The following is a 56,092-nucleotide window of genomic DNA, read 5'->3' as shown; positions in this document are numbered from 1 at the left end:
CATTTCTCGGGTCGACGAACAATCTGACCCTGGCGGGAATGCTCGCCCTCTCCGGCGTCGCGGCGGAGTCGATGGTGCGCGACGTCGGATGGACGATGATGGATATCGGCAAACGGATCGAACGCGGGCTGACGCTCACGGCGCTGCTGCGGGCGACGCTGACAACGGTACGCAGCGCGGGCGCCGAGCGAACCATCACCGAGTCGACGCTCGTGGTCTGCGAATCCTCGGTCATCTACCGGCGGCGCACCCTGGGCAAGGTCAGTGTTGCGGCCGTAGCGGACCTGGTGCTGTTCGACGCCGAGAACCCGCGGTCCCTGGTGTATCAACTCGAGAAGCTGCGCGCCGACCTCAGGGCGCTGCCGGGTTCGTCGGGTTCCTCGCGGCCCGAGCGGCTGGTCGATGACATCGTCACCACCTTGCGCCGACTCGACCGGGCCGACCTAGAAGAGGTCGCCGCCGACGGCACCCGGGCTCAGCTGGCCGGGCTGCTCGACGGGATTCACCGCGGCCTGCGCGACCTGTCCGGTGTGATCACCGCGACCCATCTGTCGCTACCGGGCGGAATGCAGCCGCTGTGGGGCTCCGACGAGCGCAGGGTGGTGCCGTGAACGCCTTTCCCGAGGGTCCGACCGCGTCGGGAGCCAGCCGCGGTTATCGGGTCACTCACCGAACGGTCTATCACTATTCCGATGTCGTCACGAGCTCATACGGGCGCGGGTTCCTCACGCCGCGCGACTCCACGCGGCAGCGCTGCCTGTTCCACGAACTGATCGTGGACCCGGAACCGGCCGACAGCTCCACCAGCCGCGACGTCTACGGCAACATCAGCTCGTACTTCCACGTCACCGAGCACCATCGGGTTCTCTCCATCACCAGCAACTCGGTGGTCGAGGTCGATCCTCCGCCAGCCGGCCTGTACGCCGGCGGGTCGGCCAGGGCGGCGTGGGAGCTCGCCCGCCCGGTCGGCCCCGACGGCGCGCTGGCGACCGAATTCACCCTCGATCTGCAACCGGCAGAGATCACGGATGCGTTGTCCGCCTATGCAGCACCGAGTTTCGAGCCGGGCAGGCCGTTGATCGACGTGCTACGCGACCTCACCTCGCGAATCTATTCGGACTTCACTTACCGATCCGGTTCCACGACGGTGTCCACTCAGGTCAGCGAGGTTTTGGCGGCGCGGGAAGGGGTATGCCAGGACTTCGCGCGGTTGGCCATCGCTTGTCTGCGCGCCAATGGGTTGGCCGCCAGCTACGTTTCTGGGTACCTTGCGACCGACCCGCCACCCGGGAAGGAACGCATGGTAGGGATCGACGCGACGCACGCCTGGGCATCGGTGTGGACGCCCCAAAACCATTGGCTCGGTTTGGATCCCACCAACGACCAGATGGCCGACGAGCGGTACATCACGGTCGGATTCGGCCGGGACTATGCCGATGTGCCGCCGCTGCGGGGCATCATCTACACCGATTCGGAAAGCAGCGTCATCGACGTCGCGGTCGACGTCGAGCCCTACCAGGGGGGAATGCTGCATGCGTGACTTCAATTGCCCCAACTGCGGCCAGCGGTTGTCGTTCGAGAACTCGGTCTGCCTGCACTGCGGTAGCTCGCTGGGGTTCTCGCTGGATGACATGGCGTTGCTCGTCATCGCACCCGGTGAGGAGAGCGAGCACGCGGGCGCCGTCGATGAGGCCAAGTATCAACTGTGCGCGAATCTTCATCTGGCCGAATGCAATTGGCTGGTCGAGACGAGTCCCATCGCCAAGCTGTGCGCATCGTGTGCGCTGACCAGGACCCGGCCCAACAACGCGGACACCAAGGCGCTGGCCGCATTCGCGGTCGCGGAGAAGGCCAAGCGCAGGTTGATCGCCGAGTTGCACGAACTCAAGTTGCCTGTCGTCGGCCGCGCCGAGGACCCGCAATACGGCCTGGCGTTCGACCTGTTGTCGAGCGAGTTCGAGAAGGTGTTCACCGGCCACGCCGACGGCGTGATCACCCTCGACCTGGCCGAGGGCGACGACGTGCATCGCGAACGTCTCCGCATCTCGATGGACGAGCCGTACCGGACGTTGCTCGGGCACTTCCGTCACGAGATCGGCCATTACTACTTCTACCGGCTGGTCGGCACCTCCCAGTCGTACTTGGACAGCTTCACCGAGCTGTACGGCGACCCGGACAGCGACTATCAGTCCGCGCTCGCTCGCTATTACGACCAAGGCGCGCCGCCAGGCTGGGAGGACGACTATGTGTCCTCCTACGCGACCATGCATCCGGCCGAGGATTGGGCCGAGACGTTCGCGCACTACCTGCACATCCGCGACACTCTCGATACCGCGGCCGCATTCGGGTTCGCCGCGGCGGGTGCCACCTTGGAGCGCCGCGTGTGGGGGCCCAGTGGCTTCGACACGATCATCGAGATGTGGCTCCCGCTGGCCTGGGCCCTGAACATGGTGAACCGCTCGATGGGCAAGGACGACCTTTATCCGTTCGTGCTGCCCCCCGCGGTGCTGGAGAAGATGCGCTTCATCCACACGATCATCGATGAGATCACCTCGGACCCGATGAAACTCGCGGAGATCAGCGGGAGCTGACTGCAGGGGCGTTCAGCCGGCGTCACCCGGAAGGCCGCGAAGCGGAACGGCAGTCCTGCGGCAATGGAGGCCGGTGATTTGTGTCCATCCGCGTCAGATGGGCGAGCTGCGGCATACGTGCCGTGATGATGTGGTTGCCGAGTAGACCAGCCGGGCCCATCAGCTCTGCGATGGGTCCCCGCGCCGACTCCAGTGGTCCCGGGATGACGGTGGTGGCCAAGCCCGTCAGGATCAGCGCCACCCCGACACGTCCCGCAGTGCGGTGCTGAGTACTTCGACGCTGACGGTTCCGTCCCAGCCGCGGTCGAGCAGCGCATCGGCGAACCGGTCATAGCCGATGTCCTCGAGCGGTAGCGCGGCGAGGTGTTCGTAGCAGTCCAGCCCGGCCACTCGGGGACCTGCGGTGTGCTCATGCCCTTACTCTGCCGAACGTAGGCCGCCGGAAGCGCGTGAAAACCCGTTCGGTTGCGGCGTCATGAGCAGGTGCGGCGGAGATACTCGCGACCCCGCGGTGAGATGCGGTAGCCGACGTCGAGGCTGATGGTCAGGCCGAGGCCCTTGAGCTGGCGCACCCTTCGTTTGAACCGCGGCACGTCGAGCCCGACGCCGGACGCGAGGTCGGGTGCCCGGACGGCCTCGTTGGCCGAGATCATCTCCAGGTACTGCCGCGTCCACGGTGAGGTGGCCGCATCCCAGCGGTTCAGGCGAGACGTGATCGCCTCGACGTCGGCGTCGGTCAACCGGTCGTCGGCGGCGAGTGCTGGCCGCTCGTCTGCTCCGAGGTAGGACACCGCGATGACGTAGGTGTGGCGCGCCGGCCTGCGGTCCAACTCCTGCTGAGCGGCCGCGGCGGTCGGGAAGCCCGCCGCCCGCGCCTGGGCCGCGGTCACGCGGTAGCTGCCGGGGTACTCGGTCACCTCGTCGATGCGGACGGTGCCCGCAACCGTCCGCTGGGTGCCGCCCGATTTGGCGCGTGGCGCGTCCCATCGCCGCAACACGACTGTGATGTCGCCGTTCGCGATTCCCTCGGCCGTGTCGCGATTGAGCAGCACGGCTGTGACCCTACGATCACCCGGTGGCTGATCGCTATGGCACCGACATCCTCGCCGACGACCCGCACAGATCGCGCAAGCCGCGGTCGACCGAGCAGCCGGTGGAGGTCGGCATGGTGGTGGAGGACGCCCAGACCGGCTATGTCGGCGCCGTGGTCCGCGTCGAGTACGGGCGGATGGAACTCGAGGACCGACACGGCCGCCGCAAGCCGTTCCCCGTCGGCCCCGGCTATCTCATCGACGGCAGACCGGTCATCCTGACCGCGCCGCGAGTAGCGGTGTCAAAGGCCGCCGCCCGGACGGCGTCGGGCTCGGTGGCCGTCAAAGGCGCGCGTGCCCGGGTGGCGTTGACCAGCCGCATCTACGTCGAGGGCCGCCATGACGCCGAACTGGTCGAGCAGGTGTGGGGCGACGATCTGCGTGTCGAGGGCGTGGTGGTCGAATATCTGGGCGGCGTCGACGATCTGGTCGGGATCGTCGAGCAGTTCCGGCCCGGTCCGGGGCGCCGCCTCGGTGTGCTCGTGGACCACCTCGTCGCCGGATCGAAGGAGGCCCGCATTGCCGATGCGGTGCGCCGCGGGCGGAGTGGCCCGCACACGCTCGTCGTCGGGCACCCGTTCATCGATATCTGGCAGGCCGTCAAGCCCGGCCGGCTGGGTGTGCAGAACTGGCCGGTCGTGCCCCGCGGCGTGGAGTGGAAGCACGGCGTCTGTCAGGCCATGGGGTGGCCGCACTCACAGCAGGCCGACATCGCGCGGGCCTGGCAGCGGATCAGGGGCCGCGTTCGCGACTGGAACGACCTCGAGCCCGCACTCATCGGGCGCGTCGAGGAACTGATCGACTTCGTGACCCAGCCGGCGTCTTAGCCGAGTGGCCGCGATCGGCTCACGCCGAGCGAGTGGCCGGCGGTGCTGTCCACGTGCTCCGGTATTTCTCCCTCGTGCCGGTCTCCGGTTGTCGACGTTCCGCGGGGCTCGAACATGAGGATCGAGCCGCCGGGCGACGATGGCTTGTGCTCGGTACCCTTCGGCACCACGTACGTGTCGCCTTTGCGCAACACGACCGTTGACTCACTGCCACCGGCATCCCGCACGGCGACGTGGAACTCACCATCGAGGACCAGGAAGAATTCGTCGGTGTCGTCGTGTGCGTGCCAGAGATGTTCACCCTGGGCATGGGCGATTCGGACGTCGTAATCGTTGACCCTTGCGACGATTCGGGGGCTGTAGACATCGCTGAACGACTCGAGCGCCTCGGTCAGATTGACGGGCTTGGTAGTCACGATTGGATCGTATCGCTCGTCGACATGGTAAGCAGAGATCGTGTCCGAGGGTCTGTTTGACGTCCCCGGCGAGCCCGGCCGGGCCGGCGGCGGCGCCGTGGGTCCCGTGGGGGCGTCTGCACCCCTGGCGGTGCGGATGCGACCGGCCACGCTCGACGAGGTGGTGGGGCAGGAACACCTGCTGCAACCGAACTCGCCGCTACGACGGATGGTCGAGGGATCGGGCGCTGCCTCGGTCATCCTGTACGGGCCGCCCGGCACGGGAAAGACCACGCTCGCGTCGCTGATCTCGCAGGCCACCGGCCGGCGCTTCGAGGCGCTGTCGGCGTTGTCCGCCGGTGTCAAAGAGGTCCGGGCCGTGATCGAGGTGGCCCGCCGCGCGGCCATGCACGGCGAGCAGACGGTGCTGTTCATCGACGAGGTGCACCGGTTCTCCAAGACTCAGCAGGACGCGCTGCTGTCCGCGGTGGAGAACCGCGTGGTGGCCTTGGTCGCCGCCACCACTGAGAACCCGTCGTTCTCCGTCGTCGCCCCGCTGCTGTCGCGATCGTTGATCCTCCAACTGCAGCCCCTCACCCCCGAGAACGTGCAGTCGGTCGTGCGCCGCGCCATCGACGACCCTCGCGGGTTGGCAGGCAAGGTCGAGGTCACCGACGAGGCGGTCGAACTGCTGGTCCAGTTGTCGGCGGGCGATGCGCGGCGGGCGCTGACCGCGCTGGAGGTCGCCTCGGAGGCAGGTGGCAAGGTCACCGTCGAGACCATCGAACAGTCGCTGGACAAGGCCGCGGTGCGCTACGACCGCGACGGGGATCAGCACTACGACGTCGTCAGCGCGTTCATCAAATCGGTGCGCGGATCCGACGTCGACGCCGCCCTGCACTACCTGGCCCGGATGCTGGTGGCGGGGGAGGACCCGCGGTTCGTGGCCCGCCGCCTGATGATCCTGGCCAGCGAGGACATCGGGATGGCCGATCCGACCGCGCTCCCGACAGCGGTGGCCGCTGCACAGACTGTTGCGCTGATCGGCATGCCGGAAGCCCAGCTGACGCTGGCCCACGCCACCGTGCACCTGGCCACAGCACCGAAGTCGAACGCGGTCACCACGGCGCTGGGTGCCGCGATGAGCGATATCAGGGAGGGCAAGGCCGGTCTCGTGCCGGCGCACCTACGCGACGGGCACTACTCCGGGGCGGCCAAGCTCGGCAACGCCATCGGCTACAAGTACTCCCACGACGATCCGGATGGTGTTGTGCCGCAACAGTATCCACCTGACGAGTTGGTTGGGGTCGACTATTACCAGCCCACCACCCACGGTGCAGAGCGTGACATCGCCGGCCGGCTGGAAAAGCTGCGCGCCATCATCCGCAGGCGGCGCTGACCGCGCCGCTGCGCTCAGGAGGCCTTCGCCTCGATCAGATAGTGCGGCTGATGCAGCGGCTCGGCTCGAACGATCTCCAGACCAGCTGCGCGCACGACCTTTTCGAATTCAGGCCGTCCACGTTCTCGCCCGGTCAGGCTCATGAGCATCACCATGTCCAGGAGCGCCGCCTGCCGCGAGATGCCCTGGTCGGCAAACATCATCTCGACGATGAAAACACGCGCTCCGGGATTCATGGCGCGGCGGATGTTGGACAGGATCTCGATACAGGAATCGTCGCTCCAGTCGTGCAGAATGTACTTCAGCAGGTAGAAGTCAGCGGCCGGAACCGCATCGAAGAAGTCGCCGGGGATGCCACTCATTCGGTCGCTGACCCCCCACCGCGCGGCCTGCTCGTCAACACCCGGCATGGCCTGCGGAAGGTCCAGTACCGCACCGGTCAGGCGCGGGTTGCGTTTCAACAACTCCGCAACGAATGTTCCGCTCGCTCCTCCGACGTCGAGCACGAATCCGTGGTCCGCACCGTCGATGGCAGACACCGCGTCACGCACCACGGGTGCCGACACATCCGTCATTGCCGCGCGAAACATCCGCGCCTCGTCATCATTCCGATCGTAGAAATTCCATAGATCTCCACCCAGCGCCTCTTCGACATAATTGCGGCCGCGTCTCACAGACTCAGGCAACCGCAACGAGGTGTGCCAGAAGGCCGGGCCGCCGATCGCTTGGGCGTAGTGCTTGAGGGTGAACGTTGAATTCTTGTGCAAGACGCCAAGTCGGGAGGTGCCTGCGAAGGTCTGGGCCACCTTGTCGTATTTCAACAGCCCCAGTGCCACCCCGGCCCGAAGGACGCGATAGGTCATATCGGGGTCGCTGGAGGCATGTGCGGCGATCTGCTGCGCGGTCAACTCGCCATCGTCGAGGTGCTCGGCGACGGAAAGGCCGGCAAGGGTCCGAACCACCTGTGATGCGTAGCCGGCCAAGAGAAGGCCGAACACTTCGTCGTGTTCCTCTCGCATCCCAGCTTCCGTCGAATCATTGCGATTGACGTGCACCGCCCACCTCCTGCTCATCCGACAACCGAACCACCCGGACCGCACGGATGAATTCCCGTCAATGCGCATAACGGTGCCTATTGACATACCGATTCAAATTACGGCCATGAGGCCGATCACAGCTGAGCGTGTCGAGCGGGACTCACTGCCACGGCTCGTCTTGTCTCAGAGTCGATTCCACGCGGGTGGCCGGGGCCGACGGCGCCAGCCGACAAAAGTAATCAAAGTGATGATCAGCATACGTTACTTGTCCTGTTGGCCTCGGATGTCTGTCCGGCACCCGTCTGCCACCCCGAGCGAGTGGAGCTAGTCAGATGTGGGGAGTTCGACGACCAGGGTGGTTCCTGAGGACGGACTGTTCAGCGACATCGTGCCGCCGAGTACTTCAACCCGATCTCGCAGACCGAGAAGTCCTGAGCCCCTCGACAAATCGGCGCCACCGACACCGTCGTCGGACACCGAAACGAGGATGGCTCCGCTGGTCTCGTCCACCTCGACGACCGCACGCGACGCTTGCGCATGTTTGGCGACGTTGGTCAATGCCTCGGCGACGACGTAGTAGACGCCTACCTCGATCCGCTCCGCCGGCCGACCGGAGATACCCACCAAGACATCGACCGGAAGCGGAGCGCGACGCGCGAGCTCCTTGAGTGCCGGCCCCAGTCCCGCTCGTGCGAGCACGGTGGGATGGATTCCTCGCGACAACTCGCGAATGTCGTTCTGGATTTCTTCGAGCCCTGACATCACGTCGCTGAACAGCTCCGTCAACTCCGCCGGAATAGCCGTCTCGTACGCTCGCATTTTCAGCGCCAGCGTGACCAGTCGCTGCTGTACGCCATCATGAAGGTCGCGCCCGATCCGTCGCCGGACTTCGTCACCCGTTGCGACGACCCGCGCCCGAGATTCGACGAGGGCGCCACGGTTCTCGGCGTTCAAGATCGCCACGGCGACCAACTCGACGATTTGACACAGTCGGTCCATCGTCTCCGACGAGATATCCCGCTGGCGGGGCCAGGCGGCGAACATCGCGCCCCATATCCGGCCGTCGACCATGATCGGAGTTCCGACGCCGCTTCGAAGCGCTAATTTGCGGGCGAACGCGGCGATAGCGCCTGACGCGTTGTCGTAGCTCATCGACTCGGGCTGACCACTGCGCAGGATCTTCGTGGCGAGGTTCTCGCCGCCGAGTAAGAGTCGATCTCCCAGCATCACGGACGACGTGTGCATGGGGCCGCCCGCGGCGAGATAGGTGAATGTCGCGCCGGGCTCGTAACGGCCGATGAGTGTTATGTCAGCGTCGAGGAGTTCCGCCACCTCCGCGGCGACTGCGGTGAAGACATCGCCTGGCGCGGGACTCCTCGCCACTACGGTCGCGACGCGGCGCAGCGCCGCCTGATCTCTTCGGGTCACGTTGTCGGTCACGTCTCGGGCGACTCCAGCAACAAGACCGCCGGGATCGGGTCCGGGCCTGCAACTCCACTGCAACCAGCGCACGGAACCGTCGCGGCAGATGTACCGGTTCTCGAACTGGTGTAGCTCGTGCCCGTCGAACAGAACCTTCATCGCCGTGCGTGTGTGCTCGCGATCGTCGGGGTGCACGAAATCGATGAGCGGCCGGGCAACGAACTCGTCAGTCGTGTATCCGAGAGCCCGCTCAAACGCCGGGTTCACCCGCTTGAAGTAGCCGTCGACGGTGGAAAGGCACATCAAGTCCGGTGCCAGATCGAACAAGTCTTCCATCCACGTGTGGTTGCCTGCCGATGAACCGATATCGAGGTTCGCGGGCTTACCCATGAACAAATTCTATCGTCCGACAGGTGCGGCCGACCTGGTCGTTTGCTGCGGAACGGGCGATCGCCGATCAGGCGAGTTCTTTGTCGCCCGATTCGGCCCGGAAGCCGGGGCCGGCCTCGGGGGTGACGTTGTGTGCCGTGATCTCCTGCTGGCAACGGGCGCACGTGAGGCGAGGGTCGGCGATTTCGCCGCAGGTGTCGTGGCGCAACACGACTGGGGGGCCGCTGGGGTGGGGCAGATGCTGGTCGCCCCAACGCATCAGGGCCACGATCGCGCCGAACAGGTCGAGCCCGGCCTCGGTGAGCCGGTATTCATGGCGCTCGGGGTCCGAGGAGTAGGGGACACGGTCGAGCAGGCCGGTGTCGACCAGCATCCGTAGCCGCGACGACAGCGTGGGGCGAGGGATGTTCAGGTTGCGGGCGAGCTGACCGAAACGGCGTACCCCGAAAAACGTTTCGCGCAGGATGAGGAGTGTCCAGCGCTCGCCGACCAACTCGAGGGCCCGGCCGACGGACTCGGCTTCGAATCGGTGCGACAGATCAGCGGGTGCGGCCATGGTTCGACAACTGTACCGGTTCACCTGTTGAACCGGCAGTGGTAACGTGATTGAACCAGTCGTCCCTCCACGTGAATGCAGAGGACCATGACCCATCCCGAACCGGCGACGTCACCGCCCAGCAGGGCGAACGACGTCGAAGCAGCCGCCCGGGAACTCGCCGTACTGGCCGGGAGGTTGTCCGGCGAAATCGACGACGGCCGTCGGCTACCCGAGGAGTTGGTGGCCCGTCTTGGACAATGCGGATTGTTGCGCGCCGGTGCGCCGGTGGAAGTCCACGGCCTGGAATTGCCGCCCGGAGTCGCGCTGCGGTGTGCAGAAGCGGTCGCGCGCGGGAATGCCTCGGCAGGCTGGTGTGTCTCGATCGCGATCACCAGCAGCCTGCTCGTCGCCTATTTGCCGACCTCCAGCCGTGATGCACTTTTCGGTGGAGGGCGAGGCGTCGCCGCCGGGGTCTGGGCGCCGCGCGGCAAAGGGCGGACAGTGGACGGCGGAGTCGTCGTGTCCGGCCGCTGGCCGTTCTGCAGCGGAATCACCCACGCGGACATGATGTTCGCCGGCTGCCTGGTCGACGAGCAGCCTGTGCCGTCGGTCGTCGCGCTGGGCAAGAACGACCTCCAGGTGCTCGACACCTGGCACACGTTGGGCCTGCGCGGCACCGGCAGCCACGACACCGCGGCCGATGAGGTCTTCGTTCCCGCCGATCGGGTGTTCTCGCTGTTCGACGGTCCGGTGGTGGACCGGCCGCTGTATCGCTTTCCGGTCTTCGGATTCTTCGCGCTGTCGGTCGCCGCGGCCGCGCTGGGCAATGCGCGCGGCGCGATCGACGACTTCATCGAGCTGGCCGGCGCCAAGAAGGGGTTGGGGTCGAGCCGCACGCTGGCGCAGCGTCCCGCCACGCAAGTCGCGATGGCGGCGGCCGAGTCGGCGCTCGATGCGGCGCGGGCACTCTATTACCAGGCGATCGAGGCGGGCTGGCGGGCCAGCCAGGACGGCGAACCGGTGCCGGTCGAGGTGCGAAACCGCCTGCGACTGGCGGCAACTCATGTGGCACGGACCTCGGCCGAGGTGGTCCGCGACATGTACGATCTTGCCGGCGGCACCGCGATATACGACAGCTCCCCATTACAGCGACGATTCCGGGATGCGTACACCGCCACCGCTCACTTTCAGGTCAACGAGGCGTCGCGTGAGCTGCCTGGCCGTATCCTGCTCGGTCAGCCGGCCGACGCGTCAACGTTGTGAACGGACATCTCGCAGTCGCCCTGCCGTTCTGGCTCGACCGGCCCGACGACGAGGCTCTCGACGTCGCGCTGGCCGCCCGTGACGCTGATTTCGACACGCTGTGGATTGGCGAAATGGCGACCTACGATGCCTTCGCGCTCGAAGCACGCACCACGCATGCGCGAAACCATCGAGTGCCTGCGGTCGATCCTGGCCGGGACACGGGCCGACTACACCGGGCGGCACGTTCGCAGCCACGGCTCGACTGCGAAACTCGATACCGGCCGGATGACGATCCGCCCCTTGACAGCGATTTCATAAGCCTTCTAGATTAGTAATCAACCGATTAGTTGATCAAATGCCAGGTTGATGATTGCCGAGTGATGCAGGTCTCCGACGATGGGCTGGACCGCGCGTTCATGGCGCTGGCCGACCCTTTCCGACGCGCCATCGTGGCGCGGCTGTCCCGCGGTCCGGCAACGGTCAACGAACTGGCCGCACCCTTCGACATCACGAAACAGGCGGTGTCCAAGCACATTCAGGTGCTCGAACAGGCGGGGCTGGTCACCCGGACCCGCGACGCACAGCGACGGCCGGTTCATCTGGATGCCGTTGCGCTGGAGCGCCTGACTGCATGGATCGACCGATATCGGCTCGATGCCGAACGCAGCTACCGCCGGCTGGATGCTCTGCTGGCGGAAGTGACCGACACGCCCGAGGAAGGAACCGACACATGACGAACCCGCTCAACCTCAATGCGCCCGTCGACACCCTGGCAATGGAGTTCACCCGTGACTTCGACGCTCCGGTTGCGGCCTTGTTCCGGGCGCACGCCGATCCCGAGTTGGTCAAGCAGTGGCTCGGACCACGCGACCTCGAGATGGACGTCCTGGAGTGGAACTTCAAGAACCATGGCGGCTATCGCTACGTTCACGAGAACGAGCACGGCAATTTCGGCTTCAACGGCACATTCCACACCGTGCGCGACAACGAATTCATCCTGCAGACCTTCGAATTCGAAGGCGCCCCGGACAATGTGAACATCGAATACCTGTGGTTCGAGGACCTGGGTGACGGCCGCAGCCGGCTGCGGGGCAGATCGATCTGCCCGACGATCCAGGCCCGCGACGGCCTGCTGTCCTCGGGCATGGAAGGCGGGATGACCGAGGGTTACGAGAAGCTCGACACGCTTCTCGAGACACTCTGACTCGCCCAGACGAGGACGATCCCGGCTGGAGGGGGGCCAGCCGGGACCGTAGGGGATGGTGCGGGCTCTGTCTAACGCAGGATGCCGGAACGCCGCCTGCCCGTCAGCCCGGTGCGACGACGTCCGGTGAGGGATGCCACCAAAGCGACGCCCAGCGCCGCGACGATGACCTGAACCAGCAATTCGAGCCAATCGATGCCGTTGGTCGCAGTCGGGATACCGATGGCGCGGGCGATGGCCGTGCCGATGAACGCTGAGACGATGCCGACAAGAATCGTCAGCAGCATGCCGATGGGCTGCTTACCCGGCAGCACGAGGCGGCCGAGCACGCCGACAACGATGCCGATGAGGATGGCGGTGATCACGCCGGTAATGGTCATTGTGTGCCTCCAAAGCTTCAAATTGGTGAACCTGACATACCCACGGCCTCCGTCGAATAAACGACAGCGTCGATCGCGCGCGTTTCTCTGGACGTGGCAATGGGAAACATGTATAGGTGGCCGATGTGAAGCTCACGGCCGACCAGCGGAACTCGTTCATCGCGGCCCAATTGGGTTGGACAATGGACGCCTTCGACTATTTCATCGTCGTGCTGGTCTATGCCGACATCGCCGAGACGTTTCACGTGTCGAAGACCGAGGTGGCATTCCTCACCACCGCGACGCTGATCATGCGCCCCATCGGCGCCCTGCTGTTCGGCCTGTGGGCGGACCGTGTGGGTCGACGCGTGCCCTTGATGGTCGACGTGGCCTTTTACTCGATTGTCGGATTCCTGTGTGCATTCGCCCCCAATTTCACCGTGCTGGTGGTCTTGCGAATGCTCTACGGGATCGGCATGGGCGGCGAATGGGGACTGGGTGCGGCGCTGGCGATGGAGAAGATTCCCGCCGAGCGCCGGGGCTTCTTCTCGGGTCTGTTGCAGGAGGGTTACTCGTTCGGCTATCTGTTGGCCACGCTGGCATCGCTGTTGGTGATCGATCATCTCGGGCTGTCCTGGCGATGGCTGTTCGGGCTGAGCATCATTCCCGCGCTCATCACGCTGATCATCCGGACCCGGGTCAAGGAGTCCGCGGTGTGGGAGGCCACGCAGGAGCGGATGCGGTTGACCAGCACCAGCATTCGTGACGTGATCCGCAACGGCGCCGTCGTCCGCCGGTTCGTCTACCTCGTAATCCTGATGACCGCGTTCAACTGGATGAGCCACGGCACCCAGGACGTCTACCCGACGTTCCTGTCGGCCGAGCACCAAGGTGGGGCGGGTCTGTCGACGGAAACCGCCCGGTGGATCGCCGTCATCTACAACATCGGTGCGATCGTCGGTGGCCTAGTGTTCGGCACGCTCTCCCAGCGGTACGGCCGCCGCTACACGATCGTGTTCTGCGCCGTATTGGGGTTGCCGATCGTGCCGCTGTTCGCCTTCTCGCAGACCGCGGCAATGCTGTGCCTGGGCGCGTTCCTGATGCAGGTTGTCGTCCAGGGAGCGTGGGGTGTGATCCCGGCGCACCTGACCGAGATGTCGCCCGACGCCGTTCGGGGTTTCTATCCGGGGGTCACCTATCAGCTGGGCAACCTGTTCGCCGCCTTCAACCTGCCGATCCAGGAACATCTCGCGGCGACCCACGGTTATCCGTTCGCCCTGGCGGCGACGATCATTCCGGTACTCATCGCCGTCGCCGTGCTGACCCTCATCGGCAAAGACGCCACCGGTCTGGAGTTCGGCACCGACCGCAGTGCCTACCCCGCGATCAAATCCTCCTGAGCGCTCGTAGGCTCGGTAGGTGCACACCGAGGTACTCGACATCGACACCGCCCGGCGCCGCACCGTCGATCTCACCGATGCGGTCCGGTCCTTCTGCGGTGACCGCCAGGACGGCCTGTGCAATATTTTCGTGCCCCACGCCACGGCGGGAGTCGCGATCATCGAAACAGGCGCCGGATCCGATCACGACCTCGTCGACACGCTGGAGCGACTGCTGCCGCGCGATGACCGGTACCGCCACGAACACGGGTCGCCAGGCCACGGCGCCGACCACGTGCTGCCCGCGTTGGTGGCCCCGTCGGTGACGGTTCCGGTGCGCGCCGGCGAACCGTTGCTCGGAACGTGGCAGAGCATCGTCCTGGTGGACCTGAACAGGGACAATTCCAGCCGATCGGTGCGGCTGAGCTTCATCGACGGCTGAGCGCGGCACGATCTGCGGCGCGGATTCGTTTGCTTTTTAGGACGGCTACCCCGACCGGTACTGTAGGGCGGTCGAATAATCGCAGGTGACCGCGGAACCACACACAACGACGAGGACAGCAGGGACGTGCAGACACACGAGATCAGGACGCGTTTCCTGGATCATTTCGTGAAGGCGGGCCATACCGAGGTGCCGAGTGCCTCGGTCATCCTCGACGACCCCAACCTACTCTTCGTCAACGCCGGCATGGTGCAGTTCGTGCCGTACTTCCTGGGGCAGCGCACCCCGCCATGGAAGCGGGCGGTCAGCGTTCAGAAGTGCATCCGCACGCCCGACATCGACGAGGTGGGCATCACCACCCGGCACAACACGTTCTTCCAGATGGCGGGCAACTTCAGCTTCGGCGACTACTTCAAGAAGGGCGCCATCGAATTCGCGTGGACCTTGTTGACCAACTCGGTCGAGCAGGGCGGCTACGGCTTCGACCCTGAAAGGCTCTGGGCGACGGTATATCTCGACGACGACGAGGCCATCGGGTTCTGGCAGGACGTGGCGGGCCTGCCCGCCGAGCGCATCCAGCGCCGCGGCATGGCCGACAACTACTGGTCGATGGGCATACCCGGGCCGTGCGGTCCGTCCTCGGAGATCTACTACGACCGCGGCCCCGAGTACGGCGTCGAGGGCGGTCCCGAGGCCGACGAGGACCGCTACATCGAGATCTGGAATCTCGTCTTCATGCAGAACGAGCGCGGCGAGGGCACCTCGAAGGAGGATTTCGAGATCCTCGGACCCCTGCCGCGCAAGAACATCGACACCGGCATGGGTGTCGAACGGATCGCGTGCCTGTTGCAGGGCGTGGACAACGTCTACGAGACCGACTTGGTGCGTCCCGTCATCGACACGGTCGCCGCGCGTGCCCCGCGGGGCTATGGCGCCGGCCACCACGACGACGACGTGCGGTACCGCATCATCGCCGACCACAGCCGCACCGCGGCAATCATCATCGGCGACGGCGTCAGTCCAGGCAACGACGGCCGCGGCTACGTGCTGCGCCGCCTGCTGCGCCGGGTGATCCGGTCGGCCAAACTCCTGGGCATCGACGATCCGATCGTCGGCGACCTGATGACGACAGTGCGCGACGAGATGGGACCGTCGTACCCGGAGCTGGTCACGGACTTCGACCGCATCTACCGGATCGCGGTGGCCGAGGAGACGGCGTTCAACCGCACGCTGGCCTCGGGCTCCCGGCTTTTCGACGAGGCCGCCGGTGCGACGAAACGGTCGGGCAGCACGGTGTTGTCGGGTACCGATGCGTTCACGCTGCATGACACCTACGGTTTCCCGCTGGAGTTGACCCTCGAGATGGCCGCCGAGTCCGGTCTGAGCGTGGACGAGGAGGGCTTCCGCGGCCTGATGTCCGAGCAGCGGGCGCGGGCCAAGGCCGACGCGGCCGCCCGCAAACAGGCCCACAGCGATCTGTCGGCTTACCGCGAGCTGGTGGACACCGGACCCACGGAGTTCACCGGGTTTGACGAATTAAGCTCCGAGGCAAGGATTCTCGGAATCTTTGTCGACGGCAAGCGGGTCCCGGTGGTCGGGCATGACACCAACGGTGGGCCGGCGCCGGAGCGCGTCGAGTTGATCCTGGACCGCACACCGTTCTACGCGGAGTCCGGCGGCCAGATCGCGGACGAGGGCAGCATCTCCGGCACCGCGGCTTCCGGCACCGCCAAGGCGGCCGTCTCCGATGTGCAGAAGATCGCCAAAACCCTTTGGGCGCATCGCGTCAACATCGAATCCGGCGAGTTCGTCGAGGGTGACACCGTTGTCGCAACGGTCGATCCGCGCTGGCGTCACGGTGCGACGCAGGGCCATTCCGGCACGCACATGGTGCACGCCGCGCTCAGGCAGGTGCTGGGCCCCAACGCGGTTCAGGCCGGCTCGCTCAATGGGCCGGGCTATCTGCGGTTCGACTTCAACTGGCAGGGTGCGCTGACCGACGACCAGCGGACACAGATCGAGGAAGTCACCAACGAGGCTGTCGAAGCCGACTTCGAAGTGCACAGCTTCACCACCGATCTCGAGAAGGCCAAGTCGATGGGTGCGATGGCGCTGTTCGGCGAGGCGTATCCCGACGAGGTTCGGGTGGTCGAGATCGGCGGGCCGTTCTCGCTGGAGTTGTGCGGCGGTACGCACGTGCACAACTCGGCGCAGATCGGGCCGGTCACGATCTTGGGCGAGTCGTCTGTCGGCTCGGGGGTGCGCCGCGTCGAGGCGTATGTGGGCCTGGACTCGTTCCGCCATCTCGCCAAGGAGCGGGCACTGATGGCGGGTCTGGCGTCGTCGTTGAAGGTGCCCTCCGACGAAGTGCCTGCCCGGGTGGCCAACCTGGTGGATCGGCTCCGGGCAGCCGAGAAGGAACTCGACCGGATGCGGCTGGCCAACGCACGCGCCGCCGCCGTGAACGCCGCCGCCGGCGCGGAATCGATCGGTAAGGTCCGTGTCGTGGCGCAGCGGATGGCCGGCGGAATGTCGGCGGCGGACCTGCGCACGCTCGTCGGAGACATCCGCGGCAAGCTGGGCAGTGATCCGGCCGTCGTCGCATTGATCGCCGAGAGCGAGGACGATTCCGTTCCGTTCGTGGTGGCGGCGAATCCGGCGGCGCAGGACCTGGGTCTGCGCGCCAACGAATTGGTGAAGGCACTGGGTGCAGCGGTCAACGGGCGTGGGGGCGGCAAGGCCGATCTGGCGCAGGGTTCGGGTAAGGGGGCGGCGGGTATCGACGCGGCACTGGCCGCGCTGCGCGCTGAGATAGGCCGGAGCTGACCCAGTGGCCTATACCGAAGAACGCCTTCCGGATCGCCCGGGGGGTTCTCTTCACCCACCCGATGCCGGACGGGGACGACGGCTCGGCGTGGACGTCGGAAGTGTGCGCATCGGGGTGGCCATCAGCGATCCGGACGGCATCCTGGCCACACCGGTGGAGACGGTGCGCCGGGACCGGTCGAACCGGCATCTGCGTCGGCTGGCGCAACTGGTCGAGGAGTTGGAGGCCGTCGAAGTGGTGGTGGGTCTGCCGCGCACCCTCGCCGACCGGTCCGGCCCGGCCGCCAAGGACGCGATCGAGCTGGCCGATCTGCTTTCGGCACGGGTGGCACCCATACCCGTACGGCTGACCGACGAACGACTCACCACCGTTACGGCGCAGCGGTCGCTGCGCGAGGCCGGGGTGCGGGCCAAGAGTCAGCGCCCGGTGATCGACCAAGCCGCGGCGGTGGGCATCTTGCAGAACTGGCTGGACCAACGGCGTGCCGCGTTATCCGCGCACGGAGAGGTCGGGGATGGCTGACGACTGGAGTCAGGACCGCGCGAATCCGGTTGCGGTGGGACCACCGCGGCGCCGGATGACCCGCGCGGATCGCATGCGTGCGGCACGGGGCAGGCGAAAACGCCGAATCGCCGGTGGCATGGCGCTGTTCATGTTGATCGTCGTCGTCATCGGCGCGGTGTTCCTGGGCTCGCGGATGTGGCACACGCTATTCGGTACGGGCAACGACTATTCCGGTGAGGGCGTCAACGACGTGGTCATCCAGGTTCACGACGGCGACTCCACCACCGCGATCGGCAAGACGTTGCAGGAACGCAAGGTGATCGCGACGGTCAAGGCGTTCATCGACGCCGCCGACGGCAACACCGCGATCTCGTCCATCCAGCCCGGCTTCTACAAAGTGCGCACCGAGATTCCCGCCTCCAATGCCGTTGCGCGGTTGGCGGATCCGCAGAATCGCGTCGGTAAACTCGTGATCCCCGAGGGCCGCCAGCTCGACGACATTCAGGACGTCAAGACCAATGCTGTCACCGACGGCATCTTCAGCCTGATCTCGAAGGCGACGTGCGTCGATCTCGACGGTGATCACCACTGCGTGTCGGTCGACTCACTGAGGACGGCCGCGGGCGCCGCGGCACCCTCGGCGCTGTCGGTGCCGGACTGGGCCCTCAATCCGGTTACCGCCCTGGGCAACGACCACCGGCGCCTGGAAGGCCTGATCGCCCCGGGCACCTGGAACATCGATCCCTCGGGCGATCCGCAGTCCATCCTGTCCACGCTCATCCGCACCAGCGCAATGCAATACGCCCAGGGCGGCCTGCTCGACACCGCCAAGGCCCTGAACATGTCGCCTTACCAGATCCTGATCGTCGGATCACTGGTGCAGCGCGAGTCCAAACCTGACGACTTCGCGAAGGTCGCGCGCGTCATCTACAACCGACTGCACGAGAACCGCACGCTCGAATTCGACTCCACGGTGAACTACGCGCTCGACCGGATCGAGGTGGCCACCACCGACGGCGACCGAGCGCAGAACACCCCGTGGAACACCTATGTGCGACCGGGACTGCCCGCCACGCCCCTCTGCTCGCCGGGCGGGCCTGCGTTGGCGGCTGCCGAGCAGCCCGCGGCGGGAGACTGGCTGTATTTCGTCACCATCGACTTGCAGGGGACCACGCTGTTCACCCGGGACTATCAACAGCACCTGGCCAATATCGAACTGGCGAAGCGCAACGGTGTCCTCGACAGCGCACGGTAACCAGGCCGGACGCAGAGCGGCGGTACTGGGATCGCCGATCGCACACTCGCGCTCACCGCAACTGCACCTCGCGGCATACCGGGCGCTCGGGTTGGCCGATTGGACCTACGAGCGAATCGAATGCACCGCCGAGCAGTTGCCCGGTCTGGTCGGGGCTTTCGGACCCGAATGGGTGGGACTTTCGGTGACCATGCCCGGCAAGTTCGCCGCCCTGACCTTCGCCGGTGAGCGCACCCGGCGTGCCGAGCAGGTCGGATCGGCGAACACCTTGGTGCGCACACCGAACGGATGGCGCGCCGACAACACCGACATCGACGGTGTGACCGGCGCCCTCGGTCATGCGTCGGGCCACGCCATCGTCGTCGGTTCCGGCGGCACCGCCCCGGCTGTCGTGATCGGACTGATCGAGCTCGGCGTGCACCGGATCACGGTGGCCGCCCGTAACCCCGACAAGGTCTCGGCATTGGTGGACCTGGCGTCCAGATCAGGTGCCGACGCCCGGTGGTGCGATGTGGACAGCGCCGAATTGGCAGATGTGGTCGCCGAGTCCGACGTCATGGTCAACACCATCCCGGCTGACGCGGTGGCACGGTACGCCGCCACTCTGGCGGCGGCGCCGCTGCTGCTCGATGCGATCTACGACCCGTGGCCGACGCCCCTGGCAAGAGCCTTCCAAGCGGCGGGCGGCCGCGTGATCAGCGGGCTGCAGATGTTGTTGCACCAGGCGTTCAGCCAGGTCGAGCAGTTCACCGGACGACCCGCACCGCGGGAGGCGATGACGGCCGCGCTGGGCGTTCACTAGTGTTCGACGAGTGAGCGCGCGACTCGGCGTGGTGTCACGCCCGGACTTCTCACCCGCTGCCCTGCCGCGGATCGCCGCGGCGGTCGACGCGGCGGGTATCGACGAACTGTGGCTGTGGGAAGACTGCTTCCTGCAGGGCGGCATCGCCGCGGCCACCGCGGCGCTGGCGGCGACGGACACGCTGACCGTCGGAATCGGTGTGCTGCCGGCACCGCTGCGCAACGTGGTCACCACCGCCATGGAGGTGGCCAGCCTGGAGGCGATGTTCCCAGGCCGGATCCGGGTCGGAATCGGCCACGGCGTGCAGGACTGGATGCGGCAGGCCGGAGCCGCCGTGGCGTCCCCGCTCACGCTGCTTCGCGAGTATGTGACCGCGCTGGGCAGGCTGCTCGCCGGGGAGTCCGTCAGCGTCGACGGCCGCTACGTGCGTCTGGCCGATGTCCAGTTGGATTGGACTCCGCCGCAACGGCTTCCGGTCCTCATCGGCGGAACGGGGCCCAAGACCCTGCGGCTGGCCGGGGAGATCGCCGACGGGGTGGTGCTGGACAGCCAGTACTCGCCCGTGACTCTGCGTGCCGCCCTGGAGCACGTCGAGGCGGGTCGCGCCGACCGCGACGGCGAGCCGTTCTTCACCGTGCTGTTCGTGTCGTGCACGCCGGGCGCACACCCCGGCGAGATCGGCGTCGGCGGCAGTATCGAGGAGATTGCCGGGTGCTCGGCGCCGTATCTGGACGTCGGGGTGCACACCCTGGTGTTGCAGCCGCCGGCGAGCGCGGAGTCGGCGATGCCGGATTTCGTCGCCACCGTCGGCGAAGTGGCCGCACGCCTGCGGTCTGCTACGCGGTGATCAGCCGTCCGTCATTGTCTCTGAGGCGATCTCGCGCCGAGCGCACGGCGCCCACACTGGCCAGTGTGACCAGCACAATCGCGAGATAGCCCGGCACCGCGAGGTGCTGATGCAAGATCAGCCAGCCGGCCAGCGCGGCGATGACCGGCGACAGGCACGTCAGGATCGCGAACGTCTCGGGCGGTAGTCGCCGCAACGACGTCAACTCCAGGGAGTAGGGGAGGACCGACGACATCATCCCCACGGCGGCGCCGACGCCGATGATCTCCCATCGCAGCGCGGCGCCAGGATCGATGGTGAGGATTGCGAACGGCGCCGTGACGACGGCACCGATGGCCGTCGCCAATGCGAGCGCGTCGAGGTTCGCGAAATCCGACGCGACCCGGGCGGATGCGAGTATGTAACCTGCCCAGCCGGCGCCGGCGACGGCCGCGAACGCCAGCCCAACCGGGTCCAGGTGGCCGACCCGGACACCGGTCAGGCTGAGCAACGCCACCCCGGCCAGCGCGAGGATCGCCCACAGCCAGGCGCTCCTGCGCGTGCTGACTACCACCGAAAGCGCCAGTGGTCCAAGCGCTTCGACCGTCACCGCGACGCCGAGCGGGATCCGGGTCAGCGAGTTGTAGAAGGACAGGTTCATGATGGCCAGTGCCGCCGCGAGGGCACCGATGGAGATCCAGGCCCGAGCCGACAGGTCGCGCACGCGAGGACGGACGACCGCGCACAGCACCACGCCCGCGACGAGGAACCGGGCGAACGCCGCCCCGATCGCACCGAGCGCGGCGAACAATCCGACGGCGAACGCCGCGCCGACCTCCTGGCTGACCGCGGCCGCGACCACGAGCAGTGCCGGCCCCAGCGGGGCGCGGCGGCGGGCGGATGGCACGCAGTCGAGCCTAGGACCCGGCCCGGGCGGGTGATCGACCCCTGATGGCAAGATCGTCGTCACCGTCGACGCAGGGTGGAACTCGTGCGCAAATCGGCTGCCGGCCGGCATTAGCCTCCGATAATGGGGACGGGCGCGGCCGGCGTCGGCGTGCTGGCCTGGATGGCAGCGCTGAGCACGTACGACATCCGTGAGCGCCGGCTGCCGAACTGGCTGACACTGCCCGGCGCCGTCGCGGTCGTCACCGTCGCCGCGGTGGCAGGTCGGGGAGTGCCAGCTCTCGTCGGTGCCGGCGCCCTGTTCGGGTTCTACCTGGTCGTCCATCTGCTGGCGCCGTCGGCGATGGGCGCCGGTGACGTCAAGCTCGCGCTCGGCACGGGCGCCCTGACCGGGGCGTTGGGGTTCGAGGTGTGGATGCTGGCCGCCGTCGCGGCGCCGCTGCTGACGGCGGTATGGGCCGTCGCTGCGATCGTCCGGCACAAGGGCTCCACGGTGCCACACGGCCCCTCGATGTGCCTGGCGGCCGCGGTCGCCGGTGCGCTGGCCGTGGTGTAGAGGCCGTCGTGCGAAAATGGGACGCGTGTTGCGATGGACGACAGCTGGTGAATCACACGGCCGCGCCCTGGTGGCCATGGTCGAGGGCATGGTCGCCGGTGTGCGCGTGACCTCCGACGAGATCGCCGCGCAGCTGGCCCGCCGCCGCCTGGGCTATGGCCGCGGCGCCCGGATGAAGTTCGAGCAAGACCAGGTCACCGTGCTTGCCGGGGTCCGGCACGGGGTCACCCTTGGTGGGCCGATCGCCATCGAGATCGGCAACACCGAATGGCCGAAGTGGGAGACCGTGATGGCCGCCGATCCGGTCGATCCGGCGGTGCTCGAGGACAGCGCCCGCAACGCTCCGCTGACCCGGCCGCGGCCCGGCCATGCCGATTACGCCGGCATGCTCAAATACGGTTTCGACGACGCCCGCCCGGTGCTCGAACGGGCCAGCGCGCGCGAGACCGCGGCCCGCGTCGCGGCCGGCACCGTCGCACGTGCCTTTCTGCGCGAGGCGCTCGGCGTCGAGGTGCTCTCGCACGTCATCTCCATCGGAGCGTCCAAGCCCTACGACGGACCGCCACCTCAGTACTCCAACCTGGCGGCCATCGACGCCAGCCCGGTGCGCGCGTTCGACGAGGCCGCCGAGGCTTCGATGATCGCCGAGATCGAGGAGGCCAAGAAGGACGGCGACACTCTCGGCGGCGTCGTCGAGGTGGTCGCCCATGGACTCCCGGTCGGGCTCGGCTCCTTCACCAGCGGCGACAACCGGCTGGACAGCCAGTTGGCCGGCGCGGTGATGGGCATCCAGGCGATCAAGGGCGTCGAGATCGGTGACGGCTTCGAAACGGCGCGCCGCCGCGGAAGTGTCGCCCACGACGAGATCTACCCGGGACCCGACGGCGTGACGCGCTCGACCAACCGGGCCGGCGGCCTGGAAGGTGGCATGACCAACGGCCAGACGCTGCGGGTGCGCGCGGCGATGAAGCCGATCTCCACGGTGCCGCGCGCGCTGGCCACCATCGACATGGCCACCGGGGACGAAGCCGTCGCGATCCACCAGCGCTCGGACGTGTGCGCGGTGCCCGCTGCGGGCGTCGTCGTCGAGACGATGGTCGCCCTGGTGTTGGCGCGCGTCGCGCTGGAGAAGTTCGGCGGCGACTCGCTGGCCGAGACGCGGGCCAACATCGACAGTTACCTCCGTTCGGTCGCCGAAAGGGAGCCGTCGAGTCCCGGTGTGGCACAGGTGTCGGGCTGATGGCTCCCAAGGCGGTTCTGGTGGGCATGCCGGGCTCCGGCAAGTCCACCATCGGGCGCCGGCTGGCCAAGGCCGTCGCCTTACCCCTGCTGGACACCGACGCCCAGATCGTCGAGACCACCGGCCGCAGCATCGCCGACCTGTTCCTGGACGGCGAACAGGAGTTCCGCCGCATCGAGGAGGAGGTGGTGCGCGCGGCACTGGCCGAACACGACGGCATCGTGTCGCTCGGCGGCGGCGCGATCACGTCGCCGGGTGTACGCGACGCGCTGGCCGGCCACACCGTGATCTTCCTCGAAATCAATGCGGCCGAAGGCATCCGGCGCACGACCGGCGGCACCGTCCGGCCGCTGCTGGCCGGGCCGGACCCCGCGCAGCGGTACCGCGAGCTGATCGCGCAGCGGGTACCGCTGTATCGACGGGTTGCGACCATGCGGGTCAATACCAATCGCCGCAATCCGGGAGCGGTGGTCCGCTACATCGTCGCCCGGTTGGAGAATCCCGACGCGCCTGCGCCGCAGCGCAGGCGCCGACGGCCGGCCTGGCGTCGCGCGCCGTCGAAGCTGACCCCCGCACCGAGCACCGAGGCGCCACCCACCCCCGCCGCTGTCGCGGCCCGCAACGCGGAACGGAACCATGACTGAACCGGTGACCGTGGACGTACTGGTCGATCCGCCCTACCCGGTGATCATCGGCACCGGGCTGCTGGGCGAGCTGGAGCGGACCCTCGAGGGCAGGCACAAGGTGGCGATCCTGCACCAGCCGGCGCTGTCGCAGACCGCGGAGGCGATTCGGAATCGCTTGTCGGAGAATGGCATCGATGCGCACCGTGTCGAGATCCCGGACGCCGAGGCGGGCAAGGAGCTGCCCGTCGTCGGGTTCCTCTGGGAGGTGCTGGGCCGAATCGGCATCGGCCGCAAGGATGCGATCGTCAGCCTCGGCGGGGGAGCGGCCACCGATGTCGCCGGCTTCGCCGCCGCAACCTGGCTGCGCGGAGTCGACATCGTGCATGTGCCCACCACGCTGCTCGGCATGGTCGACGCCGCGGTCGGCGGCAAGACCGGCATCAACACCGACGCAGGCAAGAACCTGGTGGGCGCGTTTCATCAGCCGGCCGCCGTGCTGGTCGACCTCGCGACGCTGGAAACCTTGCCGCGCAACGAGATCATCGCGGGCATGGCCGAGATCGTGAAGGCGGGCTTCATCGCCGATCCGGTGATCCTCGACATGATCGAAGCCGAGCCCGAGGCCGGGCTCGACCCTGCGGGGACGGTGCTTCCCGAATTGATCCGGCGTGCGGTCGCCGTCAAGGCCCAGGTGGTGGCCGCGGACGAGAAGGAATCGGCGCTGCGCGAAATCCTCAACTACGGCCACACCCTCGCGCACGCGATCGAGCGGCGGGAACGCTACCAATGGCGCCACGGCGCGGCGGTTTCGGTGGGCCTGGTGTTCGCGGCCGAACTCGGCCGGCTCGCCGGACGCCTCGACGACGAAACGGCCGACCGGCACCGGGCAGTGCTGACTTCGCTCGGCCTGCCGGTCACCTACGACGCCGACGCGCTACCGCAACTGCTGGAGTACATGACCGGGGACAAGAAGACCCGGGCCGGTGTGCTGCGCTTCGTGGTGCTCGACGGCCTGGGCAAGCCCGGGCTTCTCGAGGGCCCGGACCCGTCGCTGCTGGCGGCGGCGTACTCGGAGATCGGAGCGGTGGTGCAGCGATGAGCGACTTGCACGAAGAGCATCAGCAGAAGAGTTTCAAGACGGTACTCGTGCTCAACGGCCCCAACCTCGGCCGGTTGGGTCGACGCGAGCCGGAGAAGTACGGCAGCACCACGCACGACCAGCTGGTGACGTTGATCGAACACGAGGCTGAGGAGCTGGGCCTCAAAGCCGTTGTCCGGCAAAGCGACAGCGAAGCCGATCTGCTGGGCTGGGTACACGCGGCGGCCGACGCGGGCGATCCCGTCCTCCTCAACGCGGGCGCGCTCACCCACACGTCGGTGGCTCTCCGCGACGCCTGCGCCGAACTACGGGCGCCGTTGATCGAAATACACATCACCAACGTGCACACCCGCGAGGAGTTTCGGCACCACTCCTATCTCAGCGGTGTGGCAACCGGTGTGATCGCCGGCCTCGGTGTGCAGGGCTACGTGTTGGCGCTGAGATATCTTGCTGCGCAGGCGCCATCACCGTCGTGAGCTGACGCGGCCGCGCCGCTGAGCAGCCAGCCGGACGGGAGCATTGTCGGTGCCGTAGCCGTCGTAATTGCCGCGCCGTTCGAGGAACTCGAAGAACACCGAGCCGACCGTGCGGGTGTAGTAGTGAATGAACTCACCGTCGGGACTGCGGTCGTAGAGCAGGTCGAGCGCGCGCAGTTCGGCCACCGTCGCCGCGTCCACCCCGAAACGCCCCGCGACGTAGTCGTAGTAGTTGTCCGGCACCGACAGAAACGGCAATCCCCGCGCGCGGGCCCGGCGGGCGACCTCGAAGGCGTCGGTGCACGCGAACGCGACGTGCTGCGGAAGCCCGGAGTCGTCGAGCACGTGCGGCGCAACGTTGAGCGGTAACCGCACCACGCCATCATCGGTCCGCATCACCTGGCTGCGGACCAGCCCGGTCGGCCCGGCGACTTCGGTCGGCGCATCGGCGGACAGCCCGAAGATGCTGGTCAGGAACAGTACGGCCTCGTCGGCGGTCTGCCACGGCTGCGCGAGGTTGACGTGGTCGATCGCGCGCACCGGCGAGTTCGCGGTCACCGGCATACCGTTCTGGAACTCGTGGATCCAGGCCGGCGGCACACCCCTCGGCGGTGCGGTGACCCAGAAGATCTCGGAGCCGTCCGGGGCGACGGACCCGCGCAGGGCCTGCTCGGACGCGTAGGTGCGGCGGTACGCGGCGGGGGCCATCAGGTCCGCGGCCCGCCGTGACATGGCATCGGCTTCGGGCACCTGAAGTCCAATCGCGGCGATGTGGGGGCTCTGGTCGCGGGCCTGCTGCTCGTTGAGGACCACGCGGGCGTCACCCGCGACCCACAGCGACACCGGTTTGGTGCGGTGGCGTCCCCGCGGTGTGAAACCCAGCTGCTCGAGCAGCACCTCGATGTCACTGGTGTCTTCGGCCTTCAGCTCCACAAAGTCGAAGCCGGTGGGCGGCTTGGCATCTGCCACCGACCGCAGACGAGTGGCGTCCGTCAGCGTTTTCGTCGCGGCGACTTTGTCCTGCAGCCACACCAGCGATCGAAGAGCGTGCACCGCGGTACGGCCCGGATCGGTCTGCCGGAATGTGTCGTTGAAGACCTCCAACGACAGCGGTCCGTCGAACCCGGTCACCAGCACGTGGGAGACGAAGGTCGCCAGATCGAAGTCGCCCTCACCGGGAAACAGCCGGTGGTGGCGGCTCCAGGACAGCACATCCATCGTCAACGCGGGGGCGTCGGCCAGCTGCAGGTAGAAGATCTTCTCACCCGGAATGCTTTCGATGGCCGAGGCATCGTGGCCCTTGGACAGCACATGGAAGCTGTCGAGGCAGAGCCCGACCGCCGGGTGATCGGCCAGTTCGACGATGCGCCAAGACCGGCGGTAGTCGTCGACGAAACGCCCCCACGCCAGCGCCTCGAACGCCACCGCGATGTCGTACCGCTGCGCCAGGTCACCCAGTCGACGCAGCTGACCCGCGGAGACTTCGTCGGAGTCGACGGTCGCGGTGGCGACGTTGCTGCACACCAGCACCTTTTCGATGCCGAGTCGGTGTGCGGTCGCGAAGGTGGCCTCGGCGCGGCGCAGGTTATCGGCGAAGGTGCCCTCGTCGACCCCCTCGATGTCGCGGAGGGGCTGGTACAGGTCCAGGGACAGACCCAGGCGGCGGGCCAGGCTGCGGATCTCCTCGGGACTGTGATCGCTGGCGATGAGATCGGGCTCGAAGATCTCGACGCCGTCGAAGCCGGCGGCGGCGCACGCGTGCAGCTTCTCGGTGAGGGACCCGCTGATCGAGACGGTGGCGATGGACGTCTTCATGGAGCCTCCACTCGGCTGTTCTGGAGTTCAATGTACCAAATGGTTAATTACTCCGGAAGAGGTTGACGGGAATCGGGCGGCCAGGCCAGTAAGCTGCGGGGCGTGACCGCCGACTCTCGTCCGGAGCTACAGCGCGATGCGGAGCGCACGCGTGCCGAGTTGCTCGCGGTCGCGACGGAGGTCTTCGCGGAGTCGGGTTACTCGGGTGCCCGGGTGGATGAGATCGCCGAGCGCACCCGCACCACGAAGCGGATGATCTACTACTACTTCGGCGGTAAAGAACAGCTGTACATGGCGGTGCTCGAGAACGCCTACCGCGGCATCCGCGAGGCAGAACAGCGACTGCAGGTGGATCACGTCGATCCGGTGGTGGCGATGCGCAGGCTGGCCGAGTTGACCTTCGATCATCACCTCGACCATCAGGCCTTTATCCGCCTGGTGTCGATCGAGAACATCCATCGGGGCGCATTCATCAGCCGGCTGGACTCACTGCGCTCCCTCGGCCAGCCGGCCACGTCGCTGCTGGACGAGATCCTGGCGCGCGGCCGCGCCACGGGGGTCTTCCGCGACGACGTGGAACCGCTCGACGTACACCTGGTGATCAGTGCCTACTGCGTGTTCCAGGTGGCCAACCGGTATACCTTCGGTTTTCTCTTCGACGTCGATTTCACGGAGGTCTCCGAACGCGCCCATCTGCGGCGCATGATCGGCGACGTGGTCGTCGGCTGGCTCACGGCCAGCTAGGGGGAGAGCGCCGTCACTCAACCGTCTTGACGAGACGCATGCCACAATGGTGTACTTCGCGTACGTACTAGTTCGTACATTAATCGGGACGGTGCATGGTGACTGCGGACCCCTATCTGGTCGGCCTGGTCGGCCAGGGCGTCGGGCCGTCGCTGACACCGTCGCTGCATATGGCCGAAGGCCGCGCCCACGGTCTCGACTATGTCTACCGGACGATCGATCTGACGGCGCTCGGCATCGCGCCCGAGCGGGTGGGCGAGGTTCTAGGCTGGGCGCGCGCGCTCGGATACAACGCCCTCAACGTCACCCACCCGTGCAAGAGGTTGGTGATCGAACACCTCGACGCCCTCGACGAGGCTGCGGCCGCGCTGGGCGCCGTCAACACCGTGGTGTTCACCGACCACGGCGCGATCGGGTACAACACCGATGCGCCCGGCTTCGCCACCGGATTCGCCGAGGGACTGCCCGGCGCCGACACCGCGAACGTGGTCCTGGTGGGGGCCGGCGGGGCCGGAGCGGCCGTCGGGCATGCCCTTCTGACGCTGGGCACCCAGCACCTCACCGTCGTCGACCTCGACATCGACCGGGCCACGTTCCTGGCCCACGACCTCGCCGGCCGCCACCCCGACGCCCGCGTCGACGCGTCGGCGTTCGACAAGCTGTCCGTCCACCTGCCGGTCAGCGACGGGCTGGTGCATTGCACGCCGACCGGAATGGCCCAACATCCCGGCCTGCCCTTCGATGCGGAGCTGTTGCGCCCCGGCCTCTGGGTCGCCGATATCGTGTACCGCCCGCTCGACACCGCGCTTCTGCGGGCGGCCCGCGAGGCGGGCTGCCGCACTCTCGACGGCGGCCACATGGCAGTCCACCAGGCGACCACCGCATTTGCGCTGATCACCGGGATCACCCCGGACAGCGCGCGGATGTCGCGACACTTTCGCAGTCTCGCCGGGTGAATTCGCGTCCGGCGCCACGAGTTTCGAGAAAACTAGGAGGAATCCGATGAGCGTCATCAACCCCACTCCGCCGGGCGGTGCGCCGTCCGGTGCTCCGGAACGGACTCCGAAACGGGCCGCACTGGCCAGTTTCATGGGCAGCGCGGTCGAGTACTACGACTTCTTCGTCTTCGGTTCCGCCGCCGCGCTCATCTTCCCGAAGGTGTTCTTCCCGTCCGACGACGAAGCGGGGCTGGTGTTATCACTCGCGACGTTCGGCGTGGCCTACGTCGCCCGCCCGCTCGGCGCGCTGATCCTCGGACACTTCGGCGACCGGATCGGTCGGCAGAAAGTGCTGATGTTCACCCTTGTGCTGATGGGTCTGTCGACGTTCCTCATCGGGTGTCTGCCCACCTTCGACACGATCGGCTGGGCCGCGCCGGGACTGCTGGTGTTGTGCCGCCTGATGCAGGGGCTGTCCGCGGCAGGGGAGCAGGCCGGTGCGAGTTCGTTGACGCTCGAGCACTCACCTGACCATCAGCGCGCGTTCTACACCTCGTGGACACTGACCGGAACGCAGGGCGGCCTCATCCTGGCGAACCTGGTGATGATCCCGTTCGTGTCGCTGCCCCAGGGCACCGAACTGGGCTGGGGCTGGCGGGTGCCGTTCTGGCTGTCCGCGGTCGTCGTGGCGGTCGCCTACTTCATCCGCCGCACGCTGCATGAACCGCCCACGTTCGCGGAGGCCAAGGCGGCCGGCGACATCGCCAAGATGCCACTGGTGCCGCTGCTGCGTGAGCACTGGAGGGATGTGCTGCGGGTTGTGCTGTGCGCATTCATCGCCGCTGTGTCAACGGTTTTCGCCCCCTTGGCCATCGCCTATGGCAAGAAGGTGGGCCTGGAGGCCGACATCACGCTCTGGCTCGTCGTCGTGGCCAATGTCGTCGCAATCGGCACCCAGCCGTTGTTCGGCAAGCTGGCCGACCGCATCGGGCGCAAGCCGGTGTTCATCTACGGCGCGCTGGCCTCGGCGGTCATGATGCCCTTCTACATGCTGTCGATGAGCGGCGACAACACCGTGTTGATCTTCGCGTTGGCGATCGCGACCTTCTCGTTCGGCTACGCAGCCGCCAACGCCGTGTGGCCGTCGTTCTACGGCGAGATGTTCAGCACCAAGGTGCGATTCTCCGGCGTGGCGGTCGGCACCCAGCTCGGATTCCTGGTCGCCGGGTTCGCCCCGTCCATCGTGACCGCGCTCGGCGGGGTCCGGGAGGGCGGCTGGGTGGTCATCAGCATCTTCACCGCAGTGGTGGTGGTGATCTCGGCCGGGTCCGCGCTGACCGCGCGGGAGACCAAGGACGTCCCGACGCCCTTGCTCGGCCAGAAGTCCCCCGCCTCGGCCGAGGCCCTGGTGCACAGCTGAACCGCGTGCCGCCGCCAGCGTAGTCGCCGCGCAGTTCGACGAACTCGAAGAACACCGAGCCGACCGGTCGTCGCCGGATCGAAGTTGCCCTCACGGTGAACAGCCGGTGGCGGCGACTCCAGGGCAGGGGGTCCGGGACCTGGAACACGAAGCCGCCCTGGCCTATCCGGCCACCATGTGGAACTGCTCGCCGAGCGGTGCATCCACAGCTACGGCGGCGACGGCTGGGGGACCCTGCCGGGAAACTGGCCCGTCTCACTGCGCGCAGACGCCCCCATCGACCGGAAACGTGTGCCCGGTACGTAGCCGGCCTCGGCGGAGAGCAGCCAGACGACAGGATCAGCGATCTCCTCGGGTCGGCCAATTCTGCCCATCGGGACAAAGCAGGCGTAGCTGTGCGGGTCGCCTCCGGTTCCCGTGGCCAGCAGCGGCGTCTCCACCGAACCGGGGCCGACTGCGTTGACGCGGATGCCTCGCCGGGCGTAGTCGAGGGCCGCCGACTTGGTCATGCCAACCGGGGTAGCCGTTGCGCCCGAAGATCAAGGACGTGTTCACGATGGACCCGCCGCCGGTGCCGAGCATCTCCTCGATCTCGTAGTTCATGCAGTAGAAGACGGCCTTGAGATTCACGTCGAAGAGCAACGACGCCTTGTCGATGTCCTGCTCATGAAGGGGCACCTGCGGGCCGTCCGCCCCGGCGTTGTTGAAAGCGATGTCCAGCCGCCCGAATTCGTTGACAGCCCGCTGCACCAGAGCCGTGACGTCCTCGGGTTTGCTCACATCGGTCACCTGAAAGACCGCAACGCCGCCGGCCTCCTCGATGGCCGCACGACTGCTTCACCGAGCTTGGCCCCCCGATTGCCGATGACAAGCGAGGCGTCGGCCCTGGCCATCGCCACGGCGGTCGCCCTGCCGATGCCCGTCCCGCCTCCGGTCACGATGCCGACTTTGTTGGCCGAAGATGCCATGTCAGTGCTTCTTTGCGGCCGGACGTGGATCCCGGATGCCGGAGTTCGTTTCACCTAGCGCATCCGCATGCCCGGAATGGGCGCAACCGAGTAGTTCGTGACGGTAGGCGGTCGGCGTGGTGGCCAACCGCTTACGCATCACGGTCGCCAGATGTTGAGAACTCGCGAAGCCACATTGATGGGCGATGTCAGTGATGCTGGCAGAAGGTTTTTCCAGCAGTTCACACGCGCGTTCGAAGCGGCGCCGCATCAACCAGCGATGCGGTGACTCACCGGTGCCCGCACGAAACAGGCTCGTCAGATGGGTGGTCGACAAACCCGCCACCGCGGCGACTTCGTTGAGCCGGAGATCGTCCCCGAGGTGGGTCTCGAGGTACTCGATCGCGCGCCGCAGACGCCAATCCCGATAACCGGGGCCAGGTGTCGTGGCGAACATGCTCGAGCCTGAAAGGTTGGAGTGCTGGCGAAAGAGTCGGATCGCGAGTTCTTCGCCGAGAAGGTCGATCGCCAGGCGAGAACATCTGTCGGGATGCGACATCTCGCGCTGAATTTGTCGGCAGACCATCTCTACATGGGGATCGGGCGAACACATCGGATCGACGAGCGTGACGTCCGCACCTGCTCTGGTCGCGCGGCATTCCACTGCGAGCCGTTTGATCAGGGCGTGCGGCACACACACGTGCAGATAAGTGAACGGCTGCTCGGAGACGAAGATCTCTCGCGGCCTTTCGCCGGCCACCACCATGCTCATGTGGAACGGTGGATGCGCACGACTCCACTTTTGGCGCCCGTCACCGAAGTACGTGTGGTGGGGACGACCGGTGAGCGGCATCGAGATCAGATTGGTGTTCTCATCGGCGTGGCCCTGCAATTCGTAGACCGAAGGATGTTGTACCCGCCAGATAGCCGCCGACACGGTTTCGCTGTGCGAGGTGATGCTCTTTTCCGGAGCGAAACCCCACCAGCGAGCAATTTCGTTGGGTGTCAGGGTTGCCGGCGTGCTCGCCGTGGCTCTGCTCGGAGCGTGTGTTGAGTAATGGCGGCGCCGATGAGCGGTCTCGGAGCGCTCACTCGTATGGCGGAGTTCCTGCCTAACACGTGTCCGATCGCCGATGTCCGGGTGGTTCATCGTGGGCGCCTCCTCAACCAGTGATCGTTGCCAGGCGAACCGAGACGCCGTCGCACGGCCGGATCGCAAACGGAGGGCAGTGTTTCGGTGTGCGTTTCCCTGGATGAAACGGAATGGTGATGCAGGTCACTATTCTGATCGATCTGTTCGGCTCATCACTATGCTGCCAGCGCGGGGGTCGACCTCCGGAAATCCGCAACTCCATGGTGGGGCTAACCCCACCTGCACGGGCGCAAGCTGGGGATTCGATGAGCGGCGCGGTGTGGCCGTGGTTCTACCGCGTGATGTTTCTACGGCGAGATGTTCAGCACCAAGGTGCGATTCTCCGGCGTGGCGGAAGGGTGTCAGAGCAAGCGGCCGATGCCGCGAGCGGCGACCTGCAGGGCTCCCAGCAGTCGTTGTCGATCGCGTTTGAGGCTGGGCACCACCACCCCGATCGCGGCCACCACGGCGCCGTCGGAAGACTGCACCACCGGCACCGCCAGCGAACACGCGCCGAGCGACATCTCCTCGCTGGTTGTCGCCACACCGTCACGGCGGATGCGGTCCAGCTGCGCCGAGAGGACCGATGGCGAGACGATCGTGTGGGGCGTGATCCGAACGAGTCGGGCAAACACGCGACTGCGGATGTCGGGCGGCGCGTAGGCCAGCAGCGCCTTGCCGACGCCGGTGCAGTGCATGGGCAGGCGACTGCCGACGCCGCTGACGATCGGCACTGATGTGCGGCCCATCATCCGCTCGAGGTAGAGCACTTCGTCGCCCTCCCGCACCGCAAGGTGCACGGTTGCCAGCGTGGCCGCGTATACATCATGCAGGAAAGGCTCGGCAACCTGGCGCAATGTGCCCTCGACGGGTGCCAGCAGGCCGGCGCCCCACAGCAGGCTGCCCACCACGAAGCGCCCGTCGTCGCGTCGCTGCAGCGCGCCCCCCGCAACCAGTTCCGCCACCAGTCGATGTGCGGTGGGCACCGGCAGGCCGGCGCGCTTCGCAAGCTCCGACAGCGCCAGACTGCGGTGCCGATCGTCGAACGCGCCGACGATCGCCAGCAATCGGGAAGCCACACTGGCACCGGGCGTCGAGGTGTTGCCCGCCAATCGAGGAATCCTTCCACTCAGCGGAATCGTAGCCTTCACGACACCCCGAAGGGACCATTACCGTGCACGCCATGACAGCAATGAGCCAGGCCGACGTGAGTGCCGAGATCGGCGCCATCGAGTCGGCCTATCAGCGGTCGGGCGCTGAGGAGACTCAGCCGCGACTGGACTACGGGCCCTACCGAAGCAGCCTGTTGCGGCATCCGACGAAGGACCTGCACCACGCCGACCCCGAGGGCGTGGAGTTGTGGGCTCCGTGCTTCGGTGAGCGCGATGTGGATCCGCTCGAATCCGACCTGACGATCCAGCACAGCGGCACCCCCATCGGCGAACGGATGGTGGTGGCCGGCCGGGTGGTCGACGGCGACGGGCGGCCGGTGCGACGGCAACTCGTCGAGATCTGGCAGGCCAATGCGGGCGGGCGCTACATCCACAAGCGCGATCAGCATCCGTCGCCGATCGACCCGAACTTCACCGGAGTCGGCCGTTGCCTGACCGACGACGAGGGGCGCTACCGGTTCACGACGATCAAGCCCGGGCCCTATCCGTGGCGCAACCACCACAACGCGTGGCGGCCGGCGCACATCCACTTCTCGCTGTTCGGAACGGAATTCACGCAACGGATGATCACCCAGATGTACTTTCCGGGTGATCCCCTTTTCGCCCTGGACCCGATCTTCCAGTCGGTCACCGATCAGAAGGCCCGCGACCGGTTGGTCGCCGCCTATGACCACGACCTCACCACCCACGAGTGGGCCACCGGTTACCGCTGGGACATCGTGCTCACGGGCACTTGCCGCACCCCCATGGAAAACACAGAAAGCCCGGAAAACCCCGACAACGGAGCCGATCACCGATGAGTACCTTGATGACCGCAACACCGGGCCAGACCGTCGGGCCGTTCTTCGGCTACGCACTGCCGTTCGAGCGGGATAACGAACTCGTGCCGCCCGGCTCACCTGGCGCGATCCGGCTGCACGGCGTGGTCAGCGACGGCGACGGTGCCCCCATTCCGGACGCCCTGTTGGAGATCTGGCAGGCGGACGCGGACGGTGTCATCCCGACGGCGAGCGGTTCACTGCGTCGTGACGGCTGGACCTTCACCGGCTGGGGCCGCGCCAGCACAGACGCCGAAGGCCGCTACAGCTTCTCGACCGTGGTTCCCGGTGCGACGCAACCGGATTCGGCCCCGTTCATCATGGTCACCGTGTTCGCCCGCGGACTGCTCAACAGACTGTTCACCCGCGCATATCTTCCCGGCGACCGACTGTCGGGCGACGCGCTGCTGGACTCGCTGCCCGCCGAGCGGCGTCATACTCTGATAGCGGTCCGTGACGAGCACGGTCTCCGTTTCGACATCAAACTGCAGGGGGAGGACGAGACGGTGTTCCTCCGCTACCCGGGCCATCGCCCATGAGCGACCTGTTCTGGCCGGGGGATCAACGCGCCGCAGAGTTGATGAGCGATGGCGCATTCCTGGCGGCCATGGTCGCGGTCGAGCAGGCGTGGTTGGACGGGCTGATCGCGGCCGGGATCGCTCCGGCCGACGCGCGGGTAGACCTGTCCGAGCTTCGGCAGGACGGCGACGCCGAGACGATTGCCGCCGGCGCCGACACCGACGGCACTCCGGTGAGCGGCCTCGTCGCCCTGCTTCGGCGACGGGCGCCGGATCACGCCGCACGCTGGTTGCATCGCGGGCTGACCAGCCAGGACGTCGTCGACACCGCGCTCATGTTGGGTGTGCGCGATGTGCTCACCCGCGTCGGCGACGAGCTCGCCGACCAGGTGCGGACTCTGGCCGCGTTGGCCGAAAGCCACAGGGGCACAACGATGCTCGCGCACACCCTCGCTCAGGCCGCGCTGCCGAGCACGATCGGCGTCAAGGTCGCGCACTGGCTGTCGGGTGTGATCGAGGCCGCCGAGCCGGTGGCGGGATTGCAGGCGTCGTTGCCGGTCCAGGTCGGTGGCGCCGCGGGCACGCTGGCGGCGGCCACCGAACTCGCCGGCTCGGTCGACGGGGCGATCGCGCTCAGCGACGCGCTGGCGGCGGCGCTCGGGTTGGCGCCTGCGCCGCCCTGGCACACCACACGGTCGACCGTCACCCGCATCGGCGACACGCTGGTGACCTGTTGTGACGCGTGGGGACACATCGCCGCCGATGTGATCACCGGGAGCCGGCCCGAGATCGGCGAGCTGCTCGAGGGGGAGCGCGGACGATCGTCGACGATGCCGCACAAGAACAACCCCACGCGCTCGGTGCTGATCCGCCGCGCTGCGCTGGCCGCGGGGCCGCTGGGCGCCACGCTGCACACCGCGGCAGCCACCAGCGTCGACGAGCGCTCCGACGGTGCGTGGCATACCGAATGGGCGACGCTACGAACCCTGGCCCGGCGCACCGTTGTCGCCGCGTCGCACACTTCCGAGCTATTGACCGGGCTGCGGGTGGACGCGGCGCGTGCGGCCGCCAACCTGGCCGCGGCCGAGGGAGTGCTGTCCGAACAGCACACGATGACCGAACTGACCGGACGCACCGCGACTCCGGGTTACACCGGGGCCGCCGAACAGCTGGTCGACTCCGCGCTGCAACGCGCCCGCCACTACCTCAAGGACACACCATGAGCGTTCCGTATCTCACCGTCACCGATTTCGGCGGACCGGCCGATTCCGGCCTGCTTGTGCTCGGCCCCTCGCTGGGCACCTCGGCCGAGACTTTGTGGAGTGAAGCCGCCGCCCGGCTGAGCGAGCATGTCCGCGTCATCGCCTGGGACCTGCCGGGCCACGGTCGCGGCGCAAGCGCGGAGCCGTTCACCATGGCCGAGCTCGCGGCCGGTGTGCTGGCGATGGCCGATGACCTCAGCGGTGAACCGTTTCACTACGCGGGCGATTCCGTCGGCGGCTGCGTAGGCCTGCAGCTGCTGCTGGACGCGCCGCACCGCGTCTCATCGGCCACCCTGCTGTGCACCGCGGCGAAGATCGGTACCCCGGACGGCTGGCGTGAGCGGGCCGCCGCGGTGCGCTCATCCGGCATCGAAGCCGTCCTCGCCGGCGCCGCCCAACGGTGGTTCTCTGACGGATTTCCCGAGCGCCAACCGCATGTCAGCGCCGGACTGCTGCGTGCCCTGCGCGACACCGACCCGGAGTCCTACGCGCAGGTCTGCGACGCATTGGCAGGCTTCGACGTCACGGACCGCCTGCATGAGATCGAGATCCCCGTCCTTGCCGTCGCCGGCAGCCACGACCTTCCCACCCCGCCGGAGTGCCTGCAGCACCTAGCCTCTGACGTCAAGAACGGTCGCGTCGTGGTGCTCGACGGTGTCGGGCACCTCGCACCCGCGGAGGCGCCCGCCGAGGTCGCCGAACTGATCCGTGACCATATGGGTCGGCGGGCCGGCCGTTCCACCGCCACGAGCGACGACGTGTACGCCGCCGGCATGGCGGTGCGGCGCGAAGTCCTCGGCGACGCGCATGTCGATCGGGCCGTCGCGGCGACCACGGACTTCACCGAGGAGTTCCAGCGGCTCATCACCGAATATGCCTGGGGCACCATCTGGACGCGGAAGGGACTGGACCGGCGCAGCCGGTCGTTGATCACACTCACCGCCTTGGTGGCCCGCGGTCATCACGAGGAATTGAAGATGCATCTGCGGGCGGCCCGTCGCAATGGGCTCACCAACGACGAGATCAAAGAACTGCTGATGCAGACCGCGATCTACTGCGGCGTGCCGGACGCCAATACCGCGTTCCGGATCGCCGCCAAGGTGCTGCCCGGCTTCGATGACGACAAGAAAACCCCGTCGTGAGCCGCACCGTGATCTGCGACGCCCAGGATGCGGTCGCCGGAGTCGGCAACGGCTCAACCATTCTCGTCGGTGGATTCGAATGGCGGGCATGCCGACCACGTTGATCGATCAGGGCGCCGGCGACCTCACGATCGTCAGCAACAACGCGGGGAACGGGGACAACGGCCTGGCGGTGTTGCTCGCTGCGGGCAGGATGGCAAAGGTCGTCTGCTCATTTCCGCGCCAGACCGACTCGTACGTGTTCGACGGGCTGTACCGGGCCGGCAAGGTGCTGCTCGAAGTCGTGCCGCAGGGAAACCTGTCCGAACGGATCAGGGCGGCCGGCGCGGCACGGCGGGAACCTGGTGTACCGCAAAACGGCCCGCAACTTCGGGCCGGTGATGGCGGCGTTCACCCTCGCGGGTGCTCCGGCCGAACAGCAGGGCGATCGCGGTGATCAGGAATCCGCCAGCAGCCCGGCGAGTTGGGAGTTCGACGACGCCGACGTCAGCATGCTCCACTGGTCGGACGTGCAGAAGTTGTCCGGAATGATCGCCCCAGAGCCGGGCGGGCCGCTTACGAGTGCTCTTCGCGGCGTACTTCGGAGTTCCGGATCTCGCGAGTGTCGCCGACATCGCCGGCGTCGTGGGCTCGGACGGCGGCGAACACGTCAGTGTCGGCCCGCTCTTCCTCGGTCGCCCCGCTGCGGTGGTGAGGCACCTCCGGCCCCTTGCGGTCGACCAGCCAGTGACCGATGGCGACCCCAGCGACCGAGAACAGGAACACCAGCAGCGCGGTGAACGCCGCGAACGTCGTGACCTCGTTGATCAGTGCCTCCACGTAGAGACTCTGGTAGAACAGCGAGATGAACCAGGCGACCACGCCGCTGACCACGCCCGCGAACAGGCCGGCCAACAGCCAGGTCATCGCCAGGTCGGCGCGACGGTCGGGGTCGGGGTTGGCGCGGGCGTCGGCGCGGCCGTCGACATAGCCCCAGACGAACACCACGATGGCGAACACGACGATCAGCGCGATGCTGATCAATCCCGCCTTGGTCTCCCACGCATTGATCATCGCTCCCTGCAGTAACCGGACGATCACCATCAGGGCGGCGAATACCAGTCCGCGCAGCAACCACTTACTCATGGGGCCACACCTTAGCGAGTAGCGTCATCGACCGTGACTATTTCTCAGCGGCGGGGCCGGCTGCGCGAGCGCCTCGCCGCCGCCGAGCTGGACGGAATGGTGATATCGGACCTGGTCAACGTCCGTTATCTGTCCGGTTTCACCGGTTCCAACGCGGCGTTGCTCATCCGCACGGACGACGAAACGCCGGTGCTGGCCACCGACGGCCGATACCGCACGCAGGCCGCGCAACAAGCTCCCGATGCCGAACTCCTCATCGAGCGGGCGTGCACGCCGCATCTGGTCGGCCGTGCCGCCACCGACGGCGCGCGGCGGCTGGGCTTCGAAAGCCACGTCGTGACCGTCGACGCCTTCGCCACGTTGACCAAGGCGGCCGGGGAACGTGTCGAGTTGGTGCGGGCCGCGGGCGTGGTGGAAGCCCTGCGCGAGGTCAAGGACGCCGGCGAGATCGCCCTGCTGCGGCTGGCCTGCGAAGCCGCCGACGCGGCGCTGCACGACCTCGTCGAGCGCGGCGGCCTGTCGCCCGGGCGCACCGAGAAGGAAGTCGGCCGCGAGCTAGAGGCGCTGATGCTCGACCACGGTGCGGACGCGGTGTCGTTCGAAACGATCGTGGCTGCCGGAGCCAACTCCGCCATCCCGCACCACCGCCCGACGGGTGCGGTGCTGACCGCCGGAGATTTCGTCAAGATCGACTTCGGCGCACTGGTGTGCGGCTATCACTCCGACATGACGCGGACCTTCGTGCTGTCGCCGGTCGCCCAGTGGCAGCAGGACATCTATGCCCTGGTGGCCGCCGCGCAGCGAGCCGGCCGGGAGGCGCTGTCTCCGGGCGTGTCGCTCAAGGACGTCGACGCGGCATCCCGGCAGGTCATCGCGGATGCGGGGTTCGCCGACCACTTCGGCCACGGACTCGGCCACGGCGTCGGTCTGCAGATCCATGAAGCACCGGGAATCAACTCCGCAGCCGCCGGTACACTGCTTGCTGGCTCCGCGGTGACGGTGGAACCCGGCGTCTATCTGCCCGATCGCGGCGGTGTCCGCATCGAGGACACCCTTGTCGTGGAAGAGGCGACGCCTGACTTACTCACCCGGTTCCCCAAGGAACTGCAGATCGTTGGAAACAGGCACTAGAGAAGGCCGCAACAAGGCTAGGAGAACAACCGACCGTGGCATCGACCGCCGACTTCAAGAATGGGCTCGTCCTCAACATCGACGGCCAGCTGTGGCAGATCATCGAGTTCCAACACGTCAAGCCCGGCAAGGGCCCCGCGTTCGTGCGGACCAAGCTCAAGAACGTGCTGTCCGGCAAGGTTGTCGACAAGACCTACAACGCCGGGGTGAAAGTGGAGACCGCAACCGTCGACCGGCGCGACGCCACCTACCTGTACCGCGACGGCTCCGACTTCGTGTTCATGGATTCCCAGGACTACGAGCAGCATCCGCTGCCCGAGTCTCTGGTCGGTGACGCCGCCAAGTTCCTGCTGGAGAGCATGCCGGTGCAGATCGCGTTCCACGACAGCGCCCCGCTCTACCTCGAACTGCCCGTCACGGTCGAGTTGCTCGTCGCCAACACCGAGCCGGGCCTGCAGGGCGACCGCTCATCGGCGGGCACCAAGCCGGCCACCATGGAGACCGGCGCCGAAATCCAGGTGCCGCTGTTCATCAACACCGGTGACAAGCTCAAGGTGGATTCCCGCGACGGCAGCTACCTGGGTCGTGTGAATGCCTGATCGGCACGAGGGCCGGGCGTAATGCCCGAGCGAAGGGGTGATCGGGGCAGGCACCAGGCGCGCAAACGCGCCGTCGACCTGTTGTTCGAGGCGGAGGCGCGCGGGATCACCTCGGCAGAGGCCGCCGATTCACGGAATGCCTTGGCGGAAAAGGATTCCGATGTGTCGCCACTCAATCCGTACACGGTGACGGTGGCTCACGGCGTGGCCGAGCACTCCGCGCACATCGACGATCTCATCGCGGCGCACCTGCAGGGCTGGACGCTGGAGCGGCTGCCCGCGGTCGACCGGGCGGTGCTGCGGGTGGCGGTGTGGGAGTTGCTGCACGCCGACGACGTCCCCGAACCGGTGGCGGTCGACGAGGCGGTGGAACTGGCCAAGCAGCTGTCCACCGATGACTCACCGGGTTTCGTCAACGGCGTGCTCGGCCAGATCATGCTGGTGACGCCCCAGATCAGGGCCGCGGCGGCAGCCATGCGGGGTACGCCGAACGGAACATGATGGGCGCACCGCAGGACTGGGCACCGTACTCGAGCGTGGAGGAAGCAGCCAAGGTATACCTGCGTGACCCCGACCTTGCCCTGGACCAAGTGCGTTCGGTGATCGACCTCTCTGCGATCAGATCGTTCATCATGTCCCGCGGAGTCACCGACGAATCATGGGGCGAGTCGGATGAAACGGCACTGTGGCAGGAAGTGGTGCTCGCCGACGGGCACCGGCTGATCATGTGGCGTGCCGATGACGAATTGGCCACCACCGGAGATCGCGAACGCCGCGTGCTGAACGCGTCCGTGCGCTCGATTCTGCTGTCGACGATCACCGACCAGGTGCTCACCACCGAGTACGAGGTGCTCGACGACGGAACCCGCCGCCTCTCGGAGGTCAGGCTGCGGTTGTACACCCAACTCGCCACCCGGGCCAGGCGGCGGACGGCCACCGAGACCGACATCTACTGCGAGTCCTTCCGCTACCACAAGTCGGTCGACGACGGCGGACTGGCGCAGATGCAGCGGCTTCTGCAGTTCGGCCGCGTGCTCTCGCGGTGCGTCCAATAGGCGTGATCTTGCGCCGACGGTTGTTCGGGCGTGCCTTCGCGATGGGAGTACAACAACCGTGCCTCGGCGCCAGCCGCGGGCCGGCATTTCGCTCAGCACGATTGTTAAGTCCGGACTGTCTCGCGATGGCGCAATAGCGGTTCTGCAGGGCCTTTCGCCTGGTGAATCCGGCGCGCAGGCGGCGCAATGACCAGGCCTGTGCCGGCGGCTCCTGCGGGGCAATACGGCGCCCGATTCGCAGATTTACCGTGAGCGGGTGTCGCAAGCCGAACCGACGCCGATCAGGCGCCCCCGAGCGGACCGCGCCCGCCAGGTCGCCGACGTGCTGCGACACCAGATTCACGGCGGCGCGTACGACCGCGGGCTGCCCGGTGAGCACGAGCTGGCAGCCGAATTCTTCGTGTCCCGCAATACCATTCGCGAGGCGCTCGCCGTCCTCAAGAACGAGGGGCTGATCGACCGCGGACCCAGGGTCGGCACGCATGTCGCGGTCCGCAAATACGACCACGGCCTGAACGCCCTGGTCGGCCTGAAGGAGACGTTCAAGGACTACGGAGACGTCCGCAACCAGGTCCGGGCCGTCCTTCATCTGGCTGCCCCGCCCGCCGTGGCGCGCCGACTTCGGCTGGAGCCGGGGGAGCAGGTTGTCTACATCGAGCGGTTGCGCTACCTAGGGGAGCTGCCGCTGTCCCTCGATCTGACCTACCTAACACCCGACATCGGCGCGCAGGTATTACAGCACCCGCTGGAAACCAACGACGTGTTCGCGCTCATCGAAGAGGTCAGCGGGCAGCGGCTCGGCGCGGCGACGCTGGCGCTGGAAGCGGTGTCGGCCGACTCGCATTCGGCGGCCACGCTGCAGGTGCCCGACGGCGCCGCGCTGCTGATGCTGGAGCGGCTCACCAGCCTGATCGACGGCACACCCGTCGACCTCGAGTACATCCGCATGCGTGGTGACCGGATCACCATGCGCGGCAGCCTGATGGAGTGAGACATGACGCTGGCAGGCACTGGCAGCCGCCGGCTGACGATTTTCGAGTAACCGTCTACTCACATCTCCTGGCTTCTTCGGGCGCACCCTGGGTTGGTGGCCGAAGAATCCAGCTCGCACGAGAGCGCTCTACGCAAACTTCCGCTGCCGTATTCGCTGGCGCTGCGACTTCGCGATGCCGGCGTCGCGTCGGAAGTGGTCAGCGAATACGTCGGTGTGGAGGAAGCCGCTCTCGATGGCCTCTATCGCATCGCCGAGGCCAAACTGCAGGCGGCCGAAAAGGCTATCCGGCCGCGATGCTGTAGTCAGGCAGACTGACAGCGTCGGCAGTGGTGAACCACTTTTTCTCGGCGATCCGGCGGAACGGCCGGCGCTGCATCCACTTCATCACCTGCGCCGTGATCGCGACCTCGCCCGCCGACTTCGGCAGGTATCCGTCGATGCCGTTCGGGAGGTCCTGGCAGCGGTCGATGTAGGGCCGCATCAGCGCCTCGGTGCGCGCGAGCGCAGTCCGGATGCGTTCGACATCGAGGGAGTCCGCTGCTCCCAGTTCGCCGGCAAGGACATACGCGCCGACCAGCGCCAGGCTGGTACCCATACCGGACAGCGGTGAGGCGCAGTACCCGGCGTCGCCGACGAGGGTCACCCGCCCCTGTGAAATCGTCGGCATGCGCACCTGCACGAACGCGTCGAAGTAGAAGTCGCCGGCCTCGTCCGCGGCGGACAGCAATGCATCGCACTGCCAACCCGCACCCGCGAAATGGTTCCGGAGCAAGTCTTTCTGCTCGTCGGCATTGCGCCGGTCATAGGTGAGCGGTTCGGAGCGGAAGGCCAACCCTGCCTTGGCCGTCGCCGGATCGTGCGATGGCCGCATCGACGCGTTCAGACCCGGTTCCTGATAGATGAGAAACCAGCCATCGAGACCCGCGGTGTCGGGTGCGCTGAACCAGGCGTGGTAACCGCCGAGTGGTTTGACGAAGCGCTCCTCCGGCCCGAATGCCAAGCGCCGCACCGCCGAATGCGGACCGTCGGCGCCAACGACCAGATCGGCCGAGACCGCCGTACCGTCGCTGAGCGTGACGTCGACGCCGCCGTCCCTCTGGTCCAGCGCCTGCACGCGGGTACCGAACCGGTAATCGGCGCTGCCCTTCGTCGCCTGGTAAAGGACGTCGACCACGTCGCCGCCGGCGCCCCGCAGATCCACTGTCTGCCCGCCGGGGCGGAGTCCGTCGGCCAGTTCGACGATGGTCACGCGATACCCGTTTCGCGTCAGCCAGAAGGCCAGCGATGGGCCGGCGATTCCGGCGCCGCTGATCAGGACGCTCGGTGTCGCCATGCGGCCAGGCTAATCGCTAGCCGTCGAGCGCCTGGTAGGTGCGCCGGACGAACTTCGGTTGCGCGCTCTGCAGTTTGGCCAGCGACGTGTTCCCCGCAACTGACGCTGCGGCGTCGCTGGTCAAGTCGGGAAGATTCTGGATCAGGTAGATGAGGATCAGGTCCGCCGACGGGTCCGCCTGCCACCACGTGCCGTAGGCGCCCGGCCAGCTGAACGTGCCCAGCCCGCCGGGGCCGAACAGCTGGCGCGACTTCGCCGGATCGGTGACCACCGACAGGTTCAGGCCGAAGCCGCGACCCACCCAGAACGGCGCTCCCAGAAAGGGATACTGCTTCTGCTCGGAGGTCAGCCGGTCGGTGCGCATCAGGTGCACCGATTCCTCCGACAGCACCCGCACACCATCCGATGTGCCGCCCGCGAGGAGCATCCTGGCGAAGCGCAGGTAGTCGTCGGCCGTCGACCAGAGGCCTGCGCCGCCGGTGCAGAAAGGCGGATCGGTGATCGGCGCCGGACCCATCACGTCGTGCTGAAGCTTGTTGTCCTGGTCCAGCTGGTACATCGTCGCCGCGCGGCGCCGCCCGGCAGCACCGACGGAGAATCCGGTGTCGGCCATCCCCAGCGGCTCGAAGATCCGCTGCCTCAACACCTCGCTGAGCGGCTTGCCCTCGATGCGTGACAGTGCAATACCGAGCACGTCGGTGCCGTGGCTGTAGGTGAGTCGATCACCTGGCTGGTGCGCCAGCGGAAGCTGAGCCAACTCGGCCAGCCAACGGTCCTGGTCCTGCCGGAACGACATCCTGCCGTAGGCACGGGCCAGCGGACCGAGCACCGAGAACGCATAGGCCAGCCCGCTGCGGTGCGTCATGAGGTCATCGATCGTGATGGGCCGACGGGCCGGCTCGGTCCGGTCCAGCGGCCCCTCGGCTTCGCGCAGGACCCGCATGTCCGAGAGCTCCGGCAGCCACTTCGCCACCGGGTCGCCGAAAGTGAGCTTGCCCTCTTCCATCAGGGCCATCGCGGCCGCAACGGTGACCGGTTTGGTCATGGAGGCGATGCGGAAGATGGTGTCGCGCCGCATCGGCAGGCCCGCGTCGACGTCGCGGTAGCCCAGCTCGTTGACCTGCAGCACCTCGCCCGATTGCCACACGAGCGTGACGGCGCCCGCGAGCAGACCGGCGTCGATCGCCTCGCCGATGGACGCGTGATTGCCGTCGAGATTCATCGGCGCCAGCGTACTGCGGCGCCCGGAAACCGCTCGGTAGTGTCGGTGGCGGACGACCGGATCGCTGGTGTTAAGCTTCCGCGGAAGTTCGACGTCCTTTAACGATCCGTCCAGAGAGGCGGAGAAGGAGGTCAGAGTCTCACCGTGGGCTCTCCAAGCACCGACCGGGAATTGATGTCCGCCGCCGACGTCGGCCGCACCGTCTCCCGCATCGCTCATCAGATCATCGAAAAGACCGCATTGGACGACCCGGCCGGTCCGCCTCGGGTCATCCTGCTGGGCATTCCCACCCGCGGGGTGACGCTGGCCACCCGGATCGCCGACAGGATCCGCGAGTTCGCCGGGATCGACGTGCCGTGTGGCGCACTGGACATCACGCTGTACCGCGACGACCTCGACAGCAAGCCCCCGCGTCCGCTGGGGGACACCTCGATTCCCGAGGGTGGCATCGACGGCAGACTTGTGGTCCTGGTCGACGACGTCCTCTATACGGGTCGCTCCGTCCGGGCGGCCCTCGACGCGCTGCGCGACATCGGCCGCCCGAGTGCCGTGCAACTCGCGGTGCTCGTCGACCGCGGCCACCGTGAGCTGCCGCTGCGGGCAGATTACGTCGGCAAGAACGTGCCGACGTCGCGCAGCGAGAACGTCAAGGTGCGTCTCGCCGAGAACGACGGGGGCCAGGACGGGGTTTGCATCGCACCGTATGGGGGGCCGCCACGATGAAGCACCTGCTGTCGGCAGCCGACCTGAGTCGCGACGAGGCCGTGGCGATCCTCGACGACGCCGACCGGTTCAGCCAGGCGCTGCTGGGCCGCGAGATCAAGAAGCTGCCCACCCTGCGCGGCCGGACCATCATCACCATGTTCTACGAGAACTCCACCAGGACCCGCGTCTCTTTCGAGGTGGCCGGTAAGTGGATGAGCGCCGACGTCATCAACGTCAGCGCCTCGGGATCCTCTGTGGCCAAAGGGGAATCGTTGCGTGACACCGCGCTGACGCTCCGGGCAGCCGGTGCGGACGCCCTGATCATCCGGCATCCCGCGTCGGGGGCGGCCAAGCAGCTCGCCGAGTGGACGGCCGGCGACGATGGCGGTCCGACCGTGATCAACGCCGGAGACGGCACCCATGAGCACCCGACCCAGGCGCTGCTCGATGCGCTGACCATCCGGCAGCGGCTCGGTGGCATCGAAGGCAAACGGGTGGTCATCGTCGGCGATGTGCTGCACAGCCGGGTGGCCCGGTCGAACGTGCTGCTCCTCGACACGCTCGGCGCCGAGGTGGTGCTCGTCGCGCCGCCGACGCTGCTGCCGGTCGGCGTGTCCGACTGGCCGGTCACGGTGTCGCACGATCTCGACGCCGAACTGGCCGTCGCCGACGCGGTGCTGATGCTCCGTGTCCAGGCCGAGCGGATGAACGGCGGGTTCTTCCCGTCGGCCCGGGAGTACTCCGTGCTCTACGGGCTCTCCGAGAAGCGTCAGGCGATGCTGCCGGGCCACGCGGTGGTGCTGCATCCGGGCCCGATGCTGCGCGGCATGGAAATCGCTTTTTCCGTGGCGGATTCGACACAATCGGCGGTGCTGCAGCAGGTGTCCAACGGTGTGCACGTCCGGATGGCGGTGCTGTTCCATCTGCTGGTAGGCGCTGAGGAGGCGATCAGCGCATGAGTGTCCTGCTTTGTGGGGTCAGGCTCTACGGTGAGGGTGACCGGGTCGACGTTCTGACCTCGGGCGGCCAGATCGCCGACATCGGTGCAGACCTGTCGATACCCGACGATGCCGACGTCGTCGACGCCACCGGCCAGATCCTGCTGCCCGGCTTCGTCGACCTGCACACCCATCTGCGCGAGCCCGGCCGTGAATACGCCGAGGACATCGAAACGGGCTCGGCGGCAGCGGCTTTGGGCGGCTACACCGCGGTCTTCGCGATGGCCAACACGAACCCCGTCGCCGACAGCCCAGTGGTCACCGATCACGTCTGGCACCGCGGCCAACAGGTCGGACTCGTCGACGTCCACCCGGTCGGCGCGGTCACCGTGGGCCTGGCCGGAACCCAGCTCACCGAGATGGGCATGATGGCCGCCGGCGCCGGGCAGGTGCGGATGTTCTCCGATGACGGTGTCTGCGTGCACGATCCGCTGGTGATGCGGCGGGCGCTGGAGTATGCGACGGGCCTTGGCGTGCTGATCGCGCAGCATGCCGAGGAACCGCGGCTGACGGTCGGCGCCGTCGCCCACGAAGGGCCCAATGCCGCCCGCCTCGGGCTGGCCGGCTGGCCCGGCGCCGCCGAAGAGTCCATCGTCGCCCGCGACGCGCTGCTGGCCCGCGATGCCGGTGCCCGGGTGCACATCTGCCACGCATCCACCGCGGGCACCGTCGAGATCATGAGATGGGCCAAGGAACAGGGCATTTCGATCACCGCGGAGGTGACACCGCACCACCTGCTGCTTGACGACGGGCGGCTGGCCACCTACGACGGACGCAACCGCGTCAACCCACCCCTGCGCGAGGCCGCCGACGTCGAGGCTCTTCGGCAGGCACTCGCCGACGGCGTGGTCGACTGCGTCGCCACCGACCACGCCCCGCATGCCGAACACGAGAAGTTCTGCGAATTCGCATCGGCCCGCCCCGGCATGCTCGGGCTGCAGACGGCACTGTCGGTCGTCGTCGAGACGATGGTCCGGCCGGGCCTGCTGGGCTGGCGTGACGTCGCACGCGTGATGAGCGAAAACCCGGCCCGCATAGTCGGATTGCCCGATCAGGGCCGACCGCTGGAGATCGGCGAGCCGGCCAACCTGACCGTCGTCGATCCCGATGCCGGCTGGACCGTCCAGGGTTCGGCGTTGGCCAGCCGTTCCGACAACACGCCCTTCGAGTCCATGGAGTTGCCCGCAACCGTCACCCTGACCCTGCTGCGGGGCAAGGTCACCGCACGAGACGGGAAGAGCCCCGCATGAACGTCGAGCGAGTAGCGCAGGCGGATCGCGCATGAACGTCGAGCGAGTAGCGCAGGCGGATCGCGCATGAACGTCGAGCGAGTAGCGCAGGCGGATCGCGCATGAACGTCGAGCGAGTAGCGCAGGCGGATCGCGCATGAACGTCGAGCGAGTAGCGCAGGCGGATCGCGCATGAACGTCGAGCGAGTAGCGCAGGCGGATCGCGCATGAACACGGGAACGCTGATCGGATCGTTGATCATGGCGGCCGTGCTGGCCGTCCTCATCGCGTTCCTGATCCAGGCGATGATGCGAGGCTGGCGGCACCGTGGCGAGCGGCAGGCGGCGCTGATCGGCACCCTGCCCTCGCTGCCGGACACCGTCGGGACGCCGGTCGTGAATGCCACCAAAGGGTTGTACGTCGGCAGCACGCTGGCGCCACACTGGAATGACCGCGTCGCCGTCGGCGACCTCGGCTACCGCACCAAAGCGGTGCTGACCCGTTACCCCGAAGGAATCATGTTGCAGCGCACCGGCGCCGGGCCGATCTGGATACCTGACGCATCCATCACCGGAATCCGCACCGAACGCGCCATGGCGGGCAAGGCGCTGACGCACGAGGGCATCCTGGCGATTCGGTGGCGGCTGCCGTCGGGCACCGAGATCGACACCGGCTTCCGCGCGGACGACCGCAACGCGTATTCGCGGTGGCTCGGGCAGGAGGCCGCGTGACCAAGAAGGCACTGCTGGTCCTTGAGGACGGCCGCATCTTCACCGGGGCCCAGTTCGGGGCGGTCGGGCAGGCGCTCGGCGAGGCGGTGTTCTCGACCGGGATGTCTGGCTATCAGGAGACGTTGACCGATCCGAGCTACCACGGCCAGATCGTGGTGGCCACCGCACCGCAGATCGGGAACACGGGCTGGAACCACGAGGACGCGGAAAGCCGCGGCGACAAGATCTGGGTGGCCGGTTATGCCGTGCGTGATCCGTCGCCGCGTGCGTCGAACTGGCGGGCCGCGGGCACACTCGACGATGAACTGGTGCGGCAGGGGATCGTCGGCATCGCCGGTATTGACACCCGCGCCGTGGTCCGTCACCTGCGTAGCCGCGGCTCGATGAAGGCCGGCTTGTTCTCCGGCGCCGCCCTCGCCGAGCCAGACGAGCTGCTCGACCGGGTCCGCAGCCAGCCGTCGATGCTCGGCGCCAACCTTGCCGGCCAGGTCAGCACCGAGATCCGTTACGTCGTGGAACCCAATGGCGCACAACGTTTCACGGTCGCGGCGATCGACCTGGGCATCAAGACGAACACGCCGCGCAACTTCGCCCGCCGCGGCGTCCGCTGCCATGTGCTGCCGTCGACGGTGAGCTTCGAGCAGATCGCCGATCTGAAGCCGGACGGCGTGTTCCTGTCCAACGGGCCCGGCGACCCGGCCACCGCCGACCACATGGTGGGTGTCACCCGCGACGTCCTCGGCGCAGGCATCCCGCTGTTCGGCATCTGCTTCGGCAACCAGATCTTCGGGCGTGCGTTGGGCCGGTCCACCTACAAGATGGTGTTCGGGCACCGGGGCATCAACGTGCCGGTGATCGACCATGCCACGGGCCGGGTAGCGGTGACGGCGCAGAACCACGGCTTCGCGTTGGAGGGTGAGGCAGGGGAGCGATTCGACACCCCGTTCGGCCCCGCCGAGGTCAGCCACACCTGTGCCAATGACGGTGTCGTCGAGGGAATCAAACTCGTTGATGGAAGGGCCTTTTCGGTCCAGTACCATCCGGAGGCGGCCGCGGGTCCACACGATGCGGAGTACCTCTTCGACCAATTCGTCGACCTGATGGCAGGGGAGGACCGCTAGATGCTTTCGCCCGCGAGCCGGGGGCACCACCCCGCGACGAGCGTGCACGAACTCGTGCGAATTCTCGGCGTGTCGCCCGCAGACACGCACTCTCGCGGAGAGGGGGAGTAATGCCGCGTCGCGCCGACCTGCGCCACGTCCTGGTCATCGGCTCAGGGCCGATCGTCATCGGGCAGGCTTGTGAATTCGACTACTCCGGCACGCAGGCCTGCCGGGTGCTGCGGGCCGACGGACTTCAGGTCAGCCTGGTCAACTCGAACCCGGCGACCATCATGACCGATCCGGAGTTCGCCGATCACACCTACGTCGAGCCGATCACGGCGGCATTCGTCGAACGCGTCATCGCCCAGCAGGCCCAGCGCGGCAACAAGATCGACGCGCTGCTGGCCACCCTGGGCGGGCAGACCGCGCTCAACACCGCCGTCGCGCTCTACGAGAACGGGGTGCTCGAGAAGTACGGAGTGGAGTTGATCGGCGCCGACTTCGAGGCGATCCAGCGCGGGGAGGACCGGCAGCGGTTCAAGGACATCGTGGCCAAGGTCGGTGGCGAATCCGCGCGCTCGCGGGTGTGTTTCACCATGGACGAGGTCCGCGAGACCGTTGCCGAACTCGGGCTGCCGGTGGTGGTGCGGCCGTCCTTCACCATGGGCGGGCTGGGTTCGGGTATGGCGCATTCGGCCGACGACGTGGAACGGATGGCCGGCGACGGGCTCGCCGCCTCACCGAGTGCCAACGTGCTGATCGAGGAATCCATCTTCGGGTGGAAGGAATTCGAGCTCGAGTTGATGCGCGACGGCCACGACAACGTGGTGGTGGTCTGCTCGATCGAGAACGTCGACCCGATGGGCGTCCACACCGGCGACTCCGTCACCGTGGCCCCGGCGATGACCCTGACCGACCGCGAGTACCAGAGGATGCGCGATCTCGGCATCGCCATCCTTCGCGAGGTCGGCGTCGACACCGGTGGATGCAACATCCAGTTCGCCGTCAACCCGGCCGACGGGCGCCTGATCGTCATCGAGATGAATCCCCGGGTGTCGCGGTCCAGCGCGCTGGCGTCCAAGGCCACCGGCTTCCCGATCGCCAAGATCGCGGCCAAGCTGGCGATCGGCTACACCCTCGACGAGATCGTCAACGACATCACCAAGGAAACCCCGGCCTGCTTCGAACCGACCCTGGACTATGTCGTGGTCAAGGCGCCGCGGTTCGCATTCGAGAAGTTTCCCGGCGCGGATCCCACGCTGACCACCACGATGAAGTCGGTGGGCGAGGCAATGTCGTTGGGCCGTAACTTCATCGAAGCGCTGGGCAAGGTGATGCGCTCGCTGGAGACCGAACGCGCCGGGTTTTGGACGGGTCCCGACCCCGACCTGAGCATCGACGAGGTACTCGAGAATCTCAGGACACCCACCGACGGCCGGCTCTACGACATGGAGCTGGCACTTCGCCTGGGCGCCGGCGTCGAACAGGTCGCCGAGGCGTCGGGGGTGGATCCCTGGTTCGTCGAGCAGATCGCCGGGCTGGTGACACTGCGCGCCGAGCTGCTCGACGCGCCCGTGCTCGACGAGGAACTGCTGCGTCGCAGCAAGCACCATGGCCTGTCGGACCGCCAGATCGCAGCGCTCCGAACGGAACTGGCCGGTGAGGTCGGCGTCCGTGCGCTCCGGCAGCGGCTCGGCATCCACCCGGTGTTCAAGACCGTCGACACGTGTGCCGCGGAGTTCGAGGCCAAGACGCCGTACCACTACAGCAGCTACGAACTCGACCCCGCCGCCGAGACCGAGGTCGCTCCGCAGACCGAGAAGCCGAAGGTGCTCATCCTCGGTTCCGGCCCCAACCGGATCGGGCAGGGCATCGAGTTCGACTACAGCTGCGTGCACGCCGCCACCACCCTCAGCGCGGCGGGTTTCGAAACCGTGATGGTCAACTGCAATCCCGAGACGGTGTCCACCGACTACGACACCGCCGACCGGCTCTACTTCGAGCCGCTCACCTTCGAGGACGTCCTCGAGGTGTACTACGCCGAAGATGCGTCCGGCCGCGGACAAGACGGAGCCGGTCCCGGTGTCGTCGGGGTCATCGTGCAACTCGGCGGGCAGACGCCGCTGGGTCTGGCCGAGCGGCTCGAGAAGGCCGGCGTGCCGATCGTCGGCACCAGCCCGAAGGCCATCGATCTGGCCGAGGACCGCGGCGCGTTCGGTGAAGTGCTGCGCGCCGCGGGGCTACCGGCGCCCCGCTTCGGCATGGCCACCAGCTTCGAGCAGGCGCGCCGGATCGCCGCCGACATCGGCTACCCGGTGCTGGTCCGGCCGTCCTATGTGCTCGGCGGCCGCGGGATGGAAATCGTCTACGACGACGAGACCCTGGAGGGCTACATCACCCGCGCCACCCAGCTCTCGCCCGAACACCCGGTGCTCGTCGACCGGTTCCTCGAGGACGCCATCGAGATCGACGTCGACGCGCTGTGCGACGGCACCGAGGTCTACATCGGCGGAATCATGGAGCACATCGAGGAGGCCGGAATCCACTCGGGTGACTCCGCCTGCGCGCTGCCGCCGGTGACCCTGGGACGCAGCGACATCGAGGCCGTCCGCCGCGCCACCGAGGCGATCGCACACGGCATCGGCGTGGTCGGCCTGCTCAATGTGCAGTACGCGCTGAAGGACGACGTCCTCTATGTCCTGGAGGCCAACCCCCGGGCCAGCCGCACCGTGCCGTTCGTGTCGAAGGCGACCGCGATACCGCTGGCCAAGGCGTGTGCCCGAATCATGCTGGGTGCCAGCATCGCGCAGCTACGCGAAGAAGGTGTGCTCGCCGAATCCGGCGATGGCGCGGTCGCCCCCCGCAATGCACCCGTGGCGGTCAAGGAGGCGGTGCTGCCGTTCAACCGGTTCCGCAAGGCCGACGGTGCGCAGATCGACTCTCTGCTCGGCCCGGAAATGAAGTCCACCGGCGAGGTGATGGGCATCGACCACGATTTCGGCAGCGCGTTCGCGAAGAGTCAGACCGCGGCCTACGGTTCGTTGCCAGCCAGGGGCACGGTGTTCGTGTCGGTCGCCAACCGCGACAAACGCTCGCTGGTGTTCCCGGTGAAACGACTCGCGGACCTGGGGTTTCGTGTGCTCGCCACCGCGGGTACCGCGGAGATGCTGCGGCGCAACGGTATTCCGTGCGAAGAAGTGCGTAAGCACTTTGAAGAACCCAGCGGAGCCCATCCGCTCCGGTCCGCCGTCGACGCGATCCGCGCAGGCGAGGTGAACATGGTGATCAACACGCCGTACGGCAATTCCGGTCCACGCATCGACGGCTACGAGATCCGTTCGGCCGCGGTGGCGATGAACATCCCGTGCGTGACGACGGTGCAGGGCGCCTCCGCAGCCGTGCAGGGTATCGAGGCGGGTATCCGGGGCGATATCGGCGTCATGTCACTACAGGAACTACACAGCACGCTGGGGCCGTAGCGATGGACGCGTTCGGCCGCCGGCTGGCCGAGGCGGTATCTCGGCGTGGTCCGCTGTGTCCCGGCATCGACCCGCACCCCGAACTGCTGCGCGCCTGGGGCCTGCCGGCGGATGTGGACGGGCTCGCCAAGTTCTGCGACGTGTGCGTGGCGGCTTTCGCCGATTTCGCTGTGGTCAAGCCGCAGGTCGCGTTCTTCGAGGCGCACGGCTCGGCGGGCCTTGCGGTGCTGGAACGCACCATCGAGGCGCTGCGGGCCGCGGGTGTGCTCGTGCTGGCAGATGCCAAGCGCGGCGACATCGGCTCGACCATGGCGGCCTACGCCGAGGCGTGGGCCGGTGACTCGCCCCTGGCCTGCGATGCCGTCACCGCCTCGCCCTATCTCGGGTTCGGGTCGCTCCAGCCACTGCTCGACACCGCTGCGGCACACCGTCGCGGCGTGTTCGTCCTGGCCGCGACGTCCAATCCGGAGGGTGCGACGGTGCAGCGTGCCGATGTGGGCGGTAAGACGGTCGCGCAGTCGATCGTCGACGATGTCGCCGCGGTCAATCGCGGCGCAGCGCCCCAACCGGGTTCGGTGGGCGTCGTGGTGGGTGCGACGGTGCCCGATCCGCCCGATCTGAGCGAACTGCGCGGCCCGGTTCTGGTGCCGGGGATCGGATTCCAGGGCGGGGCGCCCGAGAAGCTGGGTGGCCTCGGTGGCGCCCGCCCCGGTCAGCTGCTGCCGACGTCGTCACGTGAGTTGTTGCGCGCAGGCCCCGATGTCGACGCGGTACGGGCGGCGGCGCAGCGGATGCGTGACGCGGTGGCGTACCTGGCGTGAGCGCGCTTATCGAGTAAGCGATCCCGTGGCAACAGCTTCGAGCCGGGCTTGCGATCGGCGCGCAGGTGGCGGAATCGCCGACCCGAGCACCAGCATCGCCGCCGGCGGCAGGTCGACATATGCGCTTGATCTACTACGCACTGTAGTTGATGGTTTTGGCGGACGTCACCGCCACTTGGGGCCGGTTCGCGCCCACGACCACCGGAAAAGTGGTTTCGATGGCTTGGCGGCTGTTCTGGGCGGTAGCTAAGCCCCGTGCAAGCTCCGTGCGACGCCTCGCGAGGCTTCTCGACCGGGTGATTGCATTTATTTCGGCCGCCCCGGGGCCGTGAACAGGAAAATCCCCTATTCGGCCTCAAAAGTTAGACATTCAAACCATTGCGCGGTGAGAATTCCCGCGCCGTCATGGCTTGCGACACGCCCGACACGCCATGACCAGGCAAAATTTTCTCAACTCGGCACCGGCCCGAGCCGGATCGGGCGGGCCGACTGGCGCGATCGGAAACCGCGATACTCCACCCCGGCTCCGAAAGCCCTTGATGTGCAGGCATTTCCGCAGAAAAGCGGGCGATGACGGCGGTTTTCCGGCCCTTCGGGGACGATGCGGGGCCGCCTCGCGACCCTCCTACACGCTGGGCTTTTGGGGCCGTTACCAGGGGGTGGCGTTCGCTTTCGTCAGATTGCGTGGGTACGGTCGTGCACGCTGGCTGGTTCGAGAAGTTTGAGTCGGCCGAGACAAAACAGTATTGGTGATGAATCGGAGGATCCCGTGGCCCTTCCCCAGTTGACCGACGAACAGCGCGCTGCTGCGTTGGAGAAGGCTGCCGCCGCACGTCGAGCGCGTGCCGAGCTCAAGGATCGGCTCAAGCGCGGCGGTACCAACCTCAAGCAGGTGCTCAAGGATGCCGAGACCGACGAGGTCTTGGGCAAGATGAAGGTTTCTGCGCTTCTGGAGGCGTTGCCCAAGGTCGGCAAGGTCAAGGCGCAGGAAATCATGACCGAACTCGAGATCGCCCCCACCCGCCGTCTGCGCGGCCTGGGCGATCGTCAGCGCAAGGCGCTGCTGGAGAAGTTCGACTTCACGTCCTAGGCGAATCGTGAAAGCCGGCCGAGGGGCCGGACGGCGATGACACGTGTCGTCGTGCTGTCCGGTCCCTCTGCCGTCGGGAAGTCATCTGTCGTCCGTTGTCTGCGCGAACGGCTTCCTGACCTGCACTTCAGCGTCTCCGCAACCACCAGGGCGCCGCGTCCTGGCGAGGTCGAGGGCGTCGACTACACGTTCGTGACCACCGAACAGTTCCAGCAGCTGATCGATGACGGCGCTTTGCTCGAATGGGCGGAGATCCACGGTGGCCTGCACCGCAGCGGGACACCGGCCCAGCCCATCCGGGACGCGGTCCAGGCCGGTCGGCCGGTGCTGATCGAGGTCGATCTGGCCGGAGCGCGGGCCGTGAAGCGGGCCATGCCGGAGGCGATCACCGTCTTCCTCGCCCCACCCAGCTGGAACGCGCTCGAGAGCCGGTTATCGGGTCGCGGCACCGAGTCCCCGGAAGTGATGGCCCGCCGCTTGGAGACGGCCAGGGCCGAGCTGGCGGCCCAGGACGACTTCGATACGGTCGTGGTGAACAGCCAATTGGAGTCCGCCTGCGGTGAATTGGTATCCTTGCTGGTGGGCCGCGACTGACCCAAGCGCCGGAGACGGCGCGATCAGGCCCCAGCGCACCCGAGTTCTACGGCAATCACGCCAATTACCGCCAGGAGATCTTTTACGTGAGCACCCCGCACGCCGACGCGCAGCTGTCCGCTGTGGACGACATCGACGCGTCCGCCGCCGGAGCCTATGACACGCCGCTCGGCATCACCAACCCGCCCATCGACGAGTTGCTGGACCGCGCGTCGAGCAAGTATGCGCTGGTGATCTACGCCGCCAAGCGCGCGCGACAGATCAACGACTACTACAACCAGCTCGGTGACGGCATCCTCGAATACGTCGGCCCGCTCGTCGAGCCCGGCCTGCAGGAAAAGCCGCTGTCGATCGCGATGCGGGAAATCCACGAAGACCTGCTCGAGCACACCGAGGGCGAGTAGCCGAAGCAGACGCCGTGAGCACGGACCGCAAGCGGATCATCGTCGGCGTCGCCGGCGGCATCGCCGCCTACAAGGCGGCGACGGTCGTCCGACAGCTCGCCGAGGCCGGTCACTCCGTCCGCGTCGTACCGACCG

General features: G+C 67.2%; 58 protein-coding genes and 4 pseudogenes (2 of these 62 only partly in view). 46 read left to right on the top strand and 16 right to left on the bottom strand.

What is annotated here, in order from left to right; genetic code table 11:
- The 3 genes in view from ACVWWN_RS26805 to ACVWWN_RS26795 are tightly spaced (each overlapping or abutting the next) and all read left to right on the top strand, a layout consistent with a single transcriptional unit that may run on beyond the window.
- Nucleotides 1–611, top strand: partial view of a circularly permuted type 2 ATP-grasp protein gene (locus ACVWWN_RS26805; RefSeq protein WP_457146555.1) — the end only. It extends 2,035 nt beyond the left edge of the window; only the last 611 of its 2,646 coding nucleotides appear in the window; its start codon lies off the left edge, out of view; its stop codon occupies nt 609–611.
- Nucleotides 608–1,540 carry a transglutaminase family protein gene (locus ACVWWN_RS26800; RefSeq protein ID WP_457146554.1) on the top strand — a complete coding sequence of 311 codons (933 nt, stop codon included), beginning with the start codon at nt 608–610 and terminating at the stop codon, nt 1,538–1,540. The genes ACVWWN_RS26805 and ACVWWN_RS26800 overlap by 4 nt, the downstream gene beginning before the upstream one ends.
- The gene (locus tag ACVWWN_RS26795) at nt 1,533–2,591 is read left to right on the top strand and encodes a zinc-binding metallopeptidase family protein (RefSeq protein WP_457146553.1); all 1,059 of its coding nucleotides are present in this window, start codon (nt 1,533–1,535) and stop codon (nt 2,589–2,591) included. The genes ACVWWN_RS26800 and ACVWWN_RS26795 overlap by 8 nt, the downstream gene beginning before the upstream one ends.
- Before the next feature lie 231 nt (nt 2,592–2,822).
- Here the strand turns inward: ACVWWN_RS26795 and ACVWWN_RS26790 are convergent, their stop codons facing one another.
- Together ACVWWN_RS26790 and ACVWWN_RS26785 are read right to left on the bottom strand one after the other, a co-directional pair.
- Nucleotides 2,823–2,981, bottom strand: a complete 159-nt coding sequence (locus tag ACVWWN_RS26790; RefSeq protein ID WP_457146552.1) for a hypothetical protein — start codon at nt 2,979–2,981, stop codon at nt 2,823–2,825.
- A gap of 83 nt (nt 2,982–3,064) precedes the next feature.
- Nucleotides 3,065–3,643: a hypothetical protein gene (locus ACVWWN_RS26785; protein ID WP_457146551.1), complete on the bottom strand. Its 579-nt coding sequence runs from the start codon at nt 3,641–3,643 to the stop codon at nt 3,065–3,067.
- A gap of 23 nt (nt 3,644–3,666) precedes the next feature.
- On the opposite strand from ACVWWN_RS26785, the gene ACVWWN_RS26780 reads away from it, so the two are divergent.
- A complete protein-coding gene (locus ACVWWN_RS26780; protein ID WP_457146550.1) occupies nt 3,667–4,509 on the top strand; it encodes a DUF3097 domain-containing protein in 843 nt (280 codons plus the stop codon).
- Here the strand turns inward: ACVWWN_RS26780 and ACVWWN_RS26775 are convergent.
- Nucleotides 4,506–4,925, bottom strand: coding sequence for a cupin domain-containing protein (locus ACVWWN_RS26775; RefSeq protein ID WP_457146549.1), 420 nt, complete (start codon nt 4,923–4,925; stop codon nt 4,506–4,508). The two genes, ACVWWN_RS26780 and ACVWWN_RS26775, sit on opposite strands and share 4 nt — an antisense overlap.
- A gap of 40 nt (nt 4,926–4,965) precedes the next feature.
- On the opposite strand from ACVWWN_RS26775, the gene ACVWWN_RS26770 reads away from it, so the two are divergent.
- On the top strand, nt 4,966–6,303 hold the full coding sequence (locus ACVWWN_RS26770; protein WP_457146548.1) for a replication-associated recombination protein A: 1,338 nt from the start codon (nt 4,966–4,968) through the stop codon (nt 6,301–6,303).
- Between the two features lie 14 nt (nt 6,304–6,317).
- Here ACVWWN_RS26770 and ACVWWN_RS26765 read toward each other — a convergent pair whose 3' ends face one another.
- From ACVWWN_RS26765 to ACVWWN_RS26755, 3 genes are all read right to left on the bottom strand, one after another.
- The gene (locus ACVWWN_RS26765; RefSeq protein ID WP_457146547.1) at nt 6,318–7,322 is read right to left on the bottom strand and encodes a methyltransferase; all 1,005 of its coding nucleotides are present in this window, start codon (nt 7,320–7,322) and stop codon (nt 6,318–6,320) included.
- Between the two features lie 342 nt (nt 7,323–7,664).
- A complete protein-coding gene (locus tag ACVWWN_RS26760) occupies nt 7,665–9,152 on the bottom strand; it encodes a PAS domain S-box protein (RefSeq protein WP_457146546.1) in 1,488 nt (495 codons plus the stop codon).
- Between the two features lie 67 nt (nt 9,153–9,219).
- Nucleotides 9,220–9,708 carry a winged helix-turn-helix transcriptional regulator gene (locus tag ACVWWN_RS26755; protein ID WP_457146545.1) on the bottom strand — a complete coding sequence of 163 codons (489 nt, stop codon included), beginning with the start codon at nt 9,706–9,708 and terminating at the stop codon, nt 9,220–9,222.
- 87 nt (nt 9,709–9,795) lie between these two features.
- Here ACVWWN_RS26755 and ACVWWN_RS26750 point away from each other — a divergent pair, with 87 nt between their 5' ends.
- The 4 genes and pseudogenes from ACVWWN_RS26750 to ACVWWN_RS26735 all read left to right on the top strand — a co-directional run bounded on the left by ACVWWN_RS26750 (nt 9,796) and on the right by ACVWWN_RS26735 (nt 12,139).
- Nucleotides 9,796–10,953, top strand: coding sequence for an acyl-CoA dehydrogenase family protein (locus tag ACVWWN_RS26750; protein ID WP_457146544.1), 1,158 nt, complete (start codon nt 9,796–9,798; stop codon nt 10,951–10,953).
- A pseudogene (locus tag ACVWWN_RS26745) lies at nt 10,950–11,193 on the top strand (LLM class F420-dependent oxidoreductase); the annotation flags it as partial. The gene ACVWWN_RS26750 and the pseudogene ACVWWN_RS26745, both read left to right, overlap by 4 nt.
- 122 nt (nt 11,194–11,315) lie before the next feature.
- Nucleotides 11,316–11,669 carry an ArsR/SmtB family transcription factor gene (locus ACVWWN_RS26740; RefSeq protein ID WP_457149297.1) on the top strand — a complete coding sequence of 118 codons (354 nt, stop codon included), beginning with the start codon at nt 11,316–11,318 and terminating at the stop codon, nt 11,667–11,669.
- Complete coding sequence (locus tag ACVWWN_RS26735) at nt 11,666–12,139, top strand: SRPBCC family protein (RefSeq protein WP_457146543.1); 474 nt, start codon at nt 11,666–11,668, stop codon at nt 12,137–12,139. The genes ACVWWN_RS26740 and ACVWWN_RS26735 overlap by 4 nt, the downstream gene beginning before the upstream one ends.
- Nucleotides 12,140–12,210: 71 nt before the next feature.
- Here ACVWWN_RS26735 and ACVWWN_RS26730 read toward each other — a convergent pair whose 3' ends face one another.
- Nucleotides 12,211–12,519 (bottom strand): GlsB/YeaQ/YmgE family stress response membrane protein, encoded by a 309-nt coding sequence (locus ACVWWN_RS26730; RefSeq protein ID WP_457146542.1) that lies wholly within the window; start codon nt 12,517–12,519, stop codon nt 12,211–12,213.
- Between the two features lie 116 nt (nt 12,520–12,635).
- On the opposite strand from ACVWWN_RS26730, the gene ACVWWN_RS26725 reads away from it, so the two are divergent.
- From ACVWWN_RS26725 to ACVWWN_RS26695, 7 genes are all read left to right on the top strand, one after another.
- Nucleotides 12,636–13,898 carry an MFS transporter gene (locus ACVWWN_RS26725; RefSeq protein ID WP_457146541.1) on the top strand — a complete coding sequence of 421 codons (1,263 nt, stop codon included), beginning with the start codon at nt 12,636–12,638 and terminating at the stop codon, nt 13,896–13,898.
- Nucleotides 13,899–13,917: 19 nt separating this feature from the next.
- Entirely contained in the window at nt 13,918–14,319 is a 402-nt protein-coding gene (locus ACVWWN_RS26720) for a secondary thiamine-phosphate synthase enzyme YjbQ (protein ID WP_457146540.1), read from the top strand.
- Between the two features lie 126 nt (nt 14,320–14,445).
- Nucleotides 14,446–17,145, top strand: coding sequence for an alanine--tRNA ligase (gene alaS / locus ACVWWN_RS26715; protein ID WP_457146539.1), 2,700 nt, complete (start codon nt 14,446–14,448; stop codon nt 17,143–17,145).
- Between the two features lie 4 nt (nt 17,146–17,149).
- Entirely contained in the window at nt 17,150–17,668 is a 519-nt protein-coding gene (gene ruvX / locus ACVWWN_RS26710) for a Holliday junction resolvase RuvX (protein ID WP_457146538.1), read from the top strand.
- Nucleotides 17,661–18,905: an endolytic transglycosylase MltG gene (locus ACVWWN_RS26705; protein WP_457146537.1), complete on the top strand. Its 1,245-nt coding sequence runs from the start codon at nt 17,661–17,663 to the stop codon at nt 18,903–18,905. The genes ruvX and ACVWWN_RS26705 overlap by 8 nt, the downstream gene beginning before the upstream one ends.
- The gene (locus ACVWWN_RS26700; RefSeq protein WP_457146536.1) at nt 18,883–19,707 is read left to right on the top strand and encodes a shikimate dehydrogenase; all 825 of its coding nucleotides are present in this window, start codon (nt 18,883–18,885) and stop codon (nt 19,705–19,707) included. Before ACVWWN_RS26705 ends, ACVWWN_RS26700 begins: the two co-directional genes overlap by 23 nt.
- A gap of 10 nt (nt 19,708–19,717) precedes the next feature.
- Nucleotides 19,718–20,554, top strand: a complete 837-nt coding sequence (locus tag ACVWWN_RS26695) for an LLM class flavin-dependent oxidoreductase (RefSeq protein ID WP_457146535.1) — start codon at nt 19,718–19,720, stop codon at nt 20,552–20,554.
- On the opposite strand, the gene ACVWWN_RS26690 is transcribed toward ACVWWN_RS26695, so the two are convergent.
- Nucleotides 20,544–21,440: an EamA family transporter gene (locus tag ACVWWN_RS26690; protein ID WP_457146534.1), complete on the bottom strand. Its 897-nt coding sequence runs from the start codon at nt 21,438–21,440 to the stop codon at nt 20,544–20,546. The genes ACVWWN_RS26695 and ACVWWN_RS26690 overlap by 11 nt on opposite strands.
- A gap of 123 nt (nt 21,441–21,563) precedes the next feature.
- On the opposite strand from ACVWWN_RS26690, the gene ACVWWN_RS26685 reads away from it, so the two are divergent.
- From ACVWWN_RS26685 to aroQ, 5 genes and pseudogenes are all read left to right on the top strand, one after another.
- Nucleotides 21,564–21,995 carry a prepilin peptidase gene (locus tag ACVWWN_RS26685; protein WP_457146533.1) on the top strand — a complete coding sequence of 144 codons (432 nt, stop codon included), beginning with the start codon at nt 21,564–21,566 and terminating at the stop codon, nt 21,993–21,995.
- Between the two features lie 25 nt (nt 21,996–22,020).
- Nucleotides 22,021–23,235 carry a chorismate synthase gene (gene aroC / locus ACVWWN_RS26680; protein ID WP_457146532.1) on the top strand — a complete coding sequence of 405 codons (1,215 nt, stop codon included), beginning with the start codon at nt 22,021–22,023 and terminating at the stop codon, nt 23,233–23,235.
- A pseudogene (locus tag ACVWWN_RS26675) lies at nt 23,235–23,738 on the top strand (shikimate kinase); the annotation flags it as partial. The gene aroC and the pseudogene ACVWWN_RS26675, both read left to right, overlap by 1 nt.
- A gap of 133 nt (nt 23,739–23,871) precedes the next feature.
- Nucleotides 23,872–24,960: a 3-dehydroquinate synthase gene (gene aroB / locus ACVWWN_RS26670; protein WP_457146531.1), complete on the top strand. Its 1,089-nt coding sequence runs from the start codon at nt 23,872–23,874 to the stop codon at nt 24,958–24,960.
- Nucleotides 24,957–25,436: a type II 3-dehydroquinate dehydratase gene (aroQ, locus tag ACVWWN_RS26665; RefSeq protein ID WP_457146530.1), complete on the top strand. Its 480-nt coding sequence runs from the start codon at nt 24,957–24,959 to the stop codon at nt 25,434–25,436. The genes aroB and aroQ overlap by 4 nt, the downstream gene beginning before the upstream one ends.
- Here aroQ and ACVWWN_RS26660 read toward each other — a convergent pair.
- Nucleotides 25,425–27,251 carry a bifunctional sugar phosphate isomerase/epimerase/4-hydroxyphenylpyruvate dioxygenase family protein gene (locus ACVWWN_RS26660; RefSeq protein ID WP_457146529.1) on the bottom strand — a complete coding sequence of 609 codons (1,827 nt, stop codon included), beginning with the start codon at nt 27,249–27,251 and terminating at the stop codon, nt 25,425–25,427. The genes aroQ and ACVWWN_RS26660 overlap by 12 nt on opposite strands.
- Nucleotides 27,252–27,353: 102 nt before the next feature.
- Between ACVWWN_RS26660 and ACVWWN_RS26655 the strand changes: the two genes are divergently transcribed.
- From ACVWWN_RS26655 to ACVWWN_RS26645, 3 genes are all read left to right on the top strand, one after another.
- Entirely contained in the window at nt 27,354–27,995 is a 642-nt protein-coding gene (locus ACVWWN_RS26655; protein ID WP_457146528.1) for a TetR/AcrR family transcriptional regulator, read from the top strand.
- 95 nt (nt 27,996–28,090) lie between these two features.
- Nucleotides 28,091–28,951 (top strand): shikimate dehydrogenase, encoded by an 861-nt coding sequence (locus ACVWWN_RS26650; RefSeq protein ID WP_457146527.1) that lies wholly within the window; start codon nt 28,091–28,093, stop codon nt 28,949–28,951.
- A 46-nt stretch (nt 28,952–28,997) separates the two neighbouring features.
- Nucleotides 28,998–30,353 (top strand): MFS transporter, encoded by a 1,356-nt coding sequence (locus ACVWWN_RS26645; protein ID WP_457146526.1) that lies wholly within the window; start codon nt 28,998–29,000, stop codon nt 30,351–30,353.
- A gap of 209 nt (nt 30,354–30,562) precedes the next feature.
- Here ACVWWN_RS26645 and ACVWWN_RS26640 read toward each other — a convergent pair.
- The 4 genes and pseudogenes from ACVWWN_RS26640 to ACVWWN_RS26625 form a co-directional block, all read right to left on the bottom strand.
- Nucleotides 30,563–31,133, bottom strand: a pseudogene (locus tag ACVWWN_RS26640) (SDR family oxidoreductase).
- Between the two features lie 5 nt (nt 31,134–31,138).
- Complete coding sequence (locus tag ACVWWN_RS26635) at nt 31,139–31,321, bottom strand: hypothetical protein (protein WP_457146525.1); 183 nt, start codon at nt 31,319–31,321, stop codon at nt 31,139–31,141.
- A gap of 1 nt (nt 31,322) precedes the next feature.
- Nucleotides 31,323–32,237, bottom strand: coding sequence for a helix-turn-helix domain-containing protein (locus tag ACVWWN_RS26630; protein ID WP_457146524.1), 915 nt, complete (start codon nt 32,235–32,237; stop codon nt 31,323–31,325).
- A 557-nt stretch (nt 32,238–32,794) separates the two neighbouring features.
- Nucleotides 32,795–33,544 (bottom strand): IclR family transcriptional regulator, encoded by a 750-nt coding sequence (locus ACVWWN_RS26625; RefSeq protein ID WP_457146523.1) that lies wholly within the window; start codon nt 33,542–33,544, stop codon nt 32,795–32,797.
- A 71-nt stretch (nt 33,545–33,615) separates the two neighbouring features.
- Between ACVWWN_RS26625 and pcaH the strand changes: the two genes are divergently transcribed.
- From pcaH to ACVWWN_RS26600, 5 genes and pseudogenes are all read left to right on the top strand, one after another.
- On the top strand, nt 33,616–34,404 hold the full coding sequence (pcaH, locus tag ACVWWN_RS26620) for a protocatechuate 3,4-dioxygenase subunit beta (RefSeq protein WP_457146522.1): 789 nt from the start codon (nt 33,616–33,618) through the stop codon (nt 34,402–34,404).
- Nucleotides 34,401–34,961 (top strand): protocatechuate 3,4-dioxygenase subunit alpha, encoded by a 561-nt coding sequence (pcaG, locus tag ACVWWN_RS26615; RefSeq protein ID WP_457146521.1) that lies wholly within the window; start codon nt 34,401–34,403, stop codon nt 34,959–34,961. Before pcaH ends, pcaG begins: the two co-directional genes overlap by 4 nt.
- Entirely contained in the window at nt 34,958–36,163 is a 1,206-nt protein-coding gene (locus ACVWWN_RS26610; protein WP_457146520.1) for a lyase family protein, read from the top strand. Before pcaG ends, ACVWWN_RS26610 begins: the two co-directional genes overlap by 4 nt.
- Nucleotides 36,160–37,344, top strand: coding sequence for a bifunctional 3-oxoadipate enol-lactonase/4-carboxymuconolactone decarboxylase PcaDC (gene pcaDC / locus ACVWWN_RS26605; RefSeq protein WP_457146519.1), 1,185 nt, complete (start codon nt 36,160–36,162; stop codon nt 37,342–37,344). The genes ACVWWN_RS26610 and pcaDC overlap by 4 nt, the downstream gene beginning before the upstream one ends.
- A pseudogene (locus tag ACVWWN_RS26600) lies at nt 37,341–37,730 on the top strand (3-oxoacid CoA-transferase subunit A); the annotation flags it as partial. The gene pcaDC and the pseudogene ACVWWN_RS26600, both read left to right, overlap by 4 nt.
- Nucleotides 37,731–37,899: 169 nt before the next feature.
- Here ACVWWN_RS26600 and ACVWWN_RS26595 read toward each other — a convergent pair.
- Complete coding sequence (locus ACVWWN_RS26595; protein WP_457146518.1) at nt 37,900–38,469, bottom strand: B-4DMT family transporter; 570 nt, start codon at nt 38,467–38,469, stop codon at nt 37,900–37,902.
- A gap of 33 nt (nt 38,470–38,502) precedes the next feature.
- Between ACVWWN_RS26595 and ACVWWN_RS26590 the strand changes: the two genes are divergently transcribed.
- The 6 genes from ACVWWN_RS26590 (at nt 38,503) to ACVWWN_RS26565 (ending at nt 42,563) form a co-directional block, all read left to right on the top strand.
- Nucleotides 38,503–39,600: a M24 family metallopeptidase gene (locus tag ACVWWN_RS26590; RefSeq protein ID WP_457146517.1), complete on the top strand. Its 1,098-nt coding sequence runs from the start codon at nt 38,503–38,505 to the stop codon at nt 39,598–39,600.
- Between the two features lie 35 nt (nt 39,601–39,635).
- A complete protein-coding gene (efp, locus tag ACVWWN_RS26585) occupies nt 39,636–40,199 on the top strand; it encodes an elongation factor P (protein ID WP_457146516.1) in 564 nt (187 codons plus the stop codon).
- Between the two features lie 21 nt (nt 40,200–40,220).
- Complete coding sequence (gene nusB, locus ACVWWN_RS26580; protein WP_457146515.1) at nt 40,221–40,700, top strand: transcription antitermination factor NusB; 480 nt, start codon at nt 40,221–40,223, stop codon at nt 40,698–40,700.
- A complete protein-coding gene (locus tag ACVWWN_RS26575) occupies nt 40,700–41,254 on the top strand; it encodes a hypothetical protein (RefSeq protein ID WP_457146514.1) in 555 nt (184 codons plus the stop codon). Before nusB ends, ACVWWN_RS26575 begins: the two co-directional genes overlap by 1 nt.
- Nucleotides 41,255–41,510: 256 nt before the next feature.
- A complete protein-coding gene (locus tag ACVWWN_RS26570) occupies nt 41,511–42,245 on the top strand; it encodes a GntR family transcriptional regulator (protein WP_457146513.1) in 735 nt (244 codons plus the stop codon).
- A gap of 96 nt (nt 42,246–42,341) precedes the next feature.
- A complete protein-coding gene (locus ACVWWN_RS26565; protein WP_457146512.1) occupies nt 42,342–42,563 on the top strand; it encodes a hypothetical protein in 222 nt (73 codons plus the stop codon).
- Here ACVWWN_RS26565 and ACVWWN_RS26560 read toward each other — a convergent pair.
- On the bottom strand, nt 42,529–43,581 hold the full coding sequence (locus ACVWWN_RS26560; protein WP_457146511.1) for an FAD-dependent monooxygenase: 1,053 nt from the start codon (nt 43,579–43,581) through the stop codon (nt 42,529–42,531). The genes ACVWWN_RS26565 and ACVWWN_RS26560 overlap by 35 nt on opposite strands.
- Before the next feature lie 16 nt (nt 43,582–43,597).
- Complete coding sequence (locus tag ACVWWN_RS26555; protein ID WP_457146510.1) at nt 43,598–44,803, bottom strand: serine hydrolase domain-containing protein; 1,206 nt, start codon at nt 44,801–44,803, stop codon at nt 43,598–43,600.
- 144 nt (nt 44,804–44,947) lie between these two features.
- Between ACVWWN_RS26555 and pyrR the strand changes: the two genes are divergently transcribed.
- The 11 genes from pyrR to coaBC form a co-directional block, all read left to right on the top strand.
- Entirely contained in the window at nt 44,948–45,526 is a 579-nt protein-coding gene (pyrR, locus tag ACVWWN_RS26550) for a bifunctional pyr operon transcriptional regulator/uracil phosphoribosyltransferase PyrR (RefSeq protein WP_457146509.1), read from the top strand.
- On the top strand, nt 45,523–46,467 hold the full coding sequence (locus tag ACVWWN_RS26545) for an aspartate carbamoyltransferase catalytic subunit (RefSeq protein WP_457146508.1): 945 nt from the start codon (nt 45,523–45,525) through the stop codon (nt 46,465–46,467). Before pyrR ends, ACVWWN_RS26545 begins: the two co-directional genes overlap by 4 nt.
- Nucleotides 46,464–47,756 (top strand): dihydroorotase, encoded by a 1,293-nt coding sequence (locus tag ACVWWN_RS26540; protein WP_457146507.1) that lies wholly within the window; start codon nt 46,464–46,466, stop codon nt 47,754–47,756. The genes ACVWWN_RS26545 and ACVWWN_RS26540 overlap by 4 nt, the downstream gene beginning before the upstream one ends.
- A 206-nt stretch (nt 47,757–47,962) precedes the next feature.
- Nucleotides 47,963–48,466 (top strand): PH-like domain-containing protein, encoded by a 504-nt coding sequence (locus ACVWWN_RS26535; protein WP_457146506.1) that lies wholly within the window; start codon nt 47,963–47,965, stop codon nt 48,464–48,466.
- Nucleotides 48,463–49,587 carry a glutamine-hydrolyzing carbamoyl-phosphate synthase small subunit gene (gene carA / locus ACVWWN_RS26530; RefSeq protein ID WP_457146505.1) on the top strand — a complete coding sequence of 375 codons (1,125 nt, stop codon included), beginning with the start codon at nt 48,463–48,465 and terminating at the stop codon, nt 49,585–49,587. Before ACVWWN_RS26535 ends, carA begins: the two co-directional genes overlap by 4 nt.
- 110 nt (nt 49,588–49,697) lie before the next feature.
- Nucleotides 49,698–53,048, top strand: coding sequence for a carbamoyl-phosphate synthase large subunit (gene carB / locus ACVWWN_RS26525; RefSeq protein ID WP_457146504.1), 3,351 nt, complete (start codon nt 49,698–49,700; stop codon nt 53,046–53,048).
- 2 nt (nt 53,049–53,050) lie between these two features.
- Nucleotides 53,051–53,869, top strand: a complete 819-nt coding sequence (gene pyrF, locus ACVWWN_RS26520) for an orotidine-5'-phosphate decarboxylase (RefSeq protein WP_457146503.1) — start codon at nt 53,051–53,053, stop codon at nt 53,867–53,869.
- 769 nt (nt 53,870–54,638) lie between these two features.
- Complete coding sequence (gene mihF, locus ACVWWN_RS26515) at nt 54,639–54,959, top strand: integration host factor, actinobacterial type (protein ID WP_048631544.1); 321 nt, start codon at nt 54,639–54,641, stop codon at nt 54,957–54,959.
- Between the two features lie 36 nt (nt 54,960–54,995).
- A complete protein-coding gene (gene gmk / locus ACVWWN_RS26510; RefSeq protein WP_457146502.1) occupies nt 54,996–55,553 on the top strand; it encodes a guanylate kinase in 558 nt (185 codons plus the stop codon).
- A gap of 86 nt (nt 55,554–55,639) precedes the next feature.
- On the top strand, nt 55,640–55,957 hold the full coding sequence (gene rpoZ / locus ACVWWN_RS26505) for a DNA-directed RNA polymerase subunit omega (RefSeq protein ID WP_457146501.1): 318 nt from the start codon (nt 55,640–55,642) through the stop codon (nt 55,955–55,957).
- 14 nt (nt 55,958–55,971) lie between these two features.
- Nucleotides 55,972–56,092: the 5' portion of a bifunctional phosphopantothenoylcysteine decarboxylase/phosphopantothenate--cysteine ligase CoaBC gene (gene coaBC / locus ACVWWN_RS26500; protein WP_457146500.1), read on the top strand. 1,136 nt of this gene lie beyond the right edge of the window; the window shows 121 of its 1,257 coding nt (coding positions 1–121); the start codon lies at nt 55,972–55,974; its stop codon lies beyond the right edge, outside the window.

The sequence above is a fragment of the Mycobacterium sp. URHB0021 genome, from assembly GCF_054057895.1.
Note: the sequence above shows the minus strand (reverse complement) of the source record. Positions and strands in the feature narration are given on the sequence as shown.

What these genes read in the sequence shown, in the direction of transcription:
- ACVWWN_RS26795 (WP_457146553.1), top strand. Translation starts at nt 1,533, where the DNA reads ATGCGTGACTTCAATTGCCCCAACTGCGGCCAGCGGTTGTCGTTCGAG.
- ACVWWN_RS26765 (WP_457146547.1), bottom strand. Translation starts at nt 7,322, where the DNA reads ATGCGAGAGGAACACGACGAAGTGTTCGGCCTTCTCTTGGCCGGCTAC.
- ACVWWN_RS26760 (WP_457146546.1), bottom strand. Translation starts at nt 9,152, where the DNA reads ATGGGTAAGCCCGCGAACCTCGATATCGGTTCATCGGCAGGCAACCAC.
- ACVWWN_RS26755 (WP_457146545.1), bottom strand. Translation starts at nt 9,708, where the DNA reads ATGGCCGCACCCGCTGATCTGTCGCACCGATTCGAAGCCGAGTCCGTC.
- ACVWWN_RS26750 (WP_457146544.1), top strand. Translation starts at nt 9,796, where the DNA reads ATGACCCATCCCGAACCGGCGACGTCACCGCCCAGCAGGGCGAACGAC.
- ACVWWN_RS26740 (WP_457149297.1), top strand. Translation starts at nt 11,316, where the DNA reads ATGCAGGTCTCCGACGATGGGCTGGACCGCGCGTTCATGGCGCTGGCC.
- ACVWWN_RS26735 (WP_457146543.1), top strand. Translation starts at nt 11,666, where the DNA reads ATGACGAACCCGCTCAACCTCAATGCGCCCGTCGACACCCTGGCAATG.
- ACVWWN_RS26730 (WP_457146542.1), bottom strand. Translation starts at nt 12,519, where the DNA reads ATGACCATTACCGGCGTGATCACCGCCATCCTCATCGGCATCGTTGTC.
- ACVWWN_RS26705 (WP_457146537.1), top strand. Translation starts at nt 17,661, where the DNA reads ATGGCTGACGACTGGAGTCAGGACCGCGCGAATCCGGTTGCGGTGGGA.
- ACVWWN_RS26685 (WP_457146533.1), top strand. Translation starts at nt 21,564, where the DNA reads ATGGGGACGGGCGCGGCCGGCGTCGGCGTGCTGGCCTGGATGGCAGCG.
- aroB (WP_457146531.1), top strand. Translation starts at nt 23,872, where the DNA reads ATGACTGAACCGGTGACCGTGGACGTACTGGTCGATCCGCCCTACCCG.
- aroQ (WP_457146530.1), top strand. Translation starts at nt 24,957, where the DNA reads ATGAGCGACTTGCACGAAGAGCATCAGCAGAAGAGTTTCAAGACGGTA.
- ACVWWN_RS26660 (WP_457146529.1), bottom strand. Translation starts at nt 27,251, where the DNA reads ATGAAGACGTCCATCGCCACCGTCTCGATCAGCGGGTCCCTCACCGAG.
- ACVWWN_RS26650 (WP_457146527.1), top strand. Translation starts at nt 28,091, where the DNA reads ATGGTGACTGCGGACCCCTATCTGGTCGGCCTGGTCGGCCAGGGCGTC.
- ACVWWN_RS26645 (WP_457146526.1), top strand. Translation starts at nt 28,998, where the DNA reads ATGAGCGTCATCAACCCCACTCCGCCGGGCGGTGCGCCGTCCGGTGCT.
- ACVWWN_RS26635 (WP_457146525.1), bottom strand. Translation starts at nt 31,321, where the DNA reads ATGGCATCTTCGGCCAACAAAGTCGGCATCGTGACCGGAGGCGGGACG.
- pcaH (WP_457146522.1), top strand. Translation starts at nt 33,616, where the DNA reads ATGACAGCAATGAGCCAGGCCGACGTGAGTGCCGAGATCGGCGCCATC.
- pcaG (WP_457146521.1), top strand. Translation starts at nt 34,401, where the DNA reads ATGAGTACCTTGATGACCGCAACACCGGGCCAGACCGTCGGGCCGTTC.
- ACVWWN_RS26610 (WP_457146520.1), top strand. Translation starts at nt 34,958, where the DNA reads ATGAGCGACCTGTTCTGGCCGGGGGATCAACGCGCCGCAGAGTTGATG.
- pcaDC (WP_457146519.1), top strand. Translation starts at nt 36,160, where the DNA reads ATGAGCGTTCCGTATCTCACCGTCACCGATTTCGGCGGACCGGCCGAT.
- ACVWWN_RS26595 (WP_457146518.1), bottom strand. Translation starts at nt 38,469, where the DNA reads ATGAGTAAGTGGTTGCTGCGCGGACTGGTATTCGCCGCCCTGATGGTG.
- nusB (WP_457146515.1), top strand. Translation starts at nt 40,221, where the DNA reads ATGCCCGAGCGAAGGGGTGATCGGGGCAGGCACCAGGCGCGCAAACGC.
- ACVWWN_RS26575 (WP_457146514.1), top strand. Translation starts at nt 40,700, where the DNA reads ATGGGCGCACCGCAGGACTGGGCACCGTACTCGAGCGTGGAGGAAGCA.
- ACVWWN_RS26560 (WP_457146511.1), bottom strand. Translation starts at nt 43,581, where the DNA reads ATGGCGACACCGAGCGTCCTGATCAGCGGCGCCGGAATCGCCGGCCCA.
- ACVWWN_RS26555 (WP_457146510.1), bottom strand. Translation starts at nt 44,803, where the DNA reads ATGAATCTCGACGGCAATCACGCGTCCATCGGCGAGGCGATCGACGCC.
- ACVWWN_RS26545 (WP_457146508.1), top strand. Translation starts at nt 45,523, where the DNA reads ATGAAGCACCTGCTGTCGGCAGCCGACCTGAGTCGCGACGAGGCCGTG.
- ACVWWN_RS26540 (WP_457146507.1), top strand. Translation starts at nt 46,464, where the DNA reads ATGAGTGTCCTGCTTTGTGGGGTCAGGCTCTACGGTGAGGGTGACCGG.
- ACVWWN_RS26535 (WP_457146506.1), top strand. Translation starts at nt 47,963, where the DNA reads ATGAACACGGGAACGCTGATCGGATCGTTGATCATGGCGGCCGTGCTG.
- carB (WP_457146504.1), top strand. Translation starts at nt 49,698, where the DNA reads ATGCCGCGTCGCGCCGACCTGCGCCACGTCCTGGTCATCGGCTCAGGG.
- pyrF (WP_457146503.1), top strand. Translation starts at nt 53,051, where the DNA reads ATGGACGCGTTCGGCCGCCGGCTGGCCGAGGCGGTATCTCGGCGTGGT.
- gmk (WP_457146502.1), top strand. Translation starts at nt 54,996, where the DNA reads ATGACACGTGTCGTCGTGCTGTCCGGTCCCTCTGCCGTCGGGAAGTCA.